Source organism: Sedimentimonas flavescens, from assembly GCF_019264375.1.
In the GTDB taxonomy this organism is placed as follows: Bacteria; Pseudomonadota; Alphaproteobacteria; order Rhodobacterales; family Rhodobacteraceae; genus Rhodobacter; species Rhodobacter flavescens.
This window is the reverse complement of the sequence record NZ_JAHVAI010000002.1, coordinates 54,508-109,924: the sequence shown is the minus strand read 5'-3', so window position 1 is coordinate 109,924 and position 55,417 is coordinate 54,508. Positions and strand designations below refer to the sequence as shown.

The 55,417-nt window shown below is 64.3% G+C and carries 55 protein-coding genes and 1 tRNA gene (2 of these 56 running past the window's edge); 36 read left to right on the top strand and 20 right to left on the bottom strand.

Annotation, left to right across the window (positions count from 1 at the left end):
* The 3 genes from ligA to KTQ37_RS16840 form a co-directional block, all read left to right on the top strand.
* Window positions 1-511 carry the final stretch of an NAD-dependent DNA ligase LigA gene (ligA, locus tag KTQ37_RS03630; protein WP_218629115.1) on the top strand. It extends 1,619 nt beyond the left edge of the window, so 511 of the gene's 2,130 nt are visible here — the last part of the coding sequence; the start codon falls outside the window, past its left edge; the stop codon is at window positions 509-511.
* Window positions 508-2,598, top strand: a complete 2,091-nt coding sequence (recG, locus tag KTQ37_RS03625) for an ATP-dependent DNA helicase RecG (RefSeq protein ID WP_218629114.1) — start codon at window positions 508-510, stop codon at window positions 2,596-2,598. The genes ligA and recG overlap by 4 nt, the downstream gene beginning before the upstream one ends.
* Before the next feature lie 79 nt (window positions 2,599-2,677).
* A complete protein-coding gene (locus tag KTQ37_RS16840; protein ID WP_263847428.1) occupies window positions 2,678-2,800 on the top strand; it encodes a hypothetical protein in 123 nt (40 codons plus the stop codon).
* 130 nt (window positions 2,801-2,930) lie between these two features.
* Here KTQ37_RS16840 and KTQ37_RS03620 read toward each other — a convergent pair whose 3' ends face one another.
* On the bottom strand, window positions 2,931-3,359 hold the full coding sequence (locus KTQ37_RS03620) for an iron-sulfur cluster assembly scaffold protein (protein ID WP_218629113.1): 429 nt from the start codon (window positions 3,357-3,359) through the stop codon (window positions 2,931-2,933).
* 58 nt (window positions 3,360-3,417) lie between these two features.
* Here KTQ37_RS03620 and hisI point away from each other — a divergent pair, with 58 nt between their 5' ends.
* The gene (gene hisI / locus KTQ37_RS03615) at window positions 3,418-3,780 is read left to right on the top strand and encodes a phosphoribosyl-AMP cyclohydrolase (protein WP_218629112.1); all 363 of its coding nucleotides are present in this window, start codon (window positions 3,418-3,420) and stop codon (window positions 3,778-3,780) included.
* Here the strand turns inward: hisI and gluQRS are convergent.
* The 6 genes from gluQRS to KTQ37_RS03585 all read right to left on the bottom strand — a co-directional run bounded on the left by gluQRS (window position 3,777) and on the right by KTQ37_RS03585 (window position 10,675).
* Window positions 3,777-4,613, bottom strand: coding sequence for a tRNA glutamyl-Q(34) synthetase GluQRS (gene gluQRS, locus KTQ37_RS03610; protein WP_218629111.1), 837 nt, complete (start codon window positions 4,611-4,613; stop codon window positions 3,777-3,779). The genes hisI and gluQRS overlap by 4 nt on opposite strands.
* 1 nt (window position 4,614) lies before the next feature.
* Complete coding sequence (trmFO, locus tag KTQ37_RS03605) at window positions 4,615-5,952, bottom strand: methylenetetrahydrofolate--tRNA-(uracil(54)-C(5))-methyltransferase (FADH(2)-oxidizing) TrmFO (protein WP_218629110.1); 1,338 nt, start codon at window positions 5,950-5,952, stop codon at window positions 4,615-4,617.
* 42 nt (window positions 5,953-5,994) lie between these two features.
* Window positions 5,995-6,699, bottom strand: a complete 705-nt coding sequence (locus tag KTQ37_RS03600; protein ID WP_218629109.1) for a porin — start codon at window positions 6,697-6,699, stop codon at window positions 5,995-5,997.
* Between the two features lie 51 nt (window positions 6,700-6,750).
* Entirely contained in the window at window positions 6,751-9,480 is a 2,730-nt protein-coding gene (gyrA, locus tag KTQ37_RS03595; RefSeq protein ID WP_413243716.1) for a DNA gyrase subunit A, read from the bottom strand.
* A 113-nt stretch (window positions 9,481-9,593) separates the two neighbouring features.
* A complete protein-coding gene (locus KTQ37_RS03590) occupies window positions 9,594-10,097 on the bottom strand; it encodes a disulfide bond formation protein B (protein ID WP_218629108.1) in 504 nt (167 codons plus the stop codon).
* Window positions 10,097-10,675 carry a YqaA family protein gene (locus KTQ37_RS03585; protein WP_218629107.1) on the bottom strand — a complete coding sequence of 193 codons (579 nt, stop codon included), beginning with the start codon at window positions 10,673-10,675 and terminating at the stop codon, window positions 10,097-10,099. The genes KTQ37_RS03590 and KTQ37_RS03585 overlap by 1 nt, the downstream gene beginning before the upstream one ends.
* Before the next feature lie 133 nt (window positions 10,676-10,808).
* Between KTQ37_RS03585 and ypfJ the strand changes: the two genes are divergently transcribed.
* Window positions 10,809-11,648 (top strand): KPN_02809 family neutral zinc metallopeptidase, encoded by an 840-nt coding sequence (ypfJ, locus tag KTQ37_RS03580; RefSeq protein WP_218629106.1) that lies wholly within the window; start codon window positions 10,809-10,811, stop codon window positions 11,646-11,648.
* Between the two features lie 53 nt (window positions 11,649-11,701).
* Window positions 11,702-11,787 (top strand) — tRNA-Leu (locus KTQ37_RS03575).
* 18 nt (window positions 11,788-11,805) lie between these two features.
* Here the strand turns inward: KTQ37_RS03575 and KTQ37_RS03570 are convergent.
* A complete protein-coding gene (locus tag KTQ37_RS03570; RefSeq protein WP_218629105.1) occupies window positions 11,806-12,480 on the bottom strand; it encodes a sugar transferase in 675 nt (224 codons plus the stop codon).
* A gap of 201 nt (window positions 12,481-12,681) precedes the next feature.
* Between KTQ37_RS03570 and KTQ37_RS03565 the strand changes: the two genes are divergently transcribed.
* On the top strand, window positions 12,682-13,173 hold the full coding sequence (locus tag KTQ37_RS03565; RefSeq protein WP_218629104.1) for a hypothetical protein: 492 nt from the start codon (window positions 12,682-12,684) through the stop codon (window positions 13,171-13,173).
* Here KTQ37_RS03565 and KTQ37_RS03560 read toward each other — a convergent pair.
* Window positions 13,170-13,610: a hypothetical protein gene (locus tag KTQ37_RS03560; RefSeq protein WP_218629103.1), complete on the bottom strand. Its 441-nt coding sequence runs from the start codon at window positions 13,608-13,610 to the stop codon at window positions 13,170-13,172. The genes KTQ37_RS03565 and KTQ37_RS03560 overlap by 4 nt on opposite strands.
* 73 nt (window positions 13,611-13,683) lie before the next feature.
* On the opposite strand from KTQ37_RS03560, the gene KTQ37_RS03555 reads away from it, so the two are divergent.
* The 5 genes from KTQ37_RS03555 (at window position 13,684) to KTQ37_RS03535 (ending at window position 19,809) form a co-directional block, all read left to right on the top strand.
* Window positions 13,684-14,370 carry a tetratricopeptide repeat protein gene (locus KTQ37_RS03555; RefSeq protein WP_218629102.1) on the top strand — a complete coding sequence of 229 codons (687 nt, stop codon included), beginning with the start codon at window positions 13,684-13,686 and terminating at the stop codon, window positions 14,368-14,370.
* Between the two features lie 2 nt (window positions 14,371-14,372).
* Window positions 14,373-15,671, top strand: coding sequence for an O-antigen ligase family protein (locus tag KTQ37_RS03550; protein ID WP_218629101.1), 1,299 nt, complete (start codon window positions 14,373-14,375; stop codon window positions 15,669-15,671).
* Between the two features lie 58 nt (window positions 15,672-15,729).
* Entirely contained in the window at window positions 15,730-17,853 is a 2,124-nt protein-coding gene (locus KTQ37_RS03545; protein WP_218629100.1) for a GumC family protein, read from the top strand.
* Window positions 17,854-17,951: 98 nt separating this feature from the next.
* Window positions 17,952-18,968, top strand: coding sequence for a tRNA dihydrouridine(20/20a) synthase DusA (dusA, locus tag KTQ37_RS03540; protein WP_218629099.1), 1,017 nt, complete (start codon window positions 17,952-17,954; stop codon window positions 18,966-18,968).
* A 25-nt stretch (window positions 18,969-18,993) separates the two neighbouring features.
* Window positions 18,994-19,809 (top strand): sulfite exporter TauE/SafE family protein, encoded by an 816-nt coding sequence (locus tag KTQ37_RS03535; RefSeq protein WP_218629098.1) that lies wholly within the window; start codon window positions 18,994-18,996, stop codon window positions 19,807-19,809.
* Window position 19,810: 1 nt separating this feature from the next.
* Here the strand turns inward: KTQ37_RS03535 and mazG are convergent, their stop codons facing one another.
* Window positions 19,811-20,644 carry a nucleoside triphosphate pyrophosphohydrolase gene (mazG, locus tag KTQ37_RS03530; RefSeq protein ID WP_218629097.1) on the bottom strand — a complete coding sequence of 278 codons (834 nt, stop codon included), beginning with the start codon at window positions 20,642-20,644 and terminating at the stop codon, window positions 19,811-19,813.
* A gap of 64 nt (window positions 20,645-20,708) precedes the next feature.
* On the opposite strand from mazG, the gene KTQ37_RS03525 reads away from it, so the two are divergent.
* The 10 genes from KTQ37_RS03525 to KTQ37_RS03480 all read left to right on the top strand — a co-directional run bounded on the left by KTQ37_RS03525 (window position 20,709) and on the right by KTQ37_RS03480 (window position 28,131).
* Entirely contained in the window at window positions 20,709-21,872 is a 1,164-nt protein-coding gene (locus KTQ37_RS03525) for a M20 aminoacylase family protein (protein WP_218629096.1), read from the top strand.
* A 109-nt stretch (window positions 21,873-21,981) separates the two neighbouring features.
* Entirely contained in the window at window positions 21,982-22,320 is a 339-nt protein-coding gene (gene yajC / locus KTQ37_RS03520; RefSeq protein WP_218629095.1) for a preprotein translocase subunit YajC, read from the top strand.
* Window positions 22,321-22,335: 15 nt separating this feature from the next.
* Entirely contained in the window at window positions 22,336-24,000 is a 1,665-nt protein-coding gene (gene secD / locus KTQ37_RS03515; RefSeq protein ID WP_218629094.1) for a protein translocase subunit SecD, read from the top strand.
* A 12-nt stretch (window positions 24,001-24,012) separates the two neighbouring features.
* Window positions 24,013-24,996 carry a protein translocase subunit SecF gene (secF, locus tag KTQ37_RS03510; protein ID WP_218629093.1) on the top strand — a complete coding sequence of 328 codons (984 nt, stop codon included), beginning with the start codon at window positions 24,013-24,015 and terminating at the stop codon, window positions 24,994-24,996.
* The gene (locus KTQ37_RS03505) at window positions 24,983-25,354 is read left to right on the top strand and encodes an Mth938-like domain-containing protein (protein WP_218629092.1); all 372 of its coding nucleotides are present in this window, start codon (window positions 24,983-24,985) and stop codon (window positions 25,352-25,354) included. Before secF ends, KTQ37_RS03505 begins: the two co-directional genes overlap by 14 nt.
* The gene (ccmA, locus tag KTQ37_RS03500) at window positions 25,351-25,983 is read left to right on the top strand and encodes a heme ABC exporter ATP-binding protein CcmA (RefSeq protein WP_218629091.1); all 633 of its coding nucleotides are present in this window, start codon (window positions 25,351-25,353) and stop codon (window positions 25,981-25,983) included. Before KTQ37_RS03505 ends, ccmA begins: the two co-directional genes overlap by 4 nt.
* On the top strand, window positions 25,980-26,636 hold the full coding sequence (gene ccmB / locus KTQ37_RS03495; RefSeq protein ID WP_218629090.1) for a heme exporter protein CcmB: 657 nt from the start codon (window positions 25,980-25,982) through the stop codon (window positions 26,634-26,636). The genes ccmA and ccmB overlap by 4 nt, the downstream gene beginning before the upstream one ends.
* 88 nt (window positions 26,637-26,724) lie before the next feature.
* Window positions 26,725-27,453, top strand: coding sequence for a heme ABC transporter permease (locus KTQ37_RS03490; protein WP_218629089.1), 729 nt, complete (start codon window positions 26,725-26,727; stop codon window positions 27,451-27,453).
* Window positions 27,450-27,608 carry a heme exporter protein CcmD gene (gene ccmD / locus KTQ37_RS03485; RefSeq protein ID WP_236021058.1) on the top strand — a complete coding sequence of 53 codons (159 nt, stop codon included), beginning with the start codon at window positions 27,450-27,452 and terminating at the stop codon, window positions 27,606-27,608. Before KTQ37_RS03490 ends, ccmD begins: the two co-directional genes overlap by 4 nt.
* Window positions 27,601-28,131: a DsbE family thiol:disulfide interchange protein gene (locus tag KTQ37_RS03480; protein WP_218629088.1), complete on the top strand. Its 531-nt coding sequence runs from the start codon at window positions 27,601-27,603 to the stop codon at window positions 28,129-28,131. Before ccmD ends, KTQ37_RS03480 begins: the two co-directional genes overlap by 8 nt.
* Window positions 28,132-28,133: 2 nt before the next feature.
* Here the strand turns inward: KTQ37_RS03480 and KTQ37_RS03475 are convergent, their stop codons facing one another.
* Window positions 28,134-28,310 carry a hypothetical protein gene (locus tag KTQ37_RS03475; RefSeq protein WP_218629087.1) on the bottom strand — a complete coding sequence of 59 codons (177 nt, stop codon included), beginning with the start codon at window positions 28,308-28,310 and terminating at the stop codon, window positions 28,134-28,136.
* On the bottom strand, window positions 28,307-28,858 hold the full coding sequence (hpt, locus tag KTQ37_RS03470; RefSeq protein ID WP_218629086.1) for a hypoxanthine phosphoribosyltransferase: 552 nt from the start codon (window positions 28,856-28,858) through the stop codon (window positions 28,307-28,309). Before hpt ends, KTQ37_RS03475 begins: the two co-directional genes overlap by 4 nt.
* An 84-nt stretch (window positions 28,859-28,942) precedes the next feature.
* Between hpt and KTQ37_RS03465 the strand changes: the two genes are divergently transcribed.
* On the top strand, window positions 28,943-29,404 hold the full coding sequence (locus tag KTQ37_RS03465; protein ID WP_218629085.1) for a type II toxin-antitoxin system RatA family toxin: 462 nt from the start codon (window positions 28,943-28,945) through the stop codon (window positions 29,402-29,404).
* Between the two features lie 50 nt (window positions 29,405-29,454).
* On the opposite strand, the gene KTQ37_RS03460 is transcribed toward KTQ37_RS03465, so the two are convergent.
* The 4 genes from KTQ37_RS03460 to KTQ37_RS03445 form a co-directional block, all read right to left on the bottom strand.
* On the bottom strand, window positions 29,455-30,633 hold the full coding sequence (locus KTQ37_RS03460) for an ammonium transporter (protein WP_218629084.1): 1,179 nt from the start codon (window positions 30,631-30,633) through the stop codon (window positions 29,455-29,457).
* 159 nt (window positions 30,634-30,792) lie between these two features.
* Window positions 30,793-31,269 carry a CinA family protein gene (locus KTQ37_RS03455; protein WP_218629083.1) on the bottom strand — a complete coding sequence of 159 codons (477 nt, stop codon included), beginning with the start codon at window positions 31,267-31,269 and terminating at the stop codon, window positions 30,793-30,795.
* Window positions 31,269-31,751 carry a phosphatidylglycerophosphatase A family protein gene (locus tag KTQ37_RS03450; protein ID WP_218629082.1) on the bottom strand — a complete coding sequence of 161 codons (483 nt, stop codon included), beginning with the start codon at window positions 31,749-31,751 and terminating at the stop codon, window positions 31,269-31,271. The genes KTQ37_RS03455 and KTQ37_RS03450 overlap by 1 nt, the downstream gene beginning before the upstream one ends.
* Before the next feature lies 1 nt (window position 31,752).
* Window positions 31,753-32,892: a bifunctional 2-C-methyl-D-erythritol 4-phosphate cytidylyltransferase/2-C-methyl-D-erythritol 2,4-cyclodiphosphate synthase gene (locus tag KTQ37_RS03445; protein ID WP_218629081.1), complete on the bottom strand. Its 1,140-nt coding sequence runs from the start codon at window positions 32,890-32,892 to the stop codon at window positions 31,753-31,755.
* A 222-nt stretch (window positions 32,893-33,114) separates the two neighbouring features.
* Between KTQ37_RS03445 and dusB the strand changes: the two genes are divergently transcribed.
* The 9 genes from dusB (at window position 33,115) to hflX (ending at window position 44,936) form a co-directional block, all read left to right on the top strand.
* Complete coding sequence (gene dusB, locus KTQ37_RS03440) at window positions 33,115-34,089, top strand: tRNA dihydrouridine synthase DusB (RefSeq protein WP_218629080.1); 975 nt, start codon at window positions 33,115-33,117, stop codon at window positions 34,087-34,089.
* A complete protein-coding gene (locus KTQ37_RS03435) occupies window positions 34,086-35,153 on the top strand; it encodes a two-component system sensor histidine kinase NtrB (protein ID WP_218629079.1) in 1,068 nt (355 codons plus the stop codon). The genes dusB and KTQ37_RS03435 overlap by 4 nt, the downstream gene beginning before the upstream one ends.
* A gap of 3 nt (window positions 35,154-35,156) precedes the next feature.
* Complete coding sequence (locus KTQ37_RS03430; protein ID WP_218629078.1) at window positions 35,157-36,527, top strand: response regulator; 1,371 nt, start codon at window positions 35,157-35,159, stop codon at window positions 36,525-36,527.
* A gap of 69 nt (window positions 36,528-36,596) precedes the next feature.
* A complete protein-coding gene (locus KTQ37_RS03425) occupies window positions 36,597-38,870 on the top strand; it encodes a sensor histidine kinase NtrY-like (RefSeq protein ID WP_218629077.1) in 2,274 nt (757 codons plus the stop codon).
* 1 nt (window position 38,871) lies between these two features.
* A complete protein-coding gene (ntrX, locus tag KTQ37_RS03420) occupies window positions 38,872-40,278 on the top strand; it encodes a nitrogen assimilation response regulator NtrX (protein WP_218629076.1) in 1,407 nt (468 codons plus the stop codon).
* Window positions 40,279-40,353: 75 nt separating this feature from the next.
* Entirely contained in the window at window positions 40,354-41,730 is a 1,377-nt protein-coding gene (gene trkA, locus KTQ37_RS03415) for a Trk system potassium transporter TrkA (protein ID WP_218629075.1), read from the top strand.
* Window positions 41,731-41,738: 8 nt separating this feature from the next.
* Window positions 41,739-43,274 carry a TrkH family potassium uptake protein gene (locus tag KTQ37_RS03410; protein ID WP_218629074.1) on the top strand — a complete coding sequence of 512 codons (1,536 nt, stop codon included), beginning with the start codon at window positions 41,739-41,741 and terminating at the stop codon, window positions 43,272-43,274.
* A gap of 148 nt (window positions 43,275-43,422) precedes the next feature.
* Window positions 43,423-43,656 (top strand): RNA chaperone Hfq, encoded by a 234-nt coding sequence (hfq, locus tag KTQ37_RS03405; RefSeq protein WP_107323454.1) that lies wholly within the window; start codon window positions 43,423-43,425, stop codon window positions 43,654-43,656.
* Window positions 43,653-44,936 carry a GTPase HflX gene (gene hflX, locus KTQ37_RS03400; RefSeq protein ID WP_218629422.1) on the top strand — a complete coding sequence of 428 codons (1,284 nt, stop codon included), beginning with the start codon at window positions 43,653-43,655 and terminating at the stop codon, window positions 44,934-44,936. The genes hfq and hflX overlap by 4 nt, the downstream gene beginning before the upstream one ends.
* Here the strand turns inward: hflX and KTQ37_RS03395 are convergent, their stop codons facing one another.
* Window positions 44,937-47,405: a penicillin acylase family protein gene (locus KTQ37_RS03395; protein ID WP_218629073.1), complete on the bottom strand. Its 2,469-nt coding sequence runs from the start codon at window positions 47,403-47,405 to the stop codon at window positions 44,937-44,939.
* A 117-nt stretch (window positions 47,406-47,522) separates the two neighbouring features.
* Between KTQ37_RS03395 and KTQ37_RS03390 the strand changes: the two genes are divergently transcribed.
* Window positions 47,523-48,395: an NAD(P)-dependent oxidoreductase gene (locus KTQ37_RS03390; RefSeq protein WP_218629072.1), complete on the top strand. Its 873-nt coding sequence runs from the start codon at window positions 47,523-47,525 to the stop codon at window positions 48,393-48,395.
* Between the two features lie 41 nt (window positions 48,396-48,436).
* On the opposite strand, the gene ssb is transcribed toward KTQ37_RS03390, so the two are convergent.
* The gene (gene ssb, locus KTQ37_RS03385) at window positions 48,437-48,934 is read right to left on the bottom strand and encodes a single-stranded DNA-binding protein (protein WP_218629071.1); all 498 of its coding nucleotides are present in this window, start codon (window positions 48,932-48,934) and stop codon (window positions 48,437-48,439) included.
* 228 nt (window positions 48,935-49,162) lie between these two features.
* Between ssb and KTQ37_RS03380 the strand changes: the two genes are divergently transcribed.
* Entirely contained in the window at window positions 49,163-49,780 is a 618-nt protein-coding gene (locus KTQ37_RS03380) for a lytic transglycosylase domain-containing protein (protein ID WP_218629070.1), read from the top strand.
* A 33-nt stretch (window positions 49,781-49,813) separates the two neighbouring features.
* On the opposite strand, the gene KTQ37_RS03375 is transcribed toward KTQ37_RS03380, so the two are convergent.
* Window positions 49,814-50,371, bottom strand: a complete 558-nt coding sequence (locus KTQ37_RS03375; protein WP_218629069.1) for a lipid-binding SYLF domain-containing protein — start codon at window positions 50,369-50,371, stop codon at window positions 49,814-49,816.
* A gap of 111 nt (window positions 50,372-50,482) precedes the next feature.
* A complete protein-coding gene (gene hemB / locus KTQ37_RS03370) occupies window positions 50,483-51,484 on the bottom strand; it encodes a porphobilinogen synthase (protein WP_218629068.1) in 1,002 nt (333 codons plus the stop codon).
* Between the two features lie 142 nt (window positions 51,485-51,626).
* On the opposite strand from hemB, the gene KTQ37_RS03365 reads away from it, so the two are divergent.
* Together KTQ37_RS03365 and mfd are read left to right on the top strand one after the other, a co-directional pair.
* Window positions 51,627-52,160 (top strand): component of SufBCD complex, encoded by a 534-nt coding sequence (locus tag KTQ37_RS03365; RefSeq protein WP_236021056.1) that lies wholly within the window; start codon window positions 51,627-51,629, stop codon window positions 52,158-52,160.
* A gap of 40 nt (window positions 52,161-52,200) precedes the next feature.
* Window positions 52,201-55,417, top strand: the 5' portion of a protein-coding gene (gene mfd / locus KTQ37_RS03360; protein ID WP_218629067.1) for a transcription-repair coupling factor. It continues 221 nt past the right edge of the window; only the first 3,217 of its 3,438 coding nucleotides appear in the window; the start codon lies at window positions 52,201-52,203; the stop codon falls past the right edge of the window.

Below are 55,417 nucleotides of genomic sequence, written 5' to 3'. Positions count from 1 at the left end.
TCTGATTTTCGCGCTCGGCATTCGCCATGTCGGCGAAACCAGCGCCGCGCTGCTGGCCAATCACTACGGAAGCTGGGCCGAATTTGAGGCCGCGATGACCGGCGCGCAGATCGGTGAGGGAGCCGAGTGGGATGAGTTGATGTCCATCGACGGGGTCGGCGCGACGCTTGCAACCTCGGTCGTCAGCAGCTTCCATCAGGAGGCCGAGCGCGCCCTGATCGACCGCCTGATCGCCGAGCTGACGGTAGAGGATGCGGTGCGCCACGATACCTCGGGCAGCCCGATCGCGGGGCAGACTGTCGTCTTTACCGGGACGCTCGAACGGATGACGCGCGCCGAGGCCAAGGCGCGGGCTGAGCAGATGGGCGCGAAAGTCGCAGGCTCGGTATCGGCCAAGACCGATCTGCTGGTGGCGGGGCCGGGGGCGGGCTCAAAGGCCAAGAAAGCGGCCGAACTGGGCATCAAGGTGATCGATGAAGACGAATGGCTGGCGCTGGCGGGGGCCTCATGACCGGACGTCCGCCGATCCTTTTCCCGCTGTTCGCGGAGATCGAGACGCTGCCGGGCGTGGGCGCGAAAACCGCGCAGCTACTTGCCCAGACCGGGATCGCGCGCCCGCGCGACATGGCCTTCACGCTACCCCATTCGGTGATTGACCGCCGCCCGGTCGAGACGATCCGCGGTGTCGCGGCCCCCTGCGTCGTCAGCGTCGTCGCCGAGGTCGAGACGCATATCCCATCGCGCCGGAAGGGCGGGCCGACGCGGGTTTTGATGCGTGACAAGGCCGCCGAGTTCCAGCTGGTGTTCTTCCATGCGCGCGGCGATTACCTGCAAAAGCAACTGCCGGCGGGCGAAAAGCGGCTGATCTCGGGCAAGCTTGAGGTCTTCGACGGGGTCGCGCAGATCGTTCACCCGGATTATATCCTGCCGCCCGATGCCGTAGGCGAACTGCCGCGGTTTGAGCCTGTCTATCCTCTGACCGCGGGGGTTACGCAAAAGGTGATGGCCAAGGCGGCGGCGGGCGCGCTTGCGCGGCTGCCTGATCTTGCCGAATGGATTGACCCCTCGCTCTTGGCGCGCGAGGGCTGGCCTGCGTGGAACGCAGCCCTGCACGCGGCCCATGCACCACAGGCGCTCGCCGACACGGCGCAAGCGGCGCCCGCGCGGCAGCGCCTGGCCTATGATGAATTCTTCGCGCACCAACTGACGCTGGCGCTGGCGCGTCGCCAGCAACGCCGTTTGCGCGGGCGCGAGACCAAGGGAGCCGGTGCGCTGTCAGGCAAGGTTCTGCGCGCGCTGCCCTATGAGATGACCGACGCGCAAAGCCGTGCGGTGGAGGAGATCACTGCCGACATGGCGGGCCCGCGCCGGATGAACCGGCTGCTTCAGGGCGATGTGGGTTCGGGCAAAACACTGGTGGCCTTTCTGGCGCTTCTTGCGGCGGTCGAGGCGGGCGGGCAGGGCGTGATGATGGCCCCGACCGAGATCCTCGCGCGCCAGCATCTCGATGGGCTTGCGCCGCTTGCGGCCTCGGCGGGCGTGCGCGTCGAGATCCTGACCGGGCGCGACAAGGGCGCCGAGCGCGTCTCGAAGCTGACGGATCTGGCCGAGGGGCGCATTCACATTCTGGTCGGAACCCATGCGGTCTTCCAGAAGGACGTCGAATTCAACGATCTGCGGCTCGTCGTGATCGATGAGCAACATCGCTTTGGCGTTTCGCAGCGCATGGAGTTGGGTGCCAAGGGTGAGGCTGCCGACGTTCTGGTGATGACCGCGACGCCAATTCCGCGCTCGCTCGCGCTGGCGCAATACGGCGACATGGATGTGAGCGTGTTGGACGAGAAGCCGCCGGGGCGCAAACCGGTCAAGACCGCGCTGATCTCGACCGCGCGGCTCGATGAGGTGGTTGCGCATCTGCGCCGCGCGGTGGCCGAGGGGCGCCAGTGCTACTGGGTGTGCCCGCTGGTCGAGGAAAGCGAGCGCGTCGATCTGACCTCGGCCGAGGATCGTTTCCGCTTCCTGCGCGCGGCCTTGGATGAGGGCGTCGTGGGCCTTGTCCACGGGCAGATGGCGGTGGCCGACAAAGACGCCGCGATGGCCGATTTCACGTCGGGGCGGACGCGTGTTCTGGTGGCCACGACCGTGATCGAGGTGGGGGTGAATGTGCCCAATGCCTCGATCATGGTGATCGAGCGCGCCGAGAGCTTTGGCCTTGCGCAGCTGCACCAGTTGCGCGGCCGTGTCGGGCGCGGGTCGGCCGAGTCGACCTGCCTGATGCTGTATCAGGCCCCGCTGAGCGATTCGGGTGAGCGGCGATTGCAGATCCTGCGTGAAAGCGAGGATGGTTTCCGCATCGCCGAGGAAGACCTCGCCATGCGTGGCGCTGGCGATGTGATCGGCACCGCGCAGTCGGGCGTACCGCGCTTCCGCATTGCCGATCTTGAACGGCAGGCGGGCCTGATGGCCGTTGCGCAAAGCGATGCGCGTAACCTGTTGACCCAGGACCCCGAGCTGCAGACCGCGCGCGGGCAGGCAGCGCGGGTGCTGCTCTGGCTGATGGAGCAGGACCGCGCCATTCGCCTTATCGACGTCGGATGAACAGATGTTCTTAAAAAGTTCTTTACTTCGCGCTGAAAAAATGAGAACAAAATAGCAACAACGGAGAAGGAGGTTCCGAATGCGCCGCGAAGTTCAAGCAATTTTCAAACGTCATTCGAACGGCCTTCTGCATGATGCACTGGGCGCGATGTCGCTTTGCATCACGTTCCTTGGCGTTCTCTTCATTCCGGGTCTGTTCTGAGGCCCAACCGCTACTGCCTCGCGCTTTTCGCTGCCGCCCTGTCCCCAAACACGCGGCCTGCCTGTCGATACGGGCTATTTCGCCCGGAAAGCGCTTCCTCGCGCCGCCATCCCCGGATGGCGGCGTTTTTTTAACCCGCGTTCAGGGCGTCGAGCGTTGCCTGCGGAGCAAGCAGGATCGACGCGTGGCGATTGGAGTAATCGCGCGCCGCAAGCAGAACTTCGTAATCGGCGAAGGGGGCGGAGGGCACCGGGCCACCCTTGAGCATCGCTGCCAACTCATCGCGCAGGCGCTCAACCTCGGCCGGCGAGCGCCCGATGACATTGGCACCAAAGATCGAGGCCGAGGCCTGCCCAAGCGCGCAGGCGTGAACCTGCTGGCTGTATCCGGTGATGCGGGTGCCGTCGAAAGTCAGCTCCACCGTGACCGTCGAGCCGCAAAGCGGCGCGCGGCGGTTGGCCTTGTGGGTGGGCGCGGGCAGGGGTTCGGTATGCGGGATATCCGCCGCCAGCGCGAGGATGCGCGACGAATAGAGTTTGAACAGGTCGGTATCGCTCATGGCTTTCCCCCGCAGGCGTCCCGCGATAGATAGTGCCTTACGCCCAAGGAGAAAAGTCATGACCTTCGATCCCAGTACGCTCAAATACGACGCGAACGGCCTGATCCCCGCGATCGCGCAGGATCACAAGACGGGCGAGGTTCTGATGATGGCCTGGATGAACGCCGAAAGCCTTTCGCGTACGCTTGAGACTGGACAGGTCACCTACTGGTCGCGCTCCCGCCAGAGCTTCTGGGCGAAGGGCGAAAGCTCGGGGCATGTGCAGAAACTGGTTGAGTTGCGCGTTGATTGCGACCGCGACTGCCTGTTGATGCTTGTGGATCAGATCGGTCCGGCCTGTCACACCAACCGCCGCAGCTGCTTCTACACGGCGGTGCGGAGCGGTGAAGAGGTCGAGATCCTCGTGCCGATGGCGGATTAAAGCCCGACGAGGCGACGGATATCGGCGGGCGTGGCGCCCTCGGTGCGGTATTTCGCGATCGCACGGGCGTCATCGCGTTTTGCAAGGCGCCTGCCACTCTTGTCTCGAATAAGATTGTGATGGCAATAGGTTGGCGTTGAAAGCTTCAGTAATTTCTGAAGCGTGACGTGGATCTGAGTGGCGTCAAACAGATCCTCGCCGCGCACGACATGCGTGATGCCCTGCGCCGCGTCGTCTAGCACCACCGACAGGTGGTAAGAGGTTCCCATATCGCGCCGGGCAAGGACGATATCGCCGACGTTCTGGATCATCTGTTCGGGCGTGATGCTGTGCGTTCCGCAGTGTGCCTCGCCAATCTCATCGAATGAACAATGGGCTGCCGCGCGATCCATATGAAGCCGCAGCACTGCGTCGGGCAGAGGCTCTCCCGCCGTGCGCGCGCCCGACTCGCGGCAGGTGCCGGGATAAATGAGGCCATCCGGCCCAAGGCTGACGCCTTCCTGCGGGGCGGAGGTTGCTGCTTCGATATCGCGGCGGGTGCAAGAGCAGCGATAGAGAAGATCACTTTCCCAAAGCTTCGCAAGCGTTTGGCGGTAGATATTCAGGCGATCTGACTGACGCATGACGGGTTCTTCCCAAGTCAGGCCAAGCCAGGCGAGGTCATCGTAGATCTGCGCCTCCCATTCCGGGCGGGAGCGTTGCCGGTCGATATCCTCAATGCGCAACAGGAAGCGTCCGCTCGCCGCGCGCGCCATATCATGCGCCAGGATCGCGCTATAGGCATGGCCAAGGTGGAGCGGCCCGGTGGGCGATGGCGCGAACCGGGTGATCATCTTAGCTATGATCCGCAAGCCATTGAGTAAACGACTCTTTCGCGCGATCTGTATAGGCCTTGTAGCGGTCCTTGCGGCCCCGCCGCCCGCCTTTCGCGTCAATCGGCGGGAAGAGCCCGAAGTTCACATTCATCGGCTGGAAGGTCTTGGCCTCGGCACCGCCGGTGATGTGATTGACCAGGCTACCCATGGCCGTCTCGATGCCCGGGGGCCGCAACGCCCCCCCCTTGATCTCCGCCGCCGCCATTCGGCCCGCCAGCAAACCCATCGAGGCGCTTTCAACATAGCCTTCCACGCCGGTAATCTGCCCCGCGAACCGAATATTGGGACGCGACTTCATCCGCATTTGCGTGTCGAGCAGCGTGGGTGAGTTGATGAACGTGTTGCGATGGATTCCGCCAAGACGCGCGAAGCTCGCTTGTTCGAGGCCAGGAATCATCTTGAAAACAGCAATTTGCGCGCCGTATTTCATCTTGGTCTGGAAGCCCACGATGTTGTAAAGTGTTCCAAGTGCATTATCGCGGCGCAGCTGCACTACGGCGTAGGCTTTTTCTTCGGGCTTATGCGAATTCGTCAGCCCGACAGGCTTCATCGGCCCGTGGCGCAGGGTTTCCCGGCCACGCTCCGCCATCACTTCGATCGGCAGGCAACCGTCGAAATAGCCGGCGGTCTCACCCTCGTGGAACTCGGTTTTCTCTGCCGCCAGAAGCGCGTCGATGAAGGCCTCATACTGCTCGCGGTTCATTGGGCAGTTTATGTAGGCCTTCTGCTCTTCCTCGGTCTCGCCCTTGTCATAGCGGCTCTGGCGCCAAGCCACATCCATGTCGATCGTGTCGGCATAGACAATCGGAGCGATCGCGTCGAAGAAGGCGAGGCTCTCGGCGCCGGTCGCGGCGCGGATGCTTTCGGCCAGAGACCCAGAGGTCAGCGGCCCGGTTGCCACGATCCAGTGGCCGGTTGAAGGAAGTTCTGTAACTTCCTGTTCACTAAAGGAAATCAGAGGATGCGCGCGCAATGCCGCAGTCACTGCGCCCGAGAAAGCATCGCGATCAACGGCAAGCGCGCCACCGGCCGGAAGACGGTGCTGTTCGGCCATTTGCATGATCAGCCCACCAGCCGCGCGCATTTCCCAATGCAGCAGGCCAACGGCGTTGCGCTCATGATCGTCCGAACGGAACGAGTTCGAGCACACCATCTCGGCGAAGTCGCCGGTGCGGTGCGCGAAGGTGCCCACGTGGGGGCGCATTTCGTGAAGCACGACGGGCACGCCTGCCTCAGCCGCCTGCCAGGCAGCCTCGGATCCGGCCATGCCGCCGCCAATGATGTGTAGCGTTTCCATGGGCGCGGGTTTAACGCCGCGCCCGGATTGTTGCAATCCGCCTCAGAGGCCTGGGAGGAACTCTTGCAGGCCACGGCCGCCGAAGGTCACGCCGCCGGTTGCGCCGAAGGTGGCCTTGAGGCCGATGCCGACGAAGCTTTCGGCATCCATGCCGTCGCCATCGACGAAGCCAAGCTCGCCCGTCAGCATGGTGCCCGGGTTGATGCGGTATCCCGCCGTCGCGCTCAGGCGGCTCATGTCGTCGCCTTCGGCGTGCAGCGTGTCGAAGCGCCCGCCAAGGTCAAGCTGCGGGTTCAGCGCGTAATTCGCCTGAAGGCCCAGCTGGTTGCCATGTGTGCCGTCCGCATCCATATGGGTGAAGGCGGCCTCGTAGCTGATCTGGCCCATGGCGCCCGCGGTCTCAAGCCCGGTGTATTCGACCGACTGGCCATCGAGCCAGTCCTTGCCGATGAAGGCACCAACCGCCATGTCGCCCGGCAGGTGGTAGATCGCGTGCGCGGTCGCGTTCTTGCCGGTTTCGTCGATCCCGTCGAAGTAGCGCGTGGCGATATCGCCTTGTACCGAGAACTGCGGGCCGAAGCCCAGCTCGATCGCGCCGCCGAGGGTGGTCTTGTTGACGTCGCGGGCATTGCCGTCCGCCAACGTCGAGTAGGACAGGCCGATCTCGGCGCCGGTCACTTCGGTCGCCAGACCGGTTTGCGGCAGCGCAAGCGCTGCCCCGATCGAGAGGAGCAGGAGTTTCTGCATCGTATTGCCTCAGGTTCTTTCTCCGCGCGGAATGCGCGGAGTTATCGTTTTTTATTGCTCTGCTTCTTCATCGCCCTGGTCGGCGACCCGCGCGACCGAGACGACTTCTTCATCGGTGCCCGTGTTGAACACCTTCACCCCGCCCGCCGAGCGCGAACGGAACGAGATCCCCGCGACCGGGCAGCGGATCGACTGGCCCGTCGAGGTGGCCAGCATCACCTGATCGCTGGTCTCAACGGGGAAGGACGCCACAAGGGCGCCGCCCCGATCGGTCATCTTGAAGGCGCCGACGCCCTGGCCGCCACGCCCGCGCACGGGGTAGTCGTGGCTCGACGAGGTCTTGCCGAGGCCCTTTGTGGTGATCGTCAGGATCAGATCCTGCGCGGCCAGCATCTCGGCGTAACGCTCATCGCTCAGCGAGCCTTCGGCCGAAACCTCTTCCGCTTCGTCATCGGCGTCGATCTCTTCCTCGTTGCCCATCTCGGCGCGGAAGCGCTTGATGAACGCGGCGCGTTCCCAGGGTTCGGCCTCGAAGTGGCGGATCACGGACATCGACACGACCGTGTCGCCGCTGGCCAGACGCACACCGCGCACACCGGTCGAGTCACGGCCCTTGAAGACGCGCACCTCGGTCACCGGGAAGCGGATCGCGCGACCGCGCTCGGTCACCAGCATGACGTCGTCGGCCTCGGTGCACATGCGCACGTTCACGAGGCTGACGCCCTCGGGTAGCTTCATCGCGATCTTGCCGTTGCGCATCACATTGGCGAAGTCCGACAGCGCGTTGCGGCGCACATCGCCCTCGGATGTGGCGAAGAAGACCTGGTAGCCATCCCATTCGGCCTCGGGGGCATCGACGGGCATAAGCGCGGCGATGGTGACGCCCTGCGGGATCGGCAGGATGTTGACGATCGCCTTGCCCTTGGAGGTGCGCCCCGCCAGAGGAAGGCGCCAGCACTTGAGGCTGTAGACCATCCCGTCGGTGGTGAAGAACAGAAGCTGCGTGTGGGTGTTGGCAACGAAGAGGGTGGTGACGACGTCGTCCTCTTTGGTCTGCATCGAGGCCAGACCTTTGCCACCGCGGCGCTGCGCGCGGAACTCAGCCAGCGGCGTGCGCTTGATGTAGCCGCCCGAGGTGATGGTGACGACCATGTCCTCGCGCTCGATCAGGTCTTCGTCTTCCAGATCGCCCGCCCAGTCCACGATCTCGGTGCGGCGCGGCACGGCGAACAGCTCTCTCACCTCGCGCAACTCGGCCGAGATGATCGCCATGATGCGTTCGCGCGAGCCGAGGATTTCGAGGTATTCGCGGATCTTGCCAGCCAGTTCGGCCAGCTCTTGCGTTACCTCTTGCACGCCCATCGCCGTAAGGCGCTGAAGGCGCAGATCAAGGATCGCGCGGGCCTGGGTTTCCGACAGGTTGTAGGTGCCGTCCTCGTTGATCGGATGCAGCGGATCGTCGATCAGGCGCAGGTATTCGGCGATGTCATGTGCCGGCCAGCGGCGGGTCATCAGGCGCTCGCGCGCCTCTGCCGGGTCTTTCGACGAGCGGATCGTGGCCACGATCTCATCAACGTTCGTAACCGCAACGGCCAGACCGCAGAGGATATGGCTGCGCTCGCGCGCCTTGCGCAGCTCGTAGGCCGTGCGGCGCGCAACGACTTCCTCGCGGAAGGTGATGAAATGGGTCAGGAAGTCGCGCAGGGTCAGCTGCTCGGGGCGGCCGCCATTCAGCGCCAGCATGTTGCAGCCGAACGAGGTTTGCAGCTGCGTGAAGCGGTAAAGCTGGTTGAGCACAACGTCGGGCGTCGCATCGCGCTTTAGCTCGATCACGACGCGCACGCCGACGCGGTCGGATTCATCGGCAATCCCGGAGATGCCTTCCAGCCTCTTTTCGCGCACGAGGTCGGCGATCTTCTCGATCATCGAGGCCTTGTTGACCTGATAGGGGATCTCGTCGACGACGATGGCGAAGCGATCCTTGCGGATCTCTTCGATATGGGTCTTGGCGCGCATGATGACCGAGCCGCGTCCCTCAAGGTAGGCCTTGCGCGCACCGCCGCGCCCCATGATCTGGGCGCCGGTGGGGAAGTCCGGGCCGGGCACGATCTCCATGATCGTCTCGGAGGACATGTCGGGGTTCTCGATCAGGGCCAGCGTCGCATCGACGACCTCGCCGAGGTTGTGCGGCGGGATGTTGGTCGCCATGCCGACGGCGATACCGCCCGCGCCGTTGACCAGCATGTTGGGGAAGCGCGCCGGAAGGACGGTCGGCTCGCGGTCCTTGCCGTCGTAGTTGTCCTGGAAATCGACCGTCTCTTTCTCGATATCGGCCAGCATGAAGGCCGAGGGCTTGTCCATGCGCACCTCGGTGTAGCGCATGGCCGCCGGGCTGTCGCCGTCCATCGAGCCGAAGTTGCCCTGACCATCCAGTAGCGGCAACGACATCGAGAAGTCCTGCGCCATGCGCACCAACGCGTCATAGATCGCCGCGTCGCCGTGGGGGTGGTACTTACCCATGACGTCGCCGACCGGTCGGGCCGACTTGCGGTAGGACTTGTCATGCGTGTTGCCGGTCTCGTGCATCGCATACAGGATGCGCCGGTGCACAGGCTTCAGACCATCGCGCAGATCGGGAATCGCACGGCTGACGATCACGCTCATGGCGTAATCGAGATAGGCGGTCTTCATCTCCTCGGCGATCGACACCGTCGGCCCGTCGTAATGGGGGCGCTTCGGGCCTTCGTCGAGGGCTTCCGGCATATCAGGAGTATCGGTCACGCGCGTCTCGTTCTTCTAGATTTTGTTGCTCGTCTTATAGCGCAGTCAAGGCTTGGGGTGCAATCGAGAACCGCCCCGCGGGGCGCCCCGGCCTGCCGTGCTGCCCTCTGGGCTTACGCGCCGCGCTTGGCCGCGCGATAGGCAAGGACCCACATCACCGCGAAGACGAGCGAGAAGACCGCGTTCAGGTTGGGCATTGTGATGCCCATGAAGGACCAGACGATCTCATCACAGCGGATCAGCGGCGCGGCCTCGATCTGAGCCAGCAGATCTGCGGGCGACAGCCCCGCGATGCCGTTCGATGTGCAGGTATCGGGGCCCTCAAAGATGCCCCGTTCGACGCCAGAATGGTAGAAGCCCAGAACCGAGGTCGTCAGCGCGGCGAGCGCACCGAAGAACGCCAGCGCGAGGGGCAGGTTTAACAGCAGCATCATCCCGCCCAGAACCGCCGCCACCAGATGCGGCCAGCGTTGCAGGATGCACAGATCGCAGGGCGCGAACCCTATGGCCTGAAACAGCAGCGCGCCGATCAACACGGACGCCGATCCCGCGGCTGCAAGGCCGATCAGAAGGCGGGGCGAGGCGAGGATCTCTCGCGGCGAAAGGGGCAGATGCATCACAGATACCTCAGCACATAGAAGCCGCCGAGCAGGCCGACGACGAAGACGGTAAAGACGAGGCCAAGCCGGCGCTCGATAAAGTCGCGGATCGGTGCGCCGAACTTCCACAAGAGCGCGGCGACGATCACGAAGCGCAAGGCGCGCGCAAGGATCGACACGCCGATGAATAGCGGAAGCGACAGATGCGTCGCGCCCGAGAAGATGGTGATCACCTTGTAGGGGAAGGGTGTGACCCCGGCGATCAGCACCGCCCAACCGCCATACTCGTTGAAGCGCTGCGCCAGTTCGTCGAACTGGCCGGACTTGCCGTAGAACTCAAGGATCGGATGGCCGACCGCGTCCATGAAGCCGTAACCGATCAAGTAGCCCAGACACCCGCCCAGAACCGAGGCAACGGTGGCCACGGCCGCGAACTGGAACGCGCGCCAGGGCATTGCCAGCACCATCGGGATCAGCAGGACATCAGGCGGAATCGGGAAGACCGAGCTTTCGATGAAGGCCACGGCGGCCAGCGCCCAAATCGCGTGACGGTGGCTGGCCAGCCCCATCGTCCAGTCGTAAAGGCCTCGGATCATGTCTGTCCTCGCTGTCGTGCCCCACGCATCGCTTGGCAGGGCGGCAACGTCAAGCGCCGAGCGGCCGAAAACCTCTGTCGCGCCGGAACTCGAGTGGGTAATCTCTGTTTCGTGATCGGTGGAGGATTTTGCGATGAAGTGGCAGGGGCGGCGCGGCAGCGCCAACATCGAAGACCGTCGCGGGAGTACGGTGCGGGGCGTCGGACGCGTAACTGGCCTCGGCGCGGTTGCGATCCTGCTTCTGGGATATTTCCTTGGCGTCGATGTCACGCCGCTGCTCGATCAGGGCCCGGCCTACGAGACCTCGGGCGAGTTGACGGCACAGGACCGCGCGATGGGCGATTTCGTCTCTGTCACGCTGGCAGACACCGAAGAGGTCTGGGCGAATATCTTCACCAACGATCTGGGTCGCGAATATCAGCCGGTAACGCTGGTGCTCTATTCCCGAGTGACGCCCTCGGCCTGTGGCAATGCCTCGGGGGCGACCGGGCCGTTCTACTGCCCGGTGGACAAGAAGGTCTATCTGGACACCGATTTCTTCAACACCTTGTCGAGCCAACTGGGCGCGGGCGGCGATTTCGCGGCGGCCTATGTGGTGGCCCATGAGGTCGCGCATTATGTGCAGGACAAGTTAGGAATCCTCGATCAGGTCAACGCCGTTCGCGCGCGCTCAAGCGAGGCGCAAAGCAACGCGCTTTCGGTGCGGATCGAGCTTCAAGCCGATTGCTTCTCGGGGATCTGGGCGCGGCAGGCGGCCGAGCAATTCGGCTCGATCGAGAAGGGCGATATCGCCGAGGCGATGAACGCGGCGGCGAAAATCGGTGACGACACGCTGCAACGCAACGCAGGCAGGCGACCCATGCCCGACAGCTTCACCCATGGCACCTCCGAGCAGCGCCAGCGCTGGTTTGCGACCGGCTTCGACAAGGGCGATCTGCGGGCCTGCGACACCTTCGCTTCGCGCAATCTTTGATCGCGCGTAGGGCCTTGTCTTGCGCCTTTCGGGCGGTTAGACCGTGATCGCTGGCCCGAGTGGCGGAATGGTAGACGCAGGGGATTCAAAATCCTCCGGTAGTAATACTGTGCGAGTTCGAGTCTCGCCTCGGGCACCAGCTTTTCCTGATTGTAATCTAGCTACCATTCGCGCGCAGCGGCACGAGCGCCGTGCGCAGAATCATCACGAAATCGCGCAGCAGGGATTGGTCTGTCAGGTAGCTCTCGTCGAAGCGGACGCGCGCCGCGAAACCGGATGTTCCGCGCGCCTCAAGCTGCCAGGGGCCAGTGATCCCGGGGCGCAGGCGGTAATAGCTGCGCCCGCCTGCGGCACGGTAATCGGCCTCTTGTGAGGGCAGGAACGGGCGTGGGCCGACAAGGCTCATATCGCCTCGCAAGACATTGAAAAGTTGCGGTAACTCGTCAAGGCTTGTCGCGCGCAGCAAACGGCCAAGGCGTGTCACGCGTGGATCGCGGCGAAGCTTCTGATAATGCGCCCACTCCAGTGCAAGCTCGGGGTCACTCGCCAGCAGCTTCTGCAGCGCCGCCTCGGCATCCGGTGCCATCGTGCGGATCTTGAGGCAGTCAAAGACCCGCCCGTTGCGCCCGATGCGGCGCTGGCGAAAGAACCCCGGACCGCCGTCGCGCCGCGCAAGCCCCCAGCACAGCACGATGAGCGGCGCGCAAAGCGCAAGCAACAGCAGGGAGAAGACCAGGTCGAAGCACCGCTTGCCGCCGTTCCGGTATAGGCCGCGCCGCTGCGTTGCCTCGGCGCGGGGCGGGCTGATCTCGGACAGAAACAGGTCTGACATGGGCGATTGGCCTTCCTGTTCTTCTGGGTTCCGGCATTGGCAGAGTGGATTTCACGACTCGCGCCTAGGTTGAGTAAGCAAAAACGCCCATAGGTTGTAAATGGAAAATAGGTTAACGGCGCGATGCGCCGCTCGCTAAGCCGATATTAATGCAAGCGGGCTACCCCGATTGAAACGATCCAGTCGGGAGGCACAGAGGCGATGCCGTCAAGATCCGTGTTCAACGTGCTGCGCGCTTTCAAATCTTCCATGTGCGAGGTTCTGCTGTTCTGCCTGCTCGCCGCAGTACCAGCCCTTGCGCAGCCGCCGCACCTGGTGATCCGGGAGGATCGCGGAGGACCGCTGGAGGCACGGCTCGCCCGCGTCGAGACCTTGCGACAGGAGGGAAGGGCCGTTGCGATCCCCGAGGGGCGCTGCCTCTCGGCCTGCACGCTCTACCTTGGGCTTGAAGAGACCTGTGTCGGAAAGGCGGCGATCTTCGGGTTCCACGGCCCAACGACGCAGTTCGGGACGATTGCGTTGCCGCAGGCCGAGTTCGAACGTCTCAGCGCTTTGATGGCCCGCCGCTATCCTGAACCGTTGCGTGAATGGTTTCTTCTAAGCGCGAGATTTCATACGCTTACGTATAGATATGTGACGGGGGAAGAGCTTATCCGACTTGGCGTCGCGGAATGCCCCGACCAGATCGACTAACTCTCCGATCCGTTTCTGCCTGCGGTTGGGGCGGTAGTACTCAACGGTTGCGCGGTGCCGTTGAAGGCTGTCAGGCTGAGGGAGTTGGCATGGCCATCGGCGATCAGCTGCGCGAGCAAGGCTAAATCGCGCGCGAGGGCGGAACCCGGCGTTGCACGGCTGGCGGCCAGATCAAGCGCGGTAGAGATGGGCGCGCTCAGTTCGGGGTTGGTCTGGGCAAGCGTCAGGAGTTCGCCAGCCATCGCGGCGACAAATTCGTCGATCCGGACCTGATCGGCGCCAGACCTGCTCAGCGCGGCCAGGCTGTCTGCGACCACTGCGGGGCAGTCCGCTGAGTGGCAGGCGTTTGCGACCGAGCGAACGTCAAACGCCGTCGAGGCCGCACTACTCCCGACCGAGGCGACACAGGCCAGAATCATCGAAGCAAGAAAGCGCATGGTCAACCGAACACTACCTAAGGTAGAGTAACGATAGCACGCAGATCCAACCGGGCAAGAGAAAGGTGCGGCGATGTCGGGGCAGGGGCTTGGCTGGGGAATACGCGCGGTACTGATCGGCGGCTTCGCGGCCCTTCTCGTGACGGCGAGCGTTCTGCTTCCCGCAGAGGCCACCGCGCTGCGTCGCTCGGATGAAACCAGGCTGATCTCGGGCCTTCTGTCCGGAATCCCGGTTCAACCCGGTCGCGGGCAGCATACGGTCAGGCGCCAGATCGCGGGGTGTTTTGCCGCGCTCGATCAAGCGGCGGGGCCGCTGTTCACGATGGAAGCGCGCCGGGTGCTCTTGTCGGGATGCGATGCGCTGGCGGCGCGGCGTCTTGAGCGGGTGCCGAGCCACGCGGCGGTGCATCAGTTGCGCGCCGAGGCGATGATGGCGCAGGGGCAGGTTGCGCAAGCACTCGACGCCTTGCTGTCGAGCGAAGTCTTGGCGCCGAACACCGCATGGCTGGATCAGCGCAGGGTGGTTTTGTTGGCGCGCCTTCAGCCGACGCCCGAGACGGGGCGGCAGCTTTTTGATCGGGCGCTCGTGCGCCTGGCAAGCACACCCGAAACGCGGCTGTGGCTGGCGCGAGGATATACGCGCGATCCGGCGATGCGCGCCGCGATCAGCCAGAGTGCCGCCACGATTCCCGCCTCCGACGCAGAGCGCCTGATTATCGAGATCCGACGGCTCGACGCCGCCATGGCGCGAGGGGAATGACGATGGCCATCTCCGATCTGGCAATCACCGGCAGCACCCAGGGCGCAATGGCGGTCCGACGCGATGGACGTGAGATCCTGGCGTGGATCTTGCTGCTGCTGGTCCTGACGGCGCCGCTTCCGGCGGGTTTCAACCGGCCCGTCATCTGGCTGATGCTTGGCGGCGGACTCGGCCTTCTGGGTGTCATCTGGTTCTCGCGGCGTGGTGTGCTGATCGGACGCGGGCTGCGGGGTTGGTACGCGGTTATCGCAATCGCGATGGCGCAACCGATATGGGGGGTGGCGCAGACCCTGGGGCTTTCGCAGCCCGTCTCGATCGACCCCGGCGCAACCCTGTTGGCCGTGGTTCGCATGATGGCCAATGTCGGGTTTTTCATGCTGGCGCTTGAGGCCTTCTCGCGCCCCGGACTGGGTCGGCGGATAATGCCACTGCTGTTCATCGGGGTCTGTGCCCATGCGCTCTGGGGGCTCGTCGCCCTGCGATACCTCGGGGATGCCGCGCTTTGGGGCGAGAAACTTGCTTATCTGGGCGACGCGACAGGGGCTTTTGTGGGTCGCAACGCCTATGCTGCCTATCTTGGCATGGGGTTGGTGCTGGGGACCGTTCTGCTGGCCGATGTCTGGCGCGGTAAAGGCTTGGTGCGTCTTGGCTACCTGCTTGGGATGGTAGTGATCATGGCCGCGCTCATCTCCACGCATTCCCGGTTGGGCGTTGGTTTGGGCATGGCGGCGGCGGCTCTTGCGGCCCTGCTGATGGGTGCGCCGCGGTCTATGGTTGGCGTGCTTGCGGTGCTCGCGCTGCTTGGCCTTACAGCGTTTGGCGCGCCGCTGCTGGAGCGCGGCTTCGCCTGGCGTGGTGACATCGCGGTTCGGTGGGGTCTCTACGCCGATACGCTACGGCTGATCGCAGAGCGACCGCTGAGCGGCTTCGGGCTTGACGGTTTTGCCCAGGCCCATGAGATGACCCGCTCTCGCGCGCAGTATGATGCGTTCGTTTTTTCCGATGCCCATTCGAGCTATCTCGAATCCTGGGCCGAGGCGGGGCTGCTCTTTGGAACGATGCCGTTTCTTGTGGGCATCTTGGTATTCTCGCGGCTTCTGCGCAGTTCGTTTCGTAATCGCGCAACGGTTGTGGTGGCGATATCGACGATCAGCCTTGCCGCGCTGCATTCTCTTTTCGATTTTGCCTATGAGATCGAGGCAAATTTACTGCTGCTTTTGTTTATTGGCGCGATTGGGGCGTCCGAAGCTTACCCACGCGATGACGCGCGTCACCGGATTTCGCGAGGCTTACACGTTTAGATTGTATTTGCTATAATCGCGGTGCCATACTCCCTCAGGATGCAGGCCGGGGGACAGAATGGCGGGATCGCGAGGCGAACTGATCGAGCTGAGGGCGCTCGTGGATCTCTTTCTTGGGCAGGTACGGCTGATCGCGGGTGTGACGGCGCTGATCTTCGGGCTTGGGGTTGGCTATCTTCTGCTTGCGACTCCGATCTACCGGGCGACCGCGCTGGTGATGGTGGAGCCCGGGCAGAAAAGCCTGCTCGACGGCGCCGAGGCGCGGGGTGACTCAGCTTCGGACTATGCGCGGCTTGAGAGTGAGGTCGCCATCCTGCACTCGGACAAGGTTCTGCTGGCAACGATCCGCGAGGCCGGGCTGATGAGCGACCCGGAGTTTGGCCCGCGCCTGAGCCTGATCGCAAAGCTGCGGCTCGCGTTCGGGGTGCAGGGGCAGGGTGTCGATGACCCCGTTGCCCTGACCGCGCAGACGCTGGAGCGGTTCACGAAAGCGGTTTCCGGAAAACGCCGGGGGCAGACCCTGATCCTTGAGGTCTCGGCCGAGTCGCAACAGGCCGAAAAGGCTGCGTGGCTCGCCAATACCCTGTCGCAAACCTATATCGCGCTGCAACTCGATGCGAAGGTGGCGCGGGCCCTCGGGGCGCGGGATCTGCTTCAGGCGCAGCTTGACCGCGCACAGCAGGCGCTGGCCGGGTCGGAGGCCGCGATCGACGCCTACCTTCAGCGCGAGATCGCCGAGATCGCGACCGAGACCGGGAACATGGCGCTGATGGATCTGGCCGACCGGCTTGCCGCCTCCGAGGCGCAGCGCGCCACGCATGAGTTGGCCTATCAGCGCGCCGATACGGCCACTTCGGTGCAGGATTGGGCGCAGCTGTCCGCGCAGCTCGGCGACGAGGGGGTGGCATCGCTTGCGGCACAGCGTGCGGCGGTGCAGGCGCGCCTAGAGGCTGCGCCGGATGCCGATCAGGGCTCGGTCGTGTTGCGACAAGAACTGGCTGCGCTGGATCGGCATCTGGCACAGCAGGGGGCTTCCGCCGTCACCGATTTGCAAACCCAGGTCGCCCGTCTCGCCGCGCAATCGCGCGACCTGCGTGAGGAGCTGCGGCGCGAGGTGCTGCGCTCAGGCCTCTCGCCCGAGACGCTCAGCGCGATCTATGGCCTCCAGCAAGATGCCGAGATCGCACAGCGCCAATATGCGGCGTTGCTCGCCCGGATGCGCGATCTGGAGGCGCAGGCCGTCGTGCAGGTGGCCGATAGCCGGATCGTCTCGGAGGCGCTGACGCCACAAGATCCGGTCGCGCCCAATGTGCCTTTGGTTCTCGCGGCGGCGCTGATCGTTGGGTTTGGGATGGGCCTCGCGGCGGCGCTGGCGCGCAGCTACTTCGTGGCGGGGATCGACAGCTCGCAGCAACTGGCCGAAGTTCTGCCCGTGCCCCTGGCCGCGACAATCCCCTGGGTCGATCTGGGCAGCGGGCAGCGTTCGGTGGCCGATATGGTGCTTGATGCTCCCTTCTCGGCCTATACCGAGGCGTTCCGGCGGTTGCGCCTGTCGCTTGAGCAGGTGCCGCATCGGCGCTCTGGTGCCATGGTGATCCTTGTCTGCTCGGCTGTGCCGGGCGAGGGGAAATCGGCGGTCGCGCTCGCGCTTGCGCGCAGCTATGCGCTTGGCGGCAAGCGCACCCTGTTGATCGACGCCGATCTGCGCCGGCCGACGCTGGCGCGGCACATGGGGCTTACCCCGGAACTCGGGCTGCTCGACTATATCGAGAACGCGCAGGCCCTGACCGGCGGCGAAGAACTGTGCCGTAAAGACCCGCGATCGCCGGTCGTCGCTATTCTGGGGCAGGGGCGGCCCGAGCAACCTACCGATCAACTTCTGCACTCGGAGATCTTCGACGAGGTGCTCGATACGGCGCGCGAGGCCTTCGATGTCATCGTGATGGACACAGCGCCGCTCTTGCCCGTCGTCGATACGCAATACCTTGCCGGGCATGCGGATGCCGCGATCATGGCGGTGCGCCACGCCGCCACAGCGCAGGCCGAGACGCGCGAGGCGCTGCGCCTGTTGACCGAGGCCGGCGATGGGGCGCTTCCGGTCTTGTCCGTCCTCAGCATGGACCGCTCGAACCGCCGCCTGTCGCGATACCGGGGCTATTACGCCGAATACGCGCCCGGCTGAGCCGCGCCGAGCCGGTGGACGCCCTGTCCGAATTGCACTAAGGAGCGGCTCTCTAATCCCGCAGGGGACCGGTCAGCACGCAAGAGGACAGGGTGTCGATGACCCAGCACGACAGCTCCGCAACAGGGTTCGACGCCTGCCGGCGTTCGGCCCGCCTTTCGGTTGCGCCGATGATGGACTGGACAGACCGCAACTGCCGCTATTTCCACCGGCTGATCTCGCGCAATGCGCTGCTTTACACCGAGATGGTCACCGCCCCCGCGATCATCCACGGCCCGCGCGCGCGGCTGCTGGATTTCAATGCCGAGGAACACCCCGTCGCCCTGCAACTGGGCGGCTCCGATCCTGCCGAGCTTGCCGAGGCCACGCGGATCGCCCGTGACTGGGGTTATGACGAGGTCAACCTCAACTGCGGTTGCCCGTCGGACCGGGTGCAATCGGGTGCCTTCGGGGCCGTCCTGATGAAAACGCCCGAGCTTGTGGCCGATTGCGTCGCGGCGATGATCGCGGCCTCGGATGTCGAGGTGACGGTGAAATGCCGCATCGGCGTGGACGATCAGGACCCGGAAGAGGTTCTACCGCGTTTCCTGTCGGTCGTAGCGGGTGCGGGTGTGCGCCGCTTCACGATCCATGCGCGCAAGGCCTGGCTTCAGGGCCTCAGCCCCAAGGATAACCGTGAGATCCCGCCGCTCGACTATCCGCTTGTGCATCGGATGAAGGCCGAGTTCCCCGATCTGCACCTGTCGATCAACGGTGGGCTCGCGACGCTTGAGGCTGCGCGTGTGCAGATCGATGCGGGGCTTGATGGCGCGATGATCGGCCGTGCGGCTTATCATGAGCCGATGAACATCCTCGGCGCGGCTGATGCCGAGATCTGGGGCGAGGGCGCGCCAGCCGATCCGTTCGCCGTGGCCGAGGCGATGAAACCCTATATCGCGAACCACTTGCAAAACGGCGGGCGTCTTCACCAGATCACCCGCCACATGCTTGGCCTGTTCCATGGTCGCCCCGGTGCGCGTAACTGGCGGCGGGTTCTGTCAGAAGGGGCCACGCGCGATGGCGCCGGTCTTGGGCTTTACGATACGGCCTTGGCAGAGGTCATGCGCGTCGCGTAAGGCTGCGCCGACAGGAGGGCCCAGGATGACCCATATGGAAACTTTGCTGCCGCTGATCGCGATCCTGATTGCGGTGGGCGCCTTCGCGGGTGTTCTGGCGGGGCTTTTGGGCGTGGGCGGCGGGATCGTGCTGGTTCCGGCCTTCTTTTACCTGTTCGGCGGGCTTGGCTATGGCTCGGACCAGTTGATGCAGGTCTGCGTCGCGACGTCGCTTGCAACGATCATCGTCACCTCGGCGCGCTCGGTCATGGCGCATAACCGTAAGGGCGCGGTGGACTGGACGATCCTCAAGCAATGGGCGCCGCCGATCGCCATCGGGGCCGTTGTCGGAGTTCTCGTGGTGGCGCAATTGCGCACGCAGACACTGCAAATCATCTTCGGCGTGATGCTGGTTCTGATCGCGCTTTACATGATGCTCGGCAAGGCGAGCTGGCGGCTGTCGGATCATCTGCCGGGGCTTGGGTTTCGGGTCTGGTTCGGGCCTCTGATGGGCTTCATCTCTGTGCTTCTTGGGATCGGCGGCGGCTCGATCGGCACGCCGATGCTGACGCTGCACGGAGTTCCGATCCACCGCGCGGTTGCGACCTCGGCGGGCTTCGGGATCACGATTGCGCTGCCTTCGGCTATCGCCTTCCTGCTGACCCCCGTGGCCACCGCACCGCCTTACAGCGTGGGTGCGGTGAACATTCCGGCGTTTCTCGTGGTCATCGCCACGACGACGATCACCGCCCCCTGGGGCGCCGCGCTGGCGCACCGGCTGGACCCCAAGCGCCTGCGTCAGGTCTTTGCCGCCTTCCTGATCCTTGTGGCGCTGAACATGCTGCGCAAGGCGCTGCTCTAGGTCACTTCACGCCGCGCGCTTTCGCGTCGTTCCACAGCGCGTCCATCTCGGCCAGATCGCTGTCGGCGGGGGCTTTGCCGAGTTTACGAAGCTCACTTTCAATATGAGCGAAACGGCGGGTGAACTTGCCGTTGGTCGCGCGCAGGGCGGCCTCGGGGTCGATCCCGAGGTGGCGGCCAAGGTTCACCATCACGAAGAGCAGATCGCCATATTCCTCGGCGATCTCGTCGGCGCCAAGGGTCGTGCGTGCCTCGTTCAGCTCCTGCGCCTCTTCGACGATCTTGTCGATCACCTCAGCGGTTGAGGGCCAGTCAAACCCCACCCGCGCAGCGCGCCTTTGCAGCTTGAGCGCGCGGGTCAGCGCGGGCAGGCCAAGGGCCACGCCATCAAGCACACCGCGCTCATCCTTGCCCGCGCGTTCGGCGGCCTTGATCTTTTCCCAGTCCTCGGTCTGCTGCTCGGCCGATTTGTCGCGACTTTCCGCGCCGAAAACATGCGGGTGGCGCGAGACCATCTTGTCGTTGATCGACTTCAGCACACCGAGAATGTCGAAATGCCCGGCTTCGCCCGCCATCTGCGCGTGATAGACGACCTGCAGGGCCAGATCGCCCAACTCGCCCTGCAACTCACCCCAGGCGCGGCGCTCGATCGCGTCGGCGACCTCATGCGCCTCTTCGATCGTGTAGGGGGCGATCGTGTCGAAATCCTGCTCTATATCCCAGGGGCAGCCCGTTTGCGGATCGCGCAGGCACTCCATGATGGCCACAAGCCGCGCAAACTGGTCCCGCACATCGCCTGTTTCGTCGAATATGATCAAATCCGTCGGTTTGGGCATTGCACTCGCCTTCGTGTTGGAGTCTTCTTCGGTCAGTATCGCTTCCCAACCCGCAGAGTCCACCATGCCCGTGATCAACCGCATTGCCGCCCTTGCCCCCGAGATGACCGAGTGGCGTCGCTACCTGCACCAGCATCCCGAGCTTGAGTTCGATCTGCCCGTGACCTCTGGCTTCGTGGCCGATCGGCTGCGCGAATTCGGCGTGGACGAGATCCACGAGGGGATCGCCACCTCGGGGATCGTGGCGTTGATCAAGGGCCGCGCGCCGGGGCCGGTGATCGGCCTGCGCGCCGATATGGACGCGCTGCCCATTGATGAGGTTACGGGGGCCGAGCACGCCTCGCTCAATCCCGGGAAGATGCATGCTTGCGGCCATGACGGGCATACGACGATGCTTCTGGGGGCCGCGAAATACCTGGCCGAGACGCGGAATTTCGCGGGTACCGTGGCGCTTCTGTTCCAACCCGCCGAAGAGGATGGCGGCGGCGGTGAAGTGATGGTGAAGGAAGGCGTGATGGATCGCTTCGGGATCGAGCAGGTCTACGGCATCCACAATGCGCCCAACGTGCCCTTCGGCCATTTCCACACGACGCAGGGGCCGCTGATGGCGGCAGTTGACACCGCATGGGTGACTGTGCGCGGCAAGGGCGGCCATGGCGCGACCCCGCATGAATGCGTCGATCCCATCGTGGCGATCACCGGCATGGTCGGCGCGCTGCAAACCATCGTCAGCCGCAACGCCTTCGCGATGGATGAGCTGGTTATTTCGGTGACTCAGATCCACGTCGGCACCGCCAATAACATCATCCCCGAAGAGGGCTGGTTCTGCGCCACGATCCGCTCGTTCCACCCCGAGGTGCGAGATCTGGCCGAGCGGCGCTTCCGCGAAATCGTCGAGGGCCACGCCGCAGCCTATGGTGTTGCGGTCGAGATTGATTATGACCGGGGCTACCCGCCGACCGTGAACGACGCCACCAAAGCCCGTTTCGCCGCCGAGGTCGCGCGCGAGATCGCCGGGGCCGACGCGGTGCTGGACGACGCCGGGCGCGAAATGGGGGCCGAGGATTTCTCTTACATGCTCGAGGCACGCCCCGGCGCCTACCTCTTCCTTGGCACCGGGCCGGGGCCGGGGCTGCACCACCCTGCCTATGATTTCAACGACGAGATCGCGCCGGTCGGAGCGAGCTTTTTCGTGCGTCTGGTCGAGCGCGCGCTGCCGGTCGCGTGACGTCGGCGTGATGGACCCCGTCGCGCCTTGCCAAGCCGGGGGGCGGCGGCTAGGGTGCGCGCCGAAAACCGGGGGCATGACCCCCAGGCCCTAACGAGAGGACCACAAGATGTTCGCAACCCCCGCTTTTGCTCAGGCCGCAGGCGCTCCGGCCGGTGGCGCTGCCGCTTTCAGCCAGTTCCTGCCGCTGATCCTGATCTTCGTGATCATGTATTTCATGCTCATTCGTCCGCAGCAGAAGCGCGCGAAAGAGCACAAGGCGATGGTCGAGGCGCTGCGCCGTGGCGATCAGGTCGTCACCCAGGGCGGCATCATCGGCAAGGTGACCCATGTGCGCGAAGACGGCGAGCTTGAGGTCGAGATTGCGCCGAACGTCAAGGTGCGCGTGATCAAATCGACCGTCGTGCAGGTTCTTTCGAAAACCGAACCGGCTGCTAACGCCGGTTAATCAAGGCTCGCCGCCATGCTACAGATTCCGCTCTGGAAGCGCGTTGTCATCATTGGTCTTTGCCTTCTGGGGCTGGCCATGGCGGCGCCGAACCTGTTCTACCCGCGCGTCGAGGCGCATAACGATGCCGTCAAGGCCTTCACCGATTCCGGGGCCATGACCGATGCGCAGGCTGCGGCCAGGGCTGGCTGGCCGGATTGGCTGCCTTCGGGGCTGGTCAATCTCGGCCTCGATCTGCGCGGCGGCGCGCATCTTCTGGCCGAAGTGAAGGTCGAAGAGGTCTACAAGGCGCGCATGGATTCGCTCTGGCCCGAGGCGCGCAAGGCGCTTGCAGCCGAGCGCGCCACCATCGGCGCTGTGCGCCGTGCGCCCTCGCCCGATGACGAGTTGCGCATCCAGATCGGCGAGCCGTCGCAAATTGCCCGCGCGGTCGAGATCGCGCGCACGCTGGCAAGCCCGGTGGTGACGCTGACCGGGGTCGGTCAGAACGACATCGAAGTGACGGGGCAGGGCGACACTATCGTCATCCGTCTGAGCGAGGTCGAGCGCGTCGCGACCGACGATCGCACCATGCAGCAGTCGCTTGAAATCGTGCGCCGTCGCGTGGACGCCGCCGGTACACGTGAACCGACCATCGTGCGTCAGGGCACTGACCGCATACTGATCGAGGTGCCCGGTATCGGCTCGGCCGCCGAATTGAAGGCGCTGATCGGCACCACCGCCAAGCTGACCTTCCAGCCGGTGATCAGCCGTGGCTCGAACCCCGACGCCAATCCCGGCTCGGGCAACGAGATTCTGCCTGCCGCCGATGAGCAGGGCGTCTACTACGTGCTCGACAAGGTTCCGGTCGTGACCGGGGATGAACTGACCGACGCACGCCCCGACACCGACCAGAACGGCTATCCCGCCGTGGCCTTCCGCTTCAACGCCACCGGCGCGCGGTCTTTCGGCGATTACACCGCCAACCATATCGGCGAGCCCTTCGCCATCGTCCTTGACGGCAAGGTGATCTCGGCGCCCACGATCCAGGCGCATATCGCGGGCGGCTCGGGCATCATCACCGGGCGCTTCAGCGTGCAGGAGGCAACCGATCTTGCGCTGCTGCTGCGTGCGGGTGCGCTGCCGGCGGGCATGACCTTCCTTGAAGAACGCACCGTCGGCCCAGAGCTTGGGCAGGACTCGATCGACGCGGGCCGTGTGGCCGCGATGGTTGGGCTTGTGGCCGTCGTGGGGTTCATGGTCGCGTCTTACGGGCTGTTCGGCGTCTTTGCGTCGATTGCGCTCTTGATCAACATCGCACTGATCTTTGGTTTCATGTCGATGATCAGCGCCACGCTGACGCTTCCCGGTATCGCGGGCATCGTGTTGACCATGGGCACCGCAGTCGATGCCAACGTGCTGGTCTTCGAGCGTATCCGCGAGGAGATGCGCAGCGCCAAGGGCCCTGCGCGCGCCATCGAGCTTGGCTATGAAAAGGCCATGTCGGCGATCGTGGACGCGAACGTGACCACCTTCATCACCGGTCTGATCCTGTTCGTGCTGGGTGCGGGTCCGGTGCGCGGCTTTGCCGTGACGCTTCTGATCGGCATCGTGACCTCGGTCTTCACCGCGATCTGGGTGACGCGTCTCATGGTCACGCTGTGGTTCGCCCGGCGTCGTCCGAAACAACTGGTTCTGTAAGGAGAGCGCGTCATGGCATTCCGGCTCAAACTCGTTCCCGATCACACCAATTTCGACTTCTTCAAGTACCAGTGGGCGACCTTCGGTTTCTCGGTGTTTCTGGTCGTCGCGTCGCTGATCATCACGCTGGTGATGGGGCTCAACTTCGGCATCGACTTCAAAGGTGGCACCACGATCCGCACCGAGTCGATTCAGCCGCTGGACACCGGGGCATATCGCGATGTGCTGCAGCCCCTGAACCTTGGCGATGTGGCCATCACCGAGGTCTTCGATCCGAACTTCCGAGACGATCAGCACGTCGCCTCGATCCGCGTTCAGGCGCAGGAGGGTGATGAGGCTATCACCCCCGAGGTCATCGGCCAGATCGAAGCCGCACTGAAAACCGTTGACCCCGAGGTCAAGTTCATCTCGACCGAATCCGTGGGCCCCAAGGTCTCGGGTGAGTTGATCTGGACGGCTATCTGGTCTGTTCTGGGCGCGACGGCCGCGATCCTGATCTATGTCTGGTTACGGTTCGAATGGCAGTTCGCTGTCGGGGCCGTCGCCGCACTTGTGCATGACGTGACCGTGACCGTCGGGATCTTCGCGCTTTTCCAGATCAAGTTCGACCTGACGATCATCGCCGCGCTTCTGACGATCCTGGGCTATTCGATCAACGACACGGTCGTCGTGTTTGACCGCCTGCGCGAAAACCTGATCAAGTACAAGACCATGCCGCTGCGCGAGGTGATGAACGTCTCGGTCAACGAGACCCTGTCGCGCACCGTGTTGACGGCGGGCACCACGCTGCTTGCGCTGATCGCGCTTCTGGTTCTCGGCGGCGACGTGATCCGTGGCTTTGTCTTCGCGATGACCTGGGGCGTAATCATCGGCACCTATTCGTCGGTCTATGTCGCCAAGAACATCGTTCTGTTCCTAGGGATTGATCGGGACAAGAAGCCCGCCGATCCGTCTGCCAAGTTCTTCACCGAGGGGACTGCTGATGCCGATAACTGAGGCCGAATACGGCGCCTCACTGCCGGTGGATGGCTACGGGCCGGGGTTCTTCCGGGTCGCGGGGCAGGTGTATTGGGGTGGGATCGTCGTCGAGGCGGGCAGCGTCACGCCCTGGGCCGGATATGACGAGCGCGTGCCGCTCCTGGCCCTGTCGGGCAAGGTCGATGTGCTGTTCGTCGGCACCGGCCCAGAGATCGCCTTTCTGCCCAAAGACTTCGTGCGCGAGCTTGAGGCCGTGGGCGTGATGTGCGAGCCGATGGCAACCCCCTCGGCCGCACGCACCTATAATGTGCTTCTGTCTGAGGGCCGCCGGGTGGCCGCAGCGCTTATCGCGATGCCCGAAGGCGGCGCCGGATGACCCTGCTGGCTGTCGAGAACCTGACCGTGACGCGCGGCGGGCTGCCTGTGCTTGAGGGGCTTGGATTCACGCTTGCGGCAGGCCATGCGCTGGTTCTGCGCGGCCCCAATGGGATCGGCAAGACGACGCTGCTGCGCACCCTTGCCGGACTGCAACCGGCGTTGACGGGCTCGATCTCTATCCCGCCCGAGACGATGGCCTATGCGGCCCATGCCGACGGGCTGAAATCCACGCTCAGCGTGACCGAGAACCTGCGCTTCTGGGCGTCGGTCTATGGCACCGGCCCGATCGACCATGCGCTTGACCGGATGAACCTGCGCCAGTTGGCCGAACGCCCGGCGATGAGCCTGTCTGCCGGGCAAAAGCGCCGTCTGGGCCTTGCGCGGCTGCTGGTGACCGGGCGCCCGGTCTGGGTTCTCGATGAGCCGACCGTGTCGCTTGACGCGGCCTCGGTTGCGCTTTTTGCCGATGCGGTGCGCGATCATCTTGCCAAGGGCGGGGCTGCACTGATGGCGACGCATATCGATCTTGGGTTGCATGAGGCCGCCGTGCTCGATCTTACCCCCTTCAAGGCGCTCCCTCCTGAGGAGGGCGGCTACAAGGGTTCGTTCGACGAGGCTTTCACATGATCGCGCTGTTGCTTCGGGATTTGCGGCTTGCGGTGCGGGCAGGGGGCGGCTTTGGCCTCGGCCTCGCGTTCTTTCTGATCGTGGTGACGCTGGTGCCCTTTGGCGTCGGCCCCGAAGGCAACGTGCTGGCGCGCATCGCGACGGGCGTGCTCTGGCTTGGCGCCTTGTTGGCCTGCCTGCTCTCGCTCGACCGGATCTTCGCGCTGGATTTCGAGGATGGCTCGCTCGACCTGCTGGCCACGGCTCCGGTTCCGCTGGAGGGTGTTGTGACGATCAAGGCGCTCGCCCATTGGATCACGACGGGCCTGCCTCTGGTTCTTGCGGCGCCGGTCTTTGGCGTGCTGCTGCACCTGCCGGGGCCCGCCTATTTCTGGCTTGTAGTATCACTGCTCCTTGGCACGCCTGCGCTGTCGGTGCTGGGGGCTTTCGGTGCGGCGCTGACGGTGGGCCTCAAGCGCGGGGGGCTCTTGCTGTCGCTGCTGGTGCTGCCGCTTTATGTGCCCACGCTGATTTTCGGCGCCGAGCTGGTCAAGCGCGGCGCCTCGGGGATGGATACGCAGATGCCGCTCTTGATGCTGGCGGGGATCACGGCCGCGACCATTGCGGTGGTGCCTTTTGCCTCGGCTGCGGCGATCCGGGTGAATCTTCGCTAGCTTGACCCTCGTCAATCTGCCGCGTTGCATTTCGTGGCAAACGCAATAGTGACTTGAGCGCGAACGAACAGGAAAGTAGCAAGACCCAATGTCGATCTGGGAATACGCCAACCCCGTCAAATTCATGAAGACCTCGTCCCTCGTTCTGCCGTGGGTGACGGGGCTTGCTGCGGTCTGTCTTGTCGTGGGGCTCTACTGGGGCTTCTTCCTGACGCCCGAGGCCGAGAATTTCAAGCAATCCGTCAAGGTGATCTACGTCCACGTGCCCTCGGCGATGATGGCGATCAACATCTGGGTGATGATGCTGGTGACCTCGCTGATCTGGCTGATCCGGCGCCACCACGTCTCGGCGCTGGCGGCCAAGGCCGCGGCGCCCATCGGCCTTGTGATGACCTTCATCGCGCTGGTGACCGGTGCGATCTGGGGCCAGCCGATGTGGGGCACCTGGTGGGAGTGGGATCCGCGCCTGACCTCGTTCCTGATCCTGTTCCTGTTCTACCTGGGCTATATCGCGCTGTGGGAAGCCATCGACAACCCCGACACCGCAGCCGATCTGACCGGCGTTCTGTGTCTTGTTGGTTCGGTCTTCGCGATCCTCAGCCGCTATGCCGTGAACTTCTGGAACCAAGGCCTGCATCAGGGCGCGACGCTCTCGCTCGACAAGGAAGAGAATATCTCGGATGTCTACTGGTTCCCGCTTCTGCTGTGTATTGCGGGGTTCGTGCTGTTCTTTGTCGCGCTACTACTGCTGCGCACCCGTACCGAGATCCGCGCGCGCCGTCTGAAGGCGCTTGAGCAGAGGGAGCGCATGGCATGATACCTGATCTGGGAAAATATGCGGCCACGGTGATCTTTTCCTACGTCGGGACGATCCTGCCGATGGCGGTTCTGGTGGCACTGACCCTTTGGCGGGGCAGCAAAGTCAAACAGGCGCTCAAGCGCCAGGAAGAACGGATGAAGAAAAATGGCTAAGCCATTGATGTTTCTGCCGCCGGTGATCTTTGCAGCTCTCGCGGGCATGTTCGTCTGGGGGATGAGCCGCGAAGATCCCAAGCAGCTTCCTTCTGCACTGGCGGGCAAGGACGCGCCGCCCGTACAGTTGACGCCGATGGCGGGTTTTGAGCCCTTCACCGATGCTGACCTGCGCGATGGCGAGATCAAGCTTGTGAACTTCTGGGCGTCGTGGTGCGCGCCCTGCCGGGTCGAGCATCCGAACCTTGAGGCGCTGTCGAAGGATGGCGTGACGGTTCTGGGCGTGAACTACAAGGATGAGCCCGACAATGCCCTGGGCTTCCTGGAAGAGCTCGGCAACCCTTACGCCCGCATCGGCGCGGATCGCGCGGGCCGCATGGCGCTCGACTGGGGCGTCTACGGCGTGCCGGAGACCTTCGTGGTCGATGGCGAGGGCAAGGTGATCTTCCGCTTTGCGGGCCCCGTCACGCAGCGCGTGATCGACGAGCGTCTCGCACCGCTTCTGGCGGGTGAGGGCGAGTAAAGTCAGGGCAGGCGGCGGGACGGGCGCTCCATCTGTGCCCAGTCAGGCCAGAGCCCGGCCCATTCCAGCCCGACGATCGCGATCACGATCAGCGCGACCGCAAGAACGATCCGGAGCCTGCGCTTGGAGGGCGGATGCCGAACCCAGTTCGACATCCGCACCAACCAGATCAGGTTCATGCCTTGGTTTCTTCGGTAAAGGTGACCTTGCCGATGAAGGGCAGATTGCGGTGGCCCTGCGCGAAATCAAGGCCGTAGCCCACGACGAACTCATCGGGGATTTCAAAGCCGGTCCAGGTGGCGCGCACCTCGACCTCGCGCCGCGAGGGCTTGTCGAGCATGGCGCAGCACTCGATCCGGCGCGGGCCGCGGTCGCGCAGCAGTTCCATCACCTTCGAGATCGTGTGGCCGGTATCGACGATATCCTCGACCACCAGCACATCGCGCCCGCCGATATTGCCGCGCAGGTCTTTCAGGATGCGCACCTCGCGCGATGAGGTCGTCTCGTTGCCATAGCTTGAGGCTTCGAGGAAATCGACCTCGCAGGGCAGGTCGATCTCGCGGATGAGGTCGGCGATGAACACGAAGGAGCCGCGCAGCAGGCCCACAACAACAAGACGGTCGGTTCCCTTGAAGCTTTGCGTGATTTCCTCGGCCAGCGCCTCGACGCGCGCGGCGATACGCTTGGCGGAGATCATCTGATCAATCACATAGGGGCGTTGCGACATCCGATAACTCCTCGGATCGGGGCCTTGAACACTTGCCCGCTTTATCGCAACAAGGGGCGAAAGGGAACCTTGGGAAGGAGCGTCATGCCGACACATTCCGAAAAGCGCGTCATGCCTTATTCGGCGCGCCAGATGTATGATCTGGTTTCGGATGTGGCTCGCTACCCGGAGTTCCTGCCGTGGAACTCGGCGGCGCGCGTGCGCTCGCGCAAGCCGGGGCCCGAGCCGGGGTCGGAGGTGATCGAGGCCGACCTGGTGATCTCGTTCAAGGTGTTCCGCGAACGCTTCGGCTCGCGCGCGACGCTGCACCCCGAGGAAAACCGCGTCGAGGTCGAGTATCTCGACGGGCCGTTTAAGTATCTCAAGAGCTGGTGGCAATTTGCCGACCGCCCCGAGGGCGGCTGCAATGTCGAGTTTTTCGTGGATTTCGAATTCCGCAACGCGATCTTGCAAAAGGTCATCGGCGTGGTCTTCGACGAGGCGATGCGCCGCATCGTGCGGGCCTTCGAAGAGCGCGCCATATCGCTGTATGGCAAGGGCGCCTGATCCCCGCGCCAGAAAAAGGCCGCCCAGTGGGCAGCCTTCTTCGTTTCTGTTCACGAGTTCATATCGTAGGCGCGCTCGCCATGGGTCGAAAGGTCGAGGCCGTTTGTCTCGGCTTCCTTGTCCACGCGCATCGGGAAGATCAGCGCGACGCCCTTGGCAATGACCCAGGTCAGCGCCAGCGTATAGACGCCAACCATCACCAGCGCGCCCAGTTGCGCAACATAGCTGCCATGGCCGAACACGGCGACCATGATGGTGCCGAAGATGCCGCCCACGCCATGCACGGCGAAGACGTCAAGCGTATCGTCGATGCGGATGCGCTCGCGGATCAGGACGACGGCTTCCTGACACAGGATGCCCGCGACGGTGCCGATAACCAGCGCCTCCAGCGGGCCAACGAAGCCCGAGGCCGGCGTGATCGAGGCAAGGCCCGCGATGGTGCCGGTCACGATACCCACCAGCGACGAGCGGCCGAACTTGATGCGCTCCCACGCGGCCCAACTGAGCGAAGCCGCCGCCGCCGAGATATGCGTCACGGTGATCGCCATCGCTGCACCGCCATCGGCGGCAAGCTGCGAGCCGCCGTTGAAGCCGAACCAGCCGACCCAGAGCAGCCCCGCGCCCATGGAGACCATGCCGGGGTTATGCGGCGGGGTGGTGCGGTGACGGCGCGGGCCGATCATGATGGCCAGCAGCAGCGCGGCCAGAGCGGCGGTCTCGTGCACGACGATGCCGCCTGCGAAGTCGCGCGTGCCGACCTCACCCCAGATGCCGCCATCCGACATGATGCCGCCACCCCAGATCCAGTGGGTCACCGGCGCATAGACAAGGAACATCCACAGGGCCGAGAACAGCATGACGAAGGCGAAGTTCACACGCTCGACAAAGGCGCCGATGATGAGCGCGGGGGTGATGATCGCGAAGGTCATCTGGAAGGCGAAGAACAGGATCTCGGGCAGGGTGCCCTTGAGTGTGTCCGGACCGACACCCAGCATCCCGAAGCGCGCAAGCCCGCCCCACCAGGCATTCGCCTCGCCAAACGCGATGGAGTAGCCGCCAAGCAGCCACAGCACACTCATCAGCGCGGCCAGCCCGAAGCACTGCATGAAGATCGAGAGCACGTTGCGCGCGCGCACCAGCCCCCCATAGAACAGCGCCAGCCCCGGCAGCGTCATCAGCAGCACCAGCGCCGTCGCAACCATGATCCAGGCGGTATCAGCCCCATTCATCCGCGAATCCTCCTTCGTTCGTCCCTGAACGGGCTGGAGCATGGCGGCTGGGGTCAGAAAAGAGGCAATGCCCGTCGCGAGGCGCTCAAAATTGATGCGATCACCAGAACGCCCAAGGATTAGGCGCTTTGGGCGGCCTGGTGGCAAACGATAGGCAGTTCACGAACCCTGCGTCAGCGCAGCGGCAAGCAGTCCAAGCGCGTGATTTCTTGCGCCAAGACGCACATTCGCACGGCCGATCGCGCCGAACTCGATCGTCTCGACGCGTGTTTGAAGGCCGCGCTGCGCAAGCCCAAAGCAAACCCGGCCCTCGGGTTTGAACTCGGACCCGCCGGGGCCGGCAATGCCGGTGATCGACACACCCAGATCGGCTTGCGAATGGGCAAGCACGCCCTCGGCCATCTCACGCGCGACCTCCTCGGAGACGGCGCCATGGGCACACAGGCTGGTCTCGGTCACGCCCAGCATCTCTTGCTTGGCGAGGTTCGAATAGGTGACAAAGCCGCGCTCGAACACGTCGGAAGAGCCGGGAATGTCGGTCAGTGCCGCGGCCACCATGCCTCCGGTGCAGCTTTCGGCGGTGGCGATGCGCAGGCCCTTGGCGCGCGCCGCGGCAAGGATCTCCTCGGGACTCATCACAGCATCACCCCGTGATAGAGTCCCGCAAGCACCAGCGTCACGAGGCCCGCGAAGAGGCCCGCCCAGAGGTCGTCAAGCATCACGCCCGCCGCATCGCCACGCCGGTCAGCTCGCCCGACCAGCCAGGGCTTGGTGATGTCGAACAGGCGAAACAGCACAAAGGCCGCCACGGCGCCGGGCCAGACCATTGGCATGTCGCGCATCCAGAACCCCGCCGCCGGGAAGAGCAGGGCAAGCCACTGGCCTGCGACCTCGTCGATCACGATTTCCGAGGGGTCCTCGCCGGGCCGGTCGCGCAGCTCTTCGCCCACGGTATAGAATCCAAGCGCCGTCACCGCGATGGTCGCGACCACCAGCGGGATGAAGCCTAGGTATCGCTCGATCCCCCAGCCCACGGCCAGCGCCGCCAGCGACCCCCAGGTGCCCGGCGCAGGGCGCAGCAGCCCGGTGTAGAAGAAGGTGTTGATGAGGCGCAGCATCTCAGTCTCCGATCAGGGTCGCGGTGGCGATGGCGGCGATGCCTTCTTCGCGGCCGGTGAACCCGAGCCGCTCGGAGGTGGTGGCCTTGACGGAGATCCGATCGGGTGGCAGGCCCATGATCCGTGCAAGTTCAGCCGCCATGGCCAGCGCATGCGGGCCGATCTTGGGCCGCTCGCAGATGAGCGTAACGTCGGCGTTCGAAATCCGGTAGCCCTTGGAGGCCGCGAGCTTCACCGCGTGATCAAGGAAGATCCACGAGGCCGCTCCTTTCCATTGCGGGTCCGAGGGCGGGAAGTGTCGCCCGATATCGCCCTCGGCCAGCGCGCCGTAAATCGCGTCGGTCAGCGCGTGCATCCCGACGTCGGCGTCGGAATGGCCCAGCAGGCCCTTGGAATGGGGTACCTTGACCCCGCAGAGAATAACATGGTCGCCCTCGCAAAAGGCGTGGACATCGTAGCCATTGCCCAGACGGACATCCATGGCGCGCTCCTTTCGTGACCGAAGAACCGCCGCAGCGCGGGTGAAATCTTCGGGGTAGGTGATCTTGAGATTGTCGTCCGAGCCCGCAACGATCTGCACCGGCAGGCCCGCCGCGCGCGCGACCTCGACATCATCGGCGGCATCGCCGCCATAGGCGCGGTGCGCGGCCAGAATATCGCCAAAGCGGAAGCCCTGCGGGGTTTGCGCGCGCCACAGCCCTTCACGCGATTGGGTGCCCGCGACTTCGCCGTCAACCCCACGCCAGAGCGCGTCCGAGACCGGCAGCGCGGGGGCGGCGGCGGGGCCAGCATCCAGTGCGACAAGCACACGGTCGATAACCTCGGCGGAGATCAGGGGGCGTGCGCCGTCGTGGATCAGAACCTTGCTTATCCCGCTGCCATTAAGCGCCTCAAGCGCATTGCGCACGCTTTCGGCCCGGCTGGCGCCACCCGCAACCAGAGTGACACCGCCCCCAAAGAGCGCAACGCCGCGCGCCATGTCATCGGGATGCAGCACCACGAGGATACGCCCGACGCCCGCAAAGGCCGCGACGGTATGCGACAGGACGGGGCGGCCGCGCAGGTCGCGCCATTGTTTGGGCTCGTCGCCCCCGGCGCGGGTGCCGCGGCCCGCCGCCACGATGATCACTGCAACCGACATCGTGCCTCCTCGGTGCGGTCCGGAATTTCTGCCTCAGGCTTAGGTCATGCGCGCGCCTGGTGCAATCCGCGCCTTGCATGGCAGCTTTGTGACAAAAACAGAGGGGGTTTTGCACAATAATTAAGCGTGTGCGTATTTTTGACGCCTTTTGGGCTCGGTCAGAATTGTGATTCCCCGGCGGAGCCTATAGTTCGAAGCTATTCCAGACGACAGGAAGCGCTTGTGAGCATCGCCATTGATCAATGCCGCCTCGATCCGCCGGTTCTGCTGGCGCCGATGGCGGGTATCACCGATTTGCCGTTTCGCCGCATGGTGGCGCGTTTCGGCGCGGGGCTTGTCGTCTCCGAGATGGTCGCCTCGGGCGAGATGCTGACGGCCAAGCCCTCGGTCCGGGCCAAGGCGCGTAGCGAGTTGGGGCTGGACTTGCCCTGTTCGGTGCAACTTGCGGGGCGCGAGGCCGAGCCGATGGCAGAGGCTGCGCGCATCGTGGCCGACATGGGCGCGAGAATCATCGACATCAACATGGGCTGCCCGGCGAAGAAAGTGACGGGTGGGGCCTCGGGCGCGGCCCTGATGCGCGACCCCGATCACGCGCTGCGCTTGATTGACGCGGTCGCCGGGGCGGTCGAGGTGCCGGTCACGCTCAAGATGCGGCTTGGCTGGGATGACGAGACCCGCAACGCTGCCGACATTGCGCGACGCGCAGAAAACGCGGGCGTGCGGATGATCGTCATCCATGGCCGCACCCGGATGCAGTTTTACCGTGGCGAGGCCGACTGGCGCGCGATCAGCGAGGTGGTCGAGGCGGTGAAGGTGCCGGTGATCGCCAATGGCGATATCGTCGATACCGCCAGCGCGCGCATGGCCCTTGCGCAAAGCGGCGCTGCGGGCGTCATGGTCGGGCGCGGTGCGCAGGGGGCGCCGTGGCGGCTGGCGCAGATTGCGCATGATATTCACGGCACGGCGGCACCGACGATCCCGATGGGCAGTGATCTCGTCGATCTCATTTCCGAGCATTACGAGGCCATATTGGCCTTTTACGGCCGAGATATCGGGCTGCGCCTCGCGCGCAAGCATCTGGGCTGGTACGCCGATCAGGCCGAGGCGCCGCTGCGCGCCGAGATGATGGTGTCGCAAAGCCCCGAGGCGACGCTTGCGCTGATCCGCTTGGCTTTCGGCGAAAGGTACGCGGCATGAACCTGCCTCCTCCCGGTATCATCTGGAACTCGCTGCCCATTCCGGCGCTGCTGATCGACGAGACCGATCGCGTGGCCGAGGTGAACCCGGCGGCCGAGCTCTTCCTGAACCTCTCGGCGCGGTCGCTGCGCGGCCAGTCTGTTCTGGAACGCCTCGCGATTGCCGCTCCGCTCGAGGAGATCTTTGCACGGGTGCGCAACAACCGCGCCTCGCTTTTCGTCAACGATGTGGACGTGACCACGGGCGAGAAGGCCCCGGTGCAGTGCAACCTTCAGGTCGCGCCTATCGGGGAAGACCCGAACTCGATCCTGATGCTGATCACCCCGCGCGAGATCGCCGACCGCTTGGGCCGGGCGAGCATGGTGAAATCGGCGGCGCGCTCGGCCATCGGCATGGCCGAGATGCTGGCGCATGAGATCAAGAACCCGCTTGCCGGTATCGCGGGCGCGGCACAGCTGCTTAGCATGGGCCTGTCTGGCGAAGACCTCGAACTGACCGACCTGATCGTGGACGAGACGCGGCGGATCGTGAAGCTGCTTGAGCAGGTCGAGCAATTCGGCAACGTCCGCCCGCCGGAGAAGAAGTCGGTCAATATCCACGATATCCTCGACCGTGCGCGCAAGTCGGCTGCCGTGGGCTTTGGTGCGCATATGACGATCACCGAGGATTACGACCCCTCGCTGCCCTCAACGCTTGGCGATGCCGACCAGCTGACGCAGGTCTTCCTGAACCTGCTCAAGAACGCGGCCGAGGCCTCCAAAGGTGCCGGGACGATACGCATTCACACCTTCTACGACTATTCCTTGCGTCTGCGCCGCGCCGATGGGGGCGGTCAGTCGGTGCCGTTGCAGGTCGAGATCATGGACGACGGCCCCGGCATTCCGCCCGATATCGCGAACTCGATCTTCGAGCCCTTCGTATCGGGTCGTGAAAACGGCACGGGGCTTGGACTCGCGCTTGTTTCAAAGATCATTTCCGAGCACGACGGCTGGATCAGCCTGGATTCCGTGCCCGGTCGCACCGTGTTCCGCGTTTCACTGCCTGTCGCGCCGAAGGAGACCTGACCGATGGACGGCACCGTTCTTGTTGCTGATGACGACCGCACGATCCGCACCGTGCTTACGCAGGCCCTGACCCGCGCAGGCTGCAAGGTTCATGCCACCGCCTCGCTTGTCACGCTGATGCGTTGGGTCGAGGAGGGGAAGGGCGATCTGGTCATCTCGGATGTCATGATGCCTGACGGAAACGGGCTGGAGGCCCTGCCGCGCATTGCACAGGAACGTCCGGGCCTGCCGGTGATCGTGATCTCGGCGCAGAACACGATTATGACGGCGATCCAGGCGGCCGAGGCTGACGCCTATGACTATCTGCCCAAGCCCTTCGATCTGCCCGATCTGATGAAACGCGCAGCCCGTGCGCTGGACCAGAAGCGTAAGGCGCAGGTCGTGAGCAAGACCGCCGAGCCGCGCGCCGAAGGCGGAGATCTGCCGCTGGTGGGTCGCACCGCCGGGATGCAGGCGCTTTATCGCCTTGTCGCGCGGGTGATGAATGCCGATCTGCCGGTTCTGATCCTTGGCGAAAGCGGCACGGGTAAATCGCTGATCGCCCGCGCCATCCATGACTTTTCCGACAGGCGCACGCTGCCCTTCGTGGTTGCGCAAGCGGCCGATCTTCAGGGCGCCGATGGCCCCTCGACGCTGCTGGCGAAAGCCAAGGGCGGCAGCCTCGTGTTCGATGAGGTCGGCGATTACGACGAAGAGACGCAGGGCCGCATCGTGCGCATGCTCGATGCACTTCCTGACTCGGCACCGCGCATCATGGCGACGACACAGGTCGATCTGGGCGCGCTGATGGAGGCCGGCAAGTTCCGGCAAGACCTGTTCTATCGCATCGGCGGTGTAACACTTGCGGTTCCCAGCCTGCGCGAGCGGGTCGAGGATATCCCGCTGCTGGCAGAGCATTTCCTTGCCCGTGCCGAACGCGACGGGCTTGGCGTGCGGCGCTTTTCGTCCGAGGCGATGGCGCTCGTGCGCGCCTATGCCTGGCCGGGCAACGTGCGTCAGCTGGAAAACACCATTCGCCGACTGGTGGTGACCTCGTCCGAAGAAGAGATCACCCGCTCCGAGGTCGAGTTCGTGCTGGGCAACCAGCCCGCGATCGAGCCTCTGCGCCAGATCGGCGAGGGGGAGAAACTCTCGGCCTCTATCGCGCGGCACTTGCGGCGCTACTTCGATCTGCATGGCGGCAACCTTCCGGCGCCGGGGCTTTATGACCGGATCTTGCGGGAAATGGAGGCCCCTCTGATCGAAATCGCGCTGGATGCGACGGGTGGAAATCAGGCCAGATGTGCCGATCTTCTCGGCATCAACCGCAATACTTTGCGCAAGAAGATCACGGATCTGGATATTCAGGTGACACGCCGCCGCAAGCTGATGTAAACCTGCAACAGGGATTTGTGGCAATTCCGCCTGCCGGATTCGACGCAAATCCATGGACCGGGGGAAGTCTTGCGAACCGTCGCGCATCGTACCGCATGGGATCAACTTGTGCGCCTCAGGCGTCAACGGCGTTTTCAGAACGCGGTGACGCTTGGGTTGGTCGTGCTCGGGCCGGTGTTGGCGCTGGCGACCTTCTTCGTCATGGGCCCGATGGGGCAGGGCGCGGATTCGACCGCACTGCGGCTGATCCTTCTGGCGGACTTCATCTACTTCCTGCTGCTGGCCGGGCTGATCGTGATGCGATTGGTGCAGATGCTGGCGGCGCGGCGGGCGCGGGCCTCCGGCTCGCGGCTGACGCTGCGCTTGACGGGGGTGTTCGCCGGGATCGCACTGGTCCCGACCGTGCTGGTTGCACTGTTTGCGGGCCTGACGGTGAATATCGGCCTTGAGGGCTGGTTCTCCGACCGGGTGCGCGAGGTGGTCGGCACCTCGCTAACGGCCGCTGAGGCCTATCAGGAGGAGCACCGCGGTGATCTGGTGCAGGACGCCGAAGCGCTGGCCATCTTCCTCAACCAGCGCCGACAGGCCGCAACCTTCATGTCGGACGGCGATCTGCGCGAGTTTCTCGTAGCAGGCCAAAGCGCGATCCAGCGCGGCCTGAAGGAAGCCTATATCATCGATGGCGCGGGCGAGATTGTCGCGCGCGGCGAGCGCAGCTACCTGTTCGACTACGAGGAACCCGCACCGGAACGTCTTGTCGAGTCGCAAAAGAACGCCGTCGTGCTGATCGAAGACTGGGACAACAGCGAGTTTCGCGCGCTGATCCAGCTGAGCGCCTTCGTCGACCGCTACCTATACGTGTCGCGCACGGTGGATGGCGATATCCTCTCGCTACTCGACAACACGCGCGAAACGGTGCGGCTTTACCAACAGCTAGAGGCCACGCGCGGGCGGGTGCTGTTCGAGTTCGGCCTTGTCTATATCGGCTTCGCTCTGATCCTGATCCTCGCCGCGGTCTGGTTGGGGTTGTGGTTCGCCGAGCGCCTCTCGCGCCCGATCGGGCGCCTTGCGGCGGCGGCCGAACGTGTCGGCGCGGGTGATCTGGACGCGCAGGTGATCGAGGCAGAGGGCGACGATGAGATCGCGACGCTCGGCTCTGCTTTCAACCGCATGACCCGGCAGCTCAAGGGGCAGCGCACGGCACTGGTCGAGAACCACCGTGCGACCGAGGAAAGCCGTCGCCTGTTCGACTCGGTTCTGTCTTCGGTTACCTCCGGGGTCATCGGACTCGATGCCGAAGGACGGGTGGATTTCATCAACCGCTCGGCTCTGCGCCTGCTGGAGATGTCGCAATCCGAGGATCATGACCGAACGCTGACCGAAGCCGTTCCAGAGTTCTCGCATCTTTTCAACCGCTTGCGCGAAGGAATTCAAGAGGTTGTGCAGGAGGAGGTACGGGTCTCTCGCGGTGGCCGGCTTGAAAGCCTGTTGGTTCGTGTCGCGGTTCGGCGCGGCGACGATGGCGCGCCCGAAGGCTACGTGGTGGCGTTTGATGATGTGACCGAGCTGGTCTCGGCGCAGCGCATGGCTGCCTGGGGGGATGTCGCGCGGCGCATCGCGCACGAGATCAAGAACCCGCTGACGCCGATCCAACTGTCGGCCGAGCGCATCAAGCGTAAATTCGGACGCCTGACCGAGGGAGAGGATGCAGAGGCTCTTGATCAGTTGACCGGCGTTATCATTCGCCAAACCAATGACTTGCGGCGCATTGTTGATGAATTCTCGCGCTTCGCGCGGATGCCCGAACCCGACCGGCGCGACCATGATCTGGCGCATCTGATGCGTGACGCGGTGCTGCTGCAAGACGGGGCGTTGTACGGCGCGCGGCTGGTGGCCGACCTGCCGCAAGAGCCGGTGATTGTGGAGCTCGACGCCACGATGATCTCGCAGGCCGTAACCAACCTGATCAAGAATGCGGGTGAAGCCATCGAAAGCCTGTATGAAAAAGGTGCGCCAGAGGGTTATGATCCGGAGGTACGCGTGAGCATGGAGGCCACGCCCGCGCAGGTCACCATCCGCATCGCCGATAACGGCATTGGCCTGCCGCCCGAGCGGACGCGCCTGTTCGAGCCCTACGTAACGACGCGGGCGAAAGGCACCGGGTTGGGGCTTTCCATCGTGAAGAAGATCATTGAAGAACACGGCGGGACGCTTGTCCTGACCGATGCGCCCGCGTTTTCAGAGGGTGCTCATCCCGGCGCACTTGCCGAAATAAGACTGCCGCGCGCCCGTGCGGCCAATAGATCCATCAAGGAGCGGGGAATCGAGCCCCCGGTGAATTGAGATGACTGACATTCTGATTGTTGATGACGAAAAAGACATTCGCGAATTGATCGCGGACATCCTGAAAGACGAAGGCTTCGCCACTCGCATGGCGGCGAATTCCGACGACTGCATGGAGGCGATCAATTCCGAGGCCCCCGCGCTGATGATCCTCGACATCTGGCTGAAGGACAGCCGGATGGACGGGATCGACATTCTCAAGACGGTCAAGCGTGATAATCCCGATATCCCGATCATCATCATCTCGGGGCATGGCAATATCGAGATCGCCGTCGCCGCGATCAAGCAGGGCGCCTATGACTTCATCGAGAAGCCCTTCAATATCGACCAGTTGATGGTGGTGATCTCGCGCGCGATGGAGACCTCGCGCCTGCGGCGCGAAAACTCCAGCCTGCGCCGGCGCGATCTGCACTCGGGCGAGATGCTCGGGAACTCGGTGGCGTTTCGCAAGCTCAAGGATCAACTCGACAAGGTCACCAAGTCGAACGGGCGGATCATGCTGACAGGCGAGCCGGGATCGGGCAAGGAAACCGCCGCGCGCTATATCCACCAGCATTCGAACCGCGCCGCGGCGCCCTTCGTGACGGTCAATTCCGCCTCGATCGCGCCCGAACGGATGGAAGAGGTGCTGTTTGGCCGCGAAACTTCAGAGCGCGGGATCGAAAAGGGGCTGCTCGAACAGGCCCATGGCGGCGTGATCTATTTCGACGAAGTGGCCGAGATGCCCCTGGGAACTCAGTCCAAGATCCTGCGCGTGCTGACCGATCAGCAGTTCCTGCGCGTCGGCGGCTCGGACAAGGTGCGCGTCGATCTGCGCGTCGTCAGTTCGACCACCCGCGACCTTGGCGCCGAGATTGCCGCCGGGCGCTTCCGGCAGGAGCTTTATGATCGGCTGAACGTCGTGCCGATCCCGGTGCCTTCGCTGGCCGAGAGGCGCGAGGATGTGCCGCTTCTGTCCGAGCATTTCATCGAGGCGTTCAACCGCACCCAGGGTCTGCCGCTGCGCGAGTTGTCGGAAGATGCGATGGCGATGATGCAGACGATGGAATGGCCGGGCAACATCCGCCAACTGCGCAATGTGATCGAGCGCGTTCTGATCCTGGGCGAGGGGACCGGCCCGATCGAGGCGCGCGAACTGCCGGGCGATAGTGCCCCGGCCGAGGAGGGGCGCATTGTCCTTGGCGGCCAGCTGGCGACACTGCCGCTGCGCGAGGCGCGCGAGCTGTTCGAGCGCGAATACCTGCTGACCCAGATCAACCGCTTTGGCGGCAATATCTCGCGCACCGCGAATTTCGTCGGCATGGAACGCTCGGCCCTGCACCGCAAGCTCAAGTCGCTTGGGGTGGTCACGCAGACCAAGGCGGGCGCGCGCGTCGCAACGCTCGACGGGACCGAGGACGACTTCTGATCCGCGCCGGGGCGGCGCGATTGACCGTCCCGAGCCGGGAGCATAGAACGAACCGGGGCAGCGCGGAGAAGTGCCATGAAGGTTATCATTTGCGGCGCGGGTCAGGTTGGCTGGCAGATCGCGCGGCATCTGGCGGGCGAGCGCAACGATGTGACTATCGTCGACTCGAACCCCGAACTGGTCCGGCGCGCCTCGGATACGCTTGATGTTCAAGGCGTTGTGGGATTTGCATCGCATCCCGATGTGCTCGAACGCGCGGGCGCCCGCGACTGTGACCTGCTGATCGCCGCGACCCATTCCGACGAGGTGAACATGGTCACCTGTCAGGTCGCGCAATCGGTCTTTGGCATTACCCGCAAGATCGCCCGCATCCGCGCGCAGGCCTATCTTGCCCCGCAGTATTCTGACCTTTACCGGCGCGATCACCTGCCGATTGACGTGATCATCAGCCCCGAGCGCGAGGTCGCCGAAGCGGCGCTGCAGCGCCTCGCCGCGCCGACGACCTTTGACACCGAAAGCTTCATGGGCGGGCGGATCCAACTGCTCGGGATTGTGCTCGATGAAGATTGCCCGGTCCTGAACACCGCGCTGCGGCAGTTGACCGAGCTGTTCTCGACCCTGCGCGCGCTGGTTGTCGGGGTGCGTCGCGAGGGGCGCCTGTTCGCGCCCGAACCGGGTGATCAGCTGTTTGCCAATGACCAGATCTATGTTTTCTCGCATAACGAGGATGTCTCGCGCACGCTCGAGATCTTCGGCAAGGGCTCGAAGAAGCAAGAACGGGTTGTGATCATCGGCGGCGGCAACGTCGGCATGGGCGTTGCACGCGCGCTTGAGGCCCGCACCGACCGTATCCGCGCTAAGGTGATCGAGCGCAGCCGCGTGCAGGCCGAAAAGGCCGCCGATGCGCTGGAACGCACCATCGTTCTGAACGGCGACGGGATGAGTGCGGAGCTTCTTGAGGAAGCCAATATCGAGCGCGCCGACGCGGTTCTGGCGGTGACCGACGACGACAAGACCAACATCCTGGTTGCCGTGCGCGCCAAGCAGGCGGGCTGCAAGATGGCGATCAGTCTTGTGAACGACCCAACGCTGGTGCCGCTGATGGCGCCGCTCGACATCGACGCCTACATCAACCCGCGCGCAACGACTGTCTCCTCGATCCTGCGGCATATCCGTCTGGGCCGGGTGCGCGCGATCTACTCGATCGGCGATGCTGAGGCCGAGGTGATCGAGGCGCAGGTCATGGGAACCTCGCCGCTGGCCGGGCGCATGGTGCGCGACATCGAGTTCCCCGAGGGGGTTCTTCTGGGTGCGGTCATGAAGGGCGAGAAGGTCATCAAGCCCTCGGGCGACACCAAGATCGAAGAGGGAGATGTCATCGTTCTCTTCGCGCTGGCCGCCGATATCCCCGAGGTGGAGCGCCTGCTGCAAGTCTCCATCGACTTCTTCTGAGGTCGGCCATGCTGGACCGCGCGCTGCGCCAGTTTAAGGATCTGCCGCTGATCATCATTCTGATGGGGATCAGCGCGCTGGCGATGCTGTTGCCCGCGGTACATGGCTATATCGTGCGCGACTATCATACCTCGCGCACGTTCTTCTACTCGGCCGTGCTCTTTCTGGTGCTCGCGGGCCTGCTTGGGCTTGCCTCGGGCGCGAACCCGCGCGGCCCGCAGGGGCGCAGCCATCTTCTGGCGATGCTTGCGGCATTCACGATCTTGCCGATCCAGCTTGCCGTTCCGTTCAACGAATCCGTTGCCGACACCGGTTTGTACAATGCCTGGTGGGAGATGGTGTCTTCCCTGACCACCACCGGCGCCACGCTTTACATGCCCGAGCGTCTTGCCCCCTCGGTCCACCTGTGGCGCGCCGAGGTAGGCTGGCTTGGCGGGTTCTTCATGCTGGTGATGGCGATCGCGGTGCTCGCGCCAATGCGGCTTGGCGGGTTCGAGGTGTTCTTTTCCGGCGGGGCGAGCGGCGGTCCGATGCCGACGGCCTCGGCGCACGATGACAGCGCGGATGCGGGTGAGCGGATCATCTACTACACGCTGCGCCTGTTTCCGGCCTATCTGGGCCTGACAATGATGCTGTGGCTCTCGCTTCTGATGGCGGGGGATGAACCGCTGGTGGCGCTCTGCCATGCAATGTCCACACTCTCGACCTCGGGGATTTCGCCGATCGGAGGGGTAGGGGCCGCGCCCTCGGGTCTTGTGGGCGAGTTTTTGATCTTCGTGTTCCTCATTCCGGCGCTGTCGCGGCGCTTCTGGCCTGGCGGGGGCGAGCTGCGCGCGACCGAGAGGCTGCGCGACGACCCGGAGCTGCGCCTGGCTGCGGGCCTCGTGGTGCTGGTGCCCTCGGTGCTTTTCCTGCGCCATTGGATCGCGGCGCTGGATGTGGCAACGCCCGCCGCGACGCTTGGGCCGATCCTGAAGTCGATCTGGGGCGGGTTGTTCACCTCGCTGTCGTTTCTGACGACGACGGGCTTTGACAGCGCGGTGTGGGATGACGCCCGCGCCTGGTCGGGCCTAGGGACGCCCGGCCTGATCCTGGCGGGGCTGGTGATTACCGGCGGCGGCGTGGCCACCACGGCGGGTGGCGTGCGCCTGCTGCGGGTCTACGCACTTCTGCGCCATGGCGAGCGTGAGTTGGACAAGCTGGTGCATCCGGCCTCTATCGCGGGCGGCGGCGATATTGCGCGGCGACTGCGGCGCGAGGGTGCCTATATCGCCTGGATCTTCTTCATGCTGTTCGCCATGTCCATCGCGGTGGTGATGATGGCGGTGTCGCTGACCGGGCTGACCTTTGAGCCCGCCACGATCCTGTCGATCGCAGCACTGTCGAATACAGGCCCGCTGGCGGGGGTGGCGGCCGATACGCCTCTCTACTGGGCCGATCTGAGCGATTCCACACGCCTGATTCTCGCCTTGGCGATGGTGCTGGGCAGGCTTGAAACCCTCGCCATCATCGCACTCTTCAACCCCGAGCTTTGGCGCGGATAGCGCAAACGAGCCCTCACTACACTGCAAACGCTGCGGATAGGTCCGTAACGGACTGTTTTTAGGGGTGGAATCTATCCATTTCTTTCGCATACTGAGCAAACGGAGTGCTAAGCATCCAGACGCGCGACAGAACAAAGGCATAATAAGAATGGCAGCCGATAAACAGAACCTGCAGGACGCTTTCCTCAATCACGTTCGCAAAACCAAGGTTCCGGTAACGATTTTCCTCATTAACGGGGTCAAACTTCAGGGTGTGATTACCTGGTTTGACAATTTCTGCGTGCTCCTGCGCCGCGATGGCCAGAGCCAGCTTGTCTACAAGCACGCGATTTCGACGATCATGCCGGGTCAGCCGATCTCCCTCTACGAGGGCGAAGACTGAGCGACCCGATCTTCCAGCGTGAACGGCCCACACGGGCCTATATCTTGCATCCGGACCTCAAGGCTGCGGATGCAAGACGCATGCCCGAGCATCGCCTGGCCGAGGCGGTATCGCTTGCGGCCGCGCTTCCCAATATCGAGGTCGCGGGTTCGGAAGTGGTGCGCCTGCCCAAGCCCCATGCCGGGCATCTGTTCGGCACCGGCAAGCTGGCCGAACTGAAAGAGCGCCTGGATGAGGGCGAGGTCGATCTGGTTCTGGTCGATGGCCCTGTCAGCCCGGTGCAGCAGCGCAACCTGGAAAAGGAATGGAGCGTCAAACTGCTCGACCGCACCGGCCTGATCCTTGAGATTTTCGCGGATCGCGCGCGCACGCGGGAAGGCGTGTTGCAGGTCGAGCTTGCGGCGCTCAGCTATCAGCGCACGCGCCTCGTGCGCGCCTGGACCCACCTGGAGCGTCAGCGTGGTGGCCTCGGCTTCGTCGGCGGCCCCGGTGAAACCCAGATCGAGGCCGACCGTCGCGCCATTGACGATCAGGTGATCCGCATCAAGCGCCAGCTCTCGAAAGTCGTGAAAACGCGCGAGTTGCACCGTGCCGCGCGCCGCAAGGTGCCGTTCCCCATCGTCGCTCTGGTGGGCTACACGAACGCCGGAAAATCTACGCTTTTCAACCGGATGACCGGCGCCGACGTGATGGCCAAGGACATGCTTTTTGCCACGCTCGACCCGACGATGCGGGGCATCACCCTGCCATCGGGGCGCAAGGTGATCCTGTCGGATACGGTGGGCTTCATCTCGGACCTGCCGCATGAATTGGTTGCGGCCTTCCGCGCGACGCTGGAAGAGGTGCTGGAGGCCGACCTCATCCTGCACGTGCGCGACATCGCCCACCCCGAGACCGAAGAGCAGGCCGCCGACGTGGGTGAGATCCTCGAATCCCTTGGCGTGGATGAGGATGTTCCGCTGCTTGAGGTCTGGAACAAGATCGACGCGCTCTCGCCGCAGATGCGCGACGCGCTTCTGGTGCAGGATGCGAGGCGCAACGATATTCAAGCGGTTTCGGCGATTACGGGCGAGGGGCTGGACGCCCTGCTCTCGGCCATCGAAACCCGCTTGGGCGAGGAACGCTACGACGAGTCGCTGAAGCTGCCCTTCGAGCGCGGACGTGCCCGCGCCTGGCTGCATGAACAAAACGTGGTGCGCGCCGAGACCGAGACCGAAGACGGTTGGCAGCTTGAGGTGAACTGGTCCTCAAGCCAACGCCATCGCTTCAAATCGCTCTGATCATTCGGCCGGTGCTGCGGGTTCAAGCCGGGTGATGCCGGCGGCGGCTGCGCGCGCGAGTTCGGGGTCAAGCGACATCGGGATATACTCGCCCCGGCGCCACAGGACCGACAGATCGTCATAATGGCGGCTGAGCGGATGACCCGATTGCCCCGTTGCGATCACGAAGACCGAACTGTCGGGGTCGGCGAAGTCATAGACGCCACGGAAGCCCGCCGCATGGACGTTGGCGAAGGGATTCGGTTCCGTCCCCTTGGTCATGCCGCGCATCAGGGTGAAATCGCCGCCCGAGGTCGATTGGCGGATATTCGTCACCCAGCCAAGCAGCGGCGCGCGGCCCAGAACCTGATGGTCTTGCAAAGCCTCGTGCGCATCGCCCCAACGCCAGCTTTCGACCTTGGTGCCGAATTTCGCGCGCAGTTCCAGCAGCGCGTCGTCCAGCGCCATGCGGGCGATATCGGTGCAGGTCTCGACCGGGGCCGATTGCATGACATCGCACCAGCGACCTGCGCCGTCGGTGTTGCGGAAGACGCGCTCGACAAAAAGCGGCTCAAGCTGCGTGAACTCGGTGGCGAGCGGCCCCAGTTCGTCGCGGATCAGGCGGTTTTGCAGCGCGCGCATCCAGGCCGCATAGATCAGCGGCTCGGGCAGGTGCTCGTTCATCTCACCGTCCCAGGCGGCAAGCAGTTCCAGTGCGCGCTGGCGCATCCGCTCGGGGGTGCCGTCGGGGGCGGGGGCACCGGTGAACCACAGATCGGCCCCGACCAGCGGCAGCAGGCCGCGCGCGGCGGGCGAGACGGTATCGAGCTGTGCGGCGATGAAGCTTTCGCGCGAATGGACCTCGCGCTCGCCCATCAGGCGGGTCAGGCGCAACACGCGCTGGCTGTCGCCCCAATCATAGGAGACATGGCGGGGGAACGGACGGTCAACCGTCTTGTTGTTGGTGTTGATGACGATCCCGCCCTCGGGGTTCAGGAACTTCGGATTGTCGTCATAGGGCAGGAAGCCGGTCCAGCGGTTCGCGGCTTCCCAGCCGGGCGAGGGCATCCGACCCTGCGTTGCGTGGCCCGGATCGCGCGCGGGTAGGCGCCCGATCGTAACCATGCCGACGCTGGTCTGGTCGGCAAGGATCAGGTTCTGCGCGGGCGCGATGTAACGCTCGCCCGCCGTTGCAGCCTCGGTGACCGAGCGCGCGCGCATTAGCGCAAGCCCCGCGCTCATCGAGCTGTCCTGACGCGACAGCGCCGTCCAATTGAGCGAGACGACATGGCCGGGCGGGGTAACGCTGGCCAGGTTGAAATGGCCGCCGGGCAGCACGGGGCCGTTCGTCGTCCAGCGCAGGGTCAAGGTGACCGGATCGGCGTCCTTGACCTGAATGATCGCTCGGCGGGTCGCGAATGCCTCCCATCCTGCCGGGGTGCGGTACCGCTCGGGGTCGGCGGGGTTCAGCTCTTCGATGTAAAGGTCAAGCGTGTCGGCATAGGCAGAGGTGATGCCCCAACCAAGCTCGGCATTGCGCCCCGTCAGCACCAGCGGAATGCCCGGGATTGTGCCGCCGATGACCCCGCCCGAGGCAAGCTCGACCCGCGCGAGATACCAGACCGAAGGCGCGGTCAGCCCAAGGTGCGGATCGTTGGCCAGCAGGGATCCACCGGCTGCCGAACGCTCAGGCGCGGCGGCAAAGGCGTTCGATGCCCCGGCGAAATGGCGTGGGGGGAAGGGCGACATAGCGTCGGGCGCGGCCAGAGCGGTCTGGACATTGCGCGGTACGGTCGGGAAGAGCGCGGCATAGTCGGGCAGCGCGGCCACACCTTGCCCCGGCATGTCGGGCATGATGTCGCGGGTCCAGTCCTGACCCAGCATCGAGACGCGGGCGCGCAGCACCTCTTCGTTGAACTGGGATTCAAGTTGCACCGAGAGCAGCTTCAGGATCGCAAGCGAATCCGCCGGGGTCCAATAGGCAATCGGGGCATCGAAGAGGAAGAATTCGGGCGCGCCACGGCCGCGCGCGCCCTCGTTGACCAGCTCGATCCATTGATTGACGCCCGCCGAATAGGCCTCCAGCGCGGCCAGCGTATCCGCATCCTGCGCTGAAACGGACTCGATCGCGGCACCATAGAGATCGAGGCGGCGCATCAACTCGTCCGTCTTCAGCGTGTCGGCGCCGAAAACCTCTGACAGGCGGCCCTGCACGGTGCGGCGCATCACGGTCATCTGCCACAGACGGTCCTCGGCATGGGCAAGGCCGAGCGCGAAGAAGACATCGTGGTCGGAGGCGCCGAAGATATGCGGCACATCCTCGGTCGAGCGCACGATCTCGACCGGTGCCGAGATGCCCTCAACCGCGTAGGCCGCATTGTAATCGGGCAGCGAGCGCGAGGCGAAATACCAGATGAAAAAGCCCCCGAGCATGACCGAAAGCAGCGCGGTCGAGACGATGCGGACCATCCATCTGAACAGGGTGAACATGGCGCGTTCCGGGGCAAGAGCTATCGGGCAGACCGGTCACCGCAGTTGACGGCGCAGGCACCAGCGTTACTAAGTCAGGCTAAGCGAATGTTCAACGCGGATAACGGAGGGGTGACTGTGGCGAAAATTGCGTTTCTTGGGCTCGGGGTGATGGGTTTCCCGATGGCTGGTCACCTTGCGGCAAAGGGGCATGAGGTGACGGTTTACAACCGCACCGCCGCCAAGGCCGAGGCCTGGGTGCGCCATCACAAGGGCGAATGGGCGGCCACGCCCGCCGATGCGGCGCGCGATTGCGATTTCGTGATGGCTTGCGTGGGCAATGACGACGATCTGCGTGCGGTCTGTCTGGGTGAGAACGGCGCCTTTGCAGGCATGAAGAAGGGCGCGATCTTTGTCGATCACACGACGGTTTCGGCGGCCGTCACGCGCGAGCTGTCGGCGGCTGCGGCAGACGCCGGGCTGGGGTTTGTGGATGCTCCGGTCTCGGGCGGGCAGGCGGGCGCCGAGAATGGCGTGCTGTCGGTGATGTGCGGCGGCGCAGTGGATGACTACGCCAAGGCCGAGCCGGTGATCGACGCCTATGCCAAGATCTGCCGCCGTCTGGGCGAGTCGGGCGCGGGCCAGATGACCAAGATGTGCAACCAGATCGCGATCGCGGGCCTCGTGCAGGGCCTATCCGAAAGCCTGCACTTCGCTGAAAAGGCAGGGCTGTCGATTTCGGACGTCGTCGAGGTGATCAGCCAGGGTGCCGCCGGTTCCTGGCAGATGGCCAACCGCTACAAGACCATGGAGGCGGACCGCTACGATTTCGGTTTCGCGGTCGACTGGATGCGCAAGGATCTGGGGATCTGTCTCGATACGGCCAATGAGACCGGCGCAAGCCTGCCGGTGACGGCGCTGGTCGATCAGTTCTACAAGGAAGTGCAGAAGATGGGCGGCGGGCGTTGGGATACGTCCTCGCTGCTGGCACGGCTGCGCAAGCTCGACTGATGCGAAAAGGGGCCCCGCGGGGCCCCTTCGAATTCCTGCGTTCAGAACGGGATTTCGTCGTCGAAATCCGAGCGGCCACCGCCCGATGAGCTACCCGACGAGCCGCCGTAGGACGGGCCTTCATCATAGCCGCCGCCCTGGCCGCCGCCGTAGGAGCCACCACCACCCTGGCTGCCGCCGCCGCCGTCGCGGCTGTCGAGAAGGGTCAGGTTGCCGCTAAACGGGCGCAGCACGACTTCGGTCGTGTAGCGATCCTGGCCGCTTTGATCTTGCCATTTGCGGGTCTCAAGCTGGCCCTCGATATAGACTTTCGAGCCCTTGCGCAGATACTGCTCGGCGATTTTCGCCAGCGGCTCGGAGAAGATGGCGACCGAATGCCACTCGGTGCGTTCTTTGCGCTCACCCGAGTTGCGGTCACGCCAGGTCTCGGAAGTCGCGATGCGCAGGTTGCACACCTTGCCGCCGTTCGCGAAGCTGCGCACCTCGGGGTCGCGGCCCAGATTTCCCACCAGAATGACCTTGTTGACGCTGCCGGCCATGAATTCCTCCGCCTTGGTGGCCGCGTCCCAGTAGGCGCGGCGATTCTGATTTGTCCCAACGGGTATAGAGCATGGTCCGCCCGATCAGAAGAGGCGGGTGCACCGGCGACCCGCCCTCGCCTTAGACGGTCTCGGCCAGCCTCCGCCGAGGGCATTGACGGCGCGCTTTCCAAGCAAGGCTTTTTGCGTATAATGCCGCGCATAATGGGGTAGTGAGCGGTGATACCAATGCGGAAATTGGCCGGTCTGATGGCGGTGTGCCTGACGGTGAGTCTGGCGCCGGTTACAATCTCCGTTGCCCATGCCGAGGGGCTTTCACTGTCCGGCAGCTCTTCCAAATCCCGCACCATGCTGTTTCGCAATCAGACCCGCGTGCTCGATAGCCGGGCGGCGACGCAGTATGAGAACTCGACGCGCCTCAAGCCGAAATCCGACCTGCTGACCGAGATCTCGGGCGCGATGCCGCGCTACACCGGGCGCTACAAGGGTGAGTATATGCCGGTCGCCCGCGCCGCCGCGAACCGCCATGGCGTGCCTGAGGATCTGTTCCTGCGCCTTGTGCAGCAGGAAAGCGGCTGGAACCCGAATGCGGTCTCGCCCAAGGGTGCGCGCGGACTTGCGCAGCTGATGCCCGGCACGGCCGCAAATCTGGGGGTCAATCCCAATGACCCGCGCCAGAACCTCGAAGGCGGGGCGCGCTATCTGCGCATGATGTATAATCGCTTCGGCAGCTGGCGCTTGGCCTTGGCCGCTTATAACGCGGGGCCCGAGGCCGTGGAAAAATACGGCGGCGTGCCGCCTTATCGCGAAACCAAGAACTACGTTCGCATCATCTACGGAAGCTGAGGGCGCGCGACGAACGCGCACCCGGGGCCCGGATCAGGGGATGATCCGGGTGTATTTGGTGCCTGCCAGCGTCGCGCCTGCGATCAGGCCAGCCTGACCGAAGACCAATGCGATGACCGGCGCAAGCGAAGTCGTGGTATCGGCGCCGATCGCGCCGCCACGGTCGGGCAGGGCGTAGCGTGCATCCGCCCCGGCTTCCCAGCCATCGGCGCGGCGGAAATCGGCAAGGGCGTTCTCGGTCATGAAGAACAGCGCATGGGCATATTGCTGTGCGCCGATCTGGAACCCGAAGGATGCCGAGGCCGCCGAGTAGTAATCGACCGTCACATTGTTGATCCGCAATGCGCCCTGGCCATACGAGCCGCCGATGCCAAAGCCCGCCTCGGTGATCAGCGGCATGTAAAGCACGCCCACCGCCTTGCGCATCAGATCCTGCGTGCCGGGGTATTTCTGGATCAGGTAATCGCGCGTCGCATCCACCCGCGCGTCGATCCGCGCGGCGCCGCTGCTGCCGATGCCATTACCGCAGGCGGCAAGGCCAAGCCCCGCTCCGCCAAGCACAAGGACGCTGCGTCTGGAAAGGTTCGTCATATGCTGCTCCGCTCTTGGGTCAGGCCTTGTTGCGGCCCGTTGGCCACAACTTATAGGGCACAAACGGGCCGTTGTCACTTGTTCTTGACTGCCGCGGCAAGCCTTCGCCGATCAGCCTTGCGCCAGCAGACGTGCGGCCGCAGGGGCGAAGTAGCTCAGAACGCCATCGCAACCCGCCCGGCGGAAGGACATCAGGCTTTCCAGCATGACCTTGTCGTGGTCGAGCCAGCCGTTCTTCACCGCCGCCATCAGCATCGCGTACTCACCCGAGACCTGATAGGCATAGGTCGGCACGCCGAAGGCATCCTTTACGCGCCGACAGATGTCGAGATAGGGCATCCCCGGCTTGACCATCACCATATCCGCGCCCTCGGCCAGATCGCGGGCAACCAGGCGGATCGCCTCGTCGCCATTGGCCGGGTTCATCTGATAGGTCTTCTTGTCGCCCTTGAGTGCGCCTGTCGCCCCCACCGCATCGCGGAACGGGCCATAGAACGCCGAGGCATATTTCGCCGCATAGCTCAGGATCGTCACATCGGAATGGCCCGCAGCCTCCAGCGCCGCGCGCATCGCGCCGATCCGGCCGTCCATCATATCCGAGGGGCCAAGGATATCGGCGCCCGCCTCGGCCTGCGCGATTGCCATTTTCACGAGGCACTCGACCGTTTCGTCGTTCAGGATCACGCCGTCGCGCACCAGCCCGTCATGGCCGTTGGCGTTATAGGGGTCGAGCGCGATATCGGTCATGATCGCGATCTCGGGAACCTCGGCCTTGATCGCGCGGATCACCCGGTTCGAGATATTCTCGGGGTTCCAGGCCATCTCGCAGGTCTCGGTCTTCACAGCGGGGTCGGTGTAGGGGAACAGGCAGATCGCCGGGATGCCGAGCTTGGCGGCCTCTTCGGCGGCGCGCACCGCACCATCAAGCGTCATGCGGAACACGCCCGGCATCGAGGAGACCTCGACATCCGCGCCGGGCACATCGGTGATGAAGATCGGCCAGATCAAGTCCTTGACGCTCAGCCGGTTTTCCTGCGCCAGATCGCGCAGGGCCTGCGTGCGGCGCATACGGCGCAGGCGGGTATGCGGGAAGGGCGGAAGGATCGGATTCATGGCTCTCACTCCTCTGACTTCTCAAGGAGGTGCCACGGATCGCGCCCCGGAACAAGTCAAAGCGTCGGCTCTGCGGCGCTAAGAATTTGACTGCCCCGCCCGATGGTCTAGTGTCGGGCCAAAGCAATTGGCAGAGGCGCCTTTGAGTATTCTCGATACGCTCTTTTCCGTCATCGACATGCGTTCCTTTTCCAATTTGTGGTATTGGATCGCGCTGGCGGTGACATGGTCGTCGGCCTCGCACTGGGTGTTGGGCGTGCCTTTCGACATGGTGCTGCGTGCGCGGCGCAAGGGCGGCCAGGCCGGGGTCGAGCTGGTGGCGATGACCCGCGTCAGCGTCACGCGCATTCTGACCATCTGGCGCGACGGCGGGATGCTGCTGGCGGTTATGGTGCCCTTCATCCTGACAACCTTGCTGATCCTTGGCTTCGGCTATGGCGCCGAATTCGCACAGGCGACGGTGTTGATCCTGTTGCCGCTGGCCTGCGTGGGGCTGCTGAGCCTGCGCGCGGCGGGCCGGCTTGAAGCGACGCTCAAGGCCGAACCTGACCCAGACGATATCGCCAAGGCGCTGGCCTATCACCGGCTCAAGATTCAGGCGATTGGCATCCTCGCCATCGTGGTGACGGCGCTTTGGGGCATGATCCAGAACTTCCGGCTCTGGACCTTCGGCTAAGCACTCTTGACACCGGGCAGCAGGCGGATACCTCAGCGCGATGGAGCATCTTGTACTTTCCGGCGCCCCCGAGGGCTTTGACGGCAAACTGATCGCCAAGGAACTGGCACGGGGGCGGCCCGTCGTGCATATCGCGCGCGACGACCGGCGGCTGGAGGCCATGCGCGCCGCGCTGGCGTTTTTCGCGCCCGAGGCCGTTGTGCTGAACTTCCCGGCCTGGGATTGTCTGCCCTATGATCGCGTCTCGCCCAATCCTGATGTCTCGGCGGCCCGGATGGCGACGCTGGCGGCGCTTGCGACGGGGGTGCCCGGTCCGTTTGTGCTGCTGACCACGCTCAATGCAGCCATGCAGCGCGTGCCTGCGCGCGAATTGGTCGCGGGGGCGAGCTTTACCGCCAAGGTCGGTGGGCGGATCGACGAAAAGGCGCTGCGCGAGTTTCTGGCGCGTATGGGCTTTTCGCCCGCCTCGACCGTGTCCGAGCCCGGAGACTATGCCGTGCGTGGCGGGATTATCGACATTTATCCGCCGGGCGAGGCCGGGCCGGTACGGCTGGATCTGTTTGGCGATGTGCTCGACGGCGCGCGGCGTTTCGATCCGGTGACGCAGCGCACGACCGAACAGCTCAAGGTGGTCGAGTTTGCGCCCGTCTCCGAGGTTATTCTCGACGAGGCCTCGATCACGCGCTTCCGGCAGAACTATCGGGTGGAGTTTGGCGCGGGCGGGGCAGAAGACCCGCTCTACGAAGCCGTCAGCGCAGGCCGCAAACACGCGGGGATGGAACATTGGCTCGGCTTCTTCCATGAACGGCTCGAGTCGCTCTTCGATTACCTCCCCGAGGCATCGATCATGCTTGACGACCAGATCGACCCACAGCGCGACGCGCGTTGGGAAAGTATCGCCGATCAGTACGACACGCGGCGCGAGGCGATGACCCGCCGCGACCGGGTCGATACGGTCTACAAACCCGCACCGCCAGAACTGCTCTATCTGTCCGAGGCCGCCTGGGATGCCGCGCTGGCCACGCGCCGGGTGCTGCGCCTGCAGGTGCTGTCCGCACCCCCAGGCCCGGGTATCCTGAACGCCGAGGCGCGGATCGGCCGCAACTTCGCGCCAGAACGGCAACTTGAAAATGTGAGCCTTTTCAGTGCGCTGAAAGACCATGTTGAGGCAAAATTGGCGATTGGACCGGTGGTTCTGGCGTCATGGTCCGAGGGCGCGCGCGAGCGCCTCAAGGGGCTGATGGAAGATGAGGGCCTGACCGGCGCACGGCTGATCCGCGATGCGCGCGAGGTCAAACCGGGTGTCAACCTTACGATCTGGGCGCTCGATCAGGGGTTCGAGGCCGACGGGCTGACCGTCATCTCCGAGCAGGACGTGCTGGGCGACCGCCTCGTGACGCGCCCCAAGAAGAAGCGCAAGGCCGAGAACTTTCTGACCGAGGCGACCTCGCTCAGCCCCGGCGATCTGGTGGTCCATGTCGATCACGGCGTGGGGCGTTACAAGGGGCTTGAGACGGTGCAGGCGCTTGGCGCGCCGCTCGATTGTGTCTTGCTGGAATACGCCGGCGGCGACCGGCTGTATCTTCCGGTGGTGAACATCGAACTTCTCAGCCGTTACGGGCATGAGGAGGGGCTGCTCGACAAGCTGGGCGGTGGTGCTTGGCAGGCCAAGAAGGCCAAGCTGAAGGAACGTATCCGCCAGATTGCCGACCGTCTGATGCGCATCGCGGCCGAGCGCCTTCTGCGCGCAGCACCTATCCTTGAGGCCCCGCATCACGAGTGGGAATCCTTCGCCGCGCGCTTCCCCTATACCGAGACCGACGATCAGTTGGGCGCCATCGACGATGTGGTCGAGGATCTGAGAGCGGGCCGCCCGATGGATCGTCTGGTCGTGGGCGATGTGGGCTTTGGCAAGACCGAGGTCGCCATGCGCGCGGCCTTTGTTGCGGCGCAATCCGGCGTGCAGGTGGCGGTGATCGCACCCACGACGCTGCTTGCGCGCCAGCACTACAAGACCTTCGCCGAGCGTTTCCGCGGCACCGCCATCACCGTGCGCCCGCTCTCGCGCTTCGTGTCCGCGAAGGCCGCAAACCAGACCCGCGAGGGGCTGGCCGAGGGCACGGTCGATATCGTAATCGGCACCCACGCGGTGCTGGCCAAGGGAGTGAAATTCCGCAACCTCGGCCTGCTGGTCATCGACGAAGAGCAGCACTTCGGCGTTCAGCACAAGGAGCGGCTGAAAGAGATGCGCTCCGAGATTCATGTGCTGACGCTGACCGCGACGCCCATTCCGCGCACGCTGCAACTGTCGCTGACCGGGGTGCGCGATCTGTCGATCATCGGCACGCCGCCCGTGGACCGTCTGGCGATCCGCACCTATGTGAGCGAGTTCGACGCTGTCACCATCCGCGAGGCACTGCTGCGCGAACGCTATCGCGGCGGCCAAAGCTTCTATGTGGTGCCGCGTATCTCGGATCTGGCCGAGGTTGAGGAGTTCCTGAGAACCCACGTCCCCGAGGTCAGCTACATGGTGGCGCATGGGCAGATGGCGGCGGGGGAACTCGACGACCGTATGAACGCCTTCTACGACGGCAAGGCCGATGTGCTGCTGGCCACGACCATCGTGGAATCCGGTCTGGATATTCCGACCGCCAACACAATGATCGTGCATCGCGCAGACATGTTCGGCCTGAGCCAGCTTTACCAGATCCGTGGCCGGGTCGGGCGCGCCAAGCTGCGCGCCTATTGCTACCTGACCACCAAGCCGCGCCTGCCGCTGACGCCGCAGGCGACCAAGCGGCTGCGGTTGCTGGGCAGCCTCGATAGCCTCGGCGCGGGGTTCAATCTTGCCAGCCAGGATCTTGACCTGCGCGGCGCCGGGAACCTTCTGGGTGAAGAGCAGTCGGGCCATATCAAGGAAGTCGGCTACGAGTTGTACCAGGCGATGCTGGAAGAGACGATCTCCAAGCTGAAATCGGGTGAGCTGACCGAGGCGGGCGATGATGGCGAATGGTCGCCGCAGATCAATATCGGTGTGCCGGTGATGATCCCCGAGGTCTATGTCCCCGATCTTGACGTGCGGCTTGGCCTTTACCGGCGTCTGTCGGGCCTGACGACCAAGGTCGAGCTGGAGGGCTTTGCCGCAGAATTGATCGACCGGTTCGGCCCGTTGCCGAAAGAGGTGAACACGCTTCTTCTGGTCATTCGGATCAAGGGCATGTGCAAGCGCGCCCATATCGCGCGGCTCGATGCCGGGC

What these genes read in the sequence shown, in the direction of transcription:
- recG (WP_218629114.1), top strand. Translation starts at nt 508, where the DNA reads ATGACCGGACGTCCGCCGATCCTTTTCCCGCTGTTCGCGGAGATCGAG.
- KTQ37_RS16840 (WP_263847428.1), top strand. Translation starts at nt 2,678, where the DNA reads ATGCGCCGCGAAGTTCAAGCAATTTTCAAACGTCATTCGAACGGCCTT.
- KTQ37_RS03620 (WP_218629113.1), bottom strand. Translation starts at nt 3,359, where the DNA reads ATGAGCGATACCGACCTGTTCAAACTCTATTCGTCGCGCATCCTCGCG.
- hisI (WP_218629112.1), top strand. Translation starts at nt 3,418, where the DNA reads ATGACCTTCGATCCCAGTACGCTCAAATACGACGCGAACGGCCTGATC.
- gluQRS (WP_218629111.1), bottom strand. Translation starts at nt 4,613, where the DNA reads ATGATCACCCGGTTCGCGCCATCGCCCACCGGGCCGCTCCACCTTGGC.
- trmFO (WP_218629110.1), bottom strand. Translation starts at nt 5,952, where the DNA reads ATGGAAACGCTACACATCATTGGCGGCGGCATGGCCGGATCCGAGGCT.
- KTQ37_RS03600 (WP_218629109.1), bottom strand. Translation starts at nt 6,699, where the DNA reads ATGCAGAAACTCCTGCTCCTCTCGATCGGGGCAGCGCTTGCGCTGCCG.
- KTQ37_RS03590 (WP_218629108.1), bottom strand. Translation starts at nt 10,097, where the DNA reads ATGCATCTGCCCCTTTCGCCGCGAGAGATCCTCGCCTCGCCCCGCCTT.
- KTQ37_RS03585 (WP_218629107.1), bottom strand. Translation starts at nt 10,675, where the DNA reads ATGATCCGAGGCCTTTACGACTGGACGATGGGGCTGGCCAGCCACCGT.
- ypfJ (WP_218629106.1), top strand. Translation starts at nt 10,809, where the DNA reads ATGAAGTGGCAGGGGCGGCGCGGCAGCGCCAACATCGAAGACCGTCGC.
- KTQ37_RS03570 (WP_218629105.1), bottom strand. Translation starts at nt 12,480, where the DNA reads ATGTCAGACCTGTTTCTGTCCGAGATCAGCCCGCCCCGCGCCGAGGCA.
- KTQ37_RS03565 (WP_218629104.1), top strand. Translation starts at nt 12,682, where the DNA reads ATGCCGTCAAGATCCGTGTTCAACGTGCTGCGCGCTTTCAAATCTTCC.
- KTQ37_RS03560 (WP_218629103.1), bottom strand. Translation starts at nt 13,610, where the DNA reads ATGCGCTTTCTTGCTTCGATGATTCTGGCCTGTGTCGCCTCGGTCGGG.
- KTQ37_RS03555 (WP_218629102.1), top strand. Translation starts at nt 13,684, where the DNA reads ATGTCGGGGCAGGGGCTTGGCTGGGGAATACGCGCGGTACTGATCGGC.
- KTQ37_RS03550 (WP_218629101.1), top strand. Translation starts at nt 14,373, where the DNA reads ATGGCCATCTCCGATCTGGCAATCACCGGCAGCACCCAGGGCGCAATG.
- KTQ37_RS03545 (WP_218629100.1), top strand. Translation starts at nt 15,730, where the DNA reads ATGGCGGGATCGCGAGGCGAACTGATCGAGCTGAGGGCGCTCGTGGAT.
- dusA (WP_218629099.1), top strand. Translation starts at nt 17,952, where the DNA reads ATGACCCAGCACGACAGCTCCGCAACAGGGTTCGACGCCTGCCGGCGT.
- KTQ37_RS03535 (WP_218629098.1), top strand. Translation starts at nt 18,994, where the DNA reads ATGACCCATATGGAAACTTTGCTGCCGCTGATCGCGATCCTGATTGCG.
- mazG (WP_218629097.1), bottom strand. Translation starts at nt 20,644, where the DNA reads ATGCCCAAACCGACGGATTTGATCATATTCGACGAAACAGGCGATGTG.
- KTQ37_RS03525 (WP_218629096.1), top strand. Translation starts at nt 20,709, where the DNA reads ATGCCCGTGATCAACCGCATTGCCGCCCTTGCCCCCGAGATGACCGAG.
- yajC (WP_218629095.1), top strand. Translation starts at nt 21,982, where the DNA reads ATGTTCGCAACCCCCGCTTTTGCTCAGGCCGCAGGCGCTCCGGCCGGT.
- secD (WP_218629094.1), top strand. Translation starts at nt 22,336, where the DNA reads ATGCTACAGATTCCGCTCTGGAAGCGCGTTGTCATCATTGGTCTTTGC.
- secF (WP_218629093.1), top strand. Translation starts at nt 24,013, where the DNA reads ATGGCATTCCGGCTCAAACTCGTTCCCGATCACACCAATTTCGACTTC.
- KTQ37_RS03505 (WP_218629092.1), top strand. Translation starts at nt 24,983, where the DNA reads ATGCCGATAACTGAGGCCGAATACGGCGCCTCACTGCCGGTGGATGGC.
- ccmA (WP_218629091.1), top strand. Translation starts at nt 25,351, where the DNA reads ATGACCCTGCTGGCTGTCGAGAACCTGACCGTGACGCGCGGCGGGCTG.
- ccmB (WP_218629090.1), top strand. Translation starts at nt 25,980, where the DNA reads ATGATCGCGCTGTTGCTTCGGGATTTGCGGCTTGCGGTGCGGGCAGGG.
- KTQ37_RS03490 (WP_218629089.1), top strand. Translation starts at nt 26,725, where the DNA reads ATGTCGATCTGGGAATACGCCAACCCCGTCAAATTCATGAAGACCTCG.
- ccmD (WP_236021058.1), top strand. Translation starts at nt 27,450, where the DNA reads ATGATACCTGATCTGGGAAAATATGCGGCCACGGTGATCTTTTCCTAC.
- KTQ37_RS03480 (WP_218629088.1), top strand. Translation starts at nt 27,601, where the DNA reads ATGGCTAAGCCATTGATGTTTCTGCCGCCGGTGATCTTTGCAGCTCTC.
- KTQ37_RS03475 (WP_218629087.1), bottom strand. Translation starts at nt 28,310, where the DNA reads ATGAACCTGATCTGGTTGGTGCGGATGTCGAACTGGGTTCGGCATCCG.
- hpt (WP_218629086.1), bottom strand. Translation starts at nt 28,858, where the DNA reads ATGTCGCAACGCCCCTATGTGATTGATCAGATGATCTCCGCCAAGCGT.
- KTQ37_RS03465 (WP_218629085.1), top strand. Translation starts at nt 28,943, where the DNA reads ATGCCGACACATTCCGAAAAGCGCGTCATGCCTTATTCGGCGCGCCAG.
- KTQ37_RS03460 (WP_218629084.1), bottom strand. Translation starts at nt 30,633, where the DNA reads ATGAATGGGGCTGATACCGCCTGGATCATGGTTGCGACGGCGCTGGTG.
- KTQ37_RS03455 (WP_218629083.1), bottom strand. Translation starts at nt 31,269, where the DNA reads ATGAGTCCCGAGGAGATCCTTGCCGCGGCGCGCGCCAAGGGCCTGCGC.
- KTQ37_RS03450 (WP_218629082.1), bottom strand. Translation starts at nt 31,751, where the DNA reads ATGCTGCGCCTCATCAACACCTTCTTCTACACCGGGCTGCTGCGCCCT.
- KTQ37_RS03445 (WP_218629081.1), bottom strand. Translation starts at nt 32,892, where the DNA reads ATGTCGGTTGCAGTGATCATCGTGGCGGCGGGCCGCGGCACCCGCGCC.
- KTQ37_RS03435 (WP_218629079.1), top strand. Translation starts at nt 34,086, where the DNA reads ATGAACCTGCCTCCTCCCGGTATCATCTGGAACTCGCTGCCCATTCCG.
- KTQ37_RS03430 (WP_218629078.1), top strand. Translation starts at nt 35,157, where the DNA reads ATGGACGGCACCGTTCTTGTTGCTGATGACGACCGCACGATCCGCACC.
- ntrX (WP_218629076.1), top strand. Translation starts at nt 38,872, where the DNA reads ATGACTGACATTCTGATTGTTGATGACGAAAAAGACATTCGCGAATTG.
- trkA (WP_218629075.1), top strand. Translation starts at nt 40,354, where the DNA reads ATGAAGGTTATCATTTGCGGCGCGGGTCAGGTTGGCTGGCAGATCGCG.
- KTQ37_RS03410 (WP_218629074.1), top strand. Translation starts at nt 41,739, where the DNA reads ATGCTGGACCGCGCGCTGCGCCAGTTTAAGGATCTGCCGCTGATCATC.
- hfq (WP_107323454.1), top strand. Translation starts at nt 43,423, where the DNA reads ATGGCAGCCGATAAACAGAACCTGCAGGACGCTTTCCTCAATCACGTT.
- KTQ37_RS03395 (WP_218629073.1), bottom strand. Translation starts at nt 47,405, where the DNA reads ATGTTCACCCTGTTCAGATGGATGGTCCGCATCGTCTCGACCGCGCTG.
- ssb (WP_218629071.1), bottom strand. Translation starts at nt 48,934, where the DNA reads ATGGCCGGCAGCGTCAACAAGGTCATTCTGGTGGGAAATCTGGGCCGC.
- KTQ37_RS03380 (WP_218629070.1), top strand. Translation starts at nt 49,163, where the DNA reads ATGCGGAAATTGGCCGGTCTGATGGCGGTGTGCCTGACGGTGAGTCTG.
- KTQ37_RS03375 (WP_218629069.1), bottom strand. Translation starts at nt 50,371, where the DNA reads ATGACGAACCTTTCCAGACGCAGCGTCCTTGTGCTTGGCGGAGCGGGG.
- hemB (WP_218629068.1), bottom strand. Translation starts at nt 51,484, where the DNA reads ATGAATCCGATCCTTCCGCCCTTCCCGCATACCCGCCTGCGCCGTATG.